A 57,525-nucleotide genomic window follows, 5' to 3' on the forward strand; every position below is an offset into this window, starting at 1 on the left:
TGAAGTTATTTGCCTGGCGGCCATAGCGCCGTGGAACCACCTGATCCCATGCCGAACTCAGAAGTGAAACGCGGTAGCGCCGATGGTAGTGTGGCATTCGCCATGCGAGAGTAGGACACTGCCAGGCTTCAATTAAGCAACTACAGCGATGTGGTTGGTCGTGATACAACGTCAGGTTGTGTTGGACAGAAGATTTAGATAACGCACGCAGTGCGGTCTTTACCGGTTAGTGTGCTGATATGGCTCAGTTGGTAGAGCGCATCCTTGGTAAGGATGAGGTCCCCAGTTCGACTCTGGGTATCAGCACCAGTTTTAAGTTAGTTTTAACGCTTTTTGCCTGACGGCAATAGCGCCGTGGAACCACCTGATCCCATGCCGAACTCAGAAGTGAAACGCGGTAGCGCCGATGGTAGTGTGGCATTCGCCATGCGAGAGTAGGACACTGTCAGGCTCCTATTTAGAAGAGGCCTCCCATTCGGGAGGCCTTTTTGCTTTGGAATTTTTCCTCCCATCATGGGTTTCTTTTAGTAAAAATGCTGGGATGTCAGCACGTTGCCCGTTACTCTTGGTCTGGTATTGTCGGGAGTCATCGCCAGAGGAGTATGCATGGCCACGTTGAAGGAAATTGCGCAGGAGGCGGGGGTTTCCCAGGCGACTGTGTCACGGGTGCTCAATGAAGACCCGACGCTGAGCGTCAAGGAAGAGACCAGGCAGAAGATCTTCGAGATCGCCGAGCGGCTGGAATACAAGACCAGCACGGCTCGCAAAGGGGTGCACAAGAGCAAGCTGCACTTCCTGGCTGTCTATGCCTATCCGCAGAGCACCGAGGTCAACGACCCCTACTATCTCGCCATTCGCTATGGCATCGAGACCCAGTGTGCCCGCCTCAATATCGAGCTTACCCATTTTTACAACGGTGCCGAGGGGCGTGAGCTCTCCGCCGTTGACGGTATTCTGGTTATCGGCCATCTGCCACCTGAGCGGCTTGCCGCACTCTATTCCCTCTCTGCCCAGCTGGTGTTCGTGGACTGTCGCTCCCAGGGGGAGTTTGACTCGGTGGACGTGGATCTGGCGCTGATCAGCCAGCAGGTGGTGGATTTCTTCATTGACCAGGGACACGGCCGCATCGGTTACATAGGTGGTCAGGATGAGGCGCCGGATCTACGTGAGCTGGCCTTCCTCGACTACGGTCAGCGGCTGGGAGTGGTGCAGGAGAATGATCTCTATCGCGGGGACTTCTCCAGTGCCTCCGGCTACAAGTTGGCCAAAGAGATGTTGGCGGGGGATTGGCCCAAGGCCTTGTTTGTCGCCTCCGACTCCATCGCCATCGGTGTGCTGAGGGCCATCCATGAGAAGGGGTTGGCCATTCCCCAGCAGATCGAGCTCATCAGCGTCAACGATATTCCGACTGCCAAGTTTACCTTCCCGCCGCTCTCCACCGTGCGGATCCACTCCGAGTTGATGGGCTCCCAGGGGGTCAATCTGCTGGTAGAACGGCTTCGCGACGAACGTGAGGTCCCGCTGCGGGTACTGGTCCCCAGCCGACTGACCCTGCGTGGCACCACCCGGTAGTTTTAGTAAAACTCATTGGTTTTTAGCCGCGCCATCCTGACATGGTGCGGCGACTCTCTTTATCCCGGATAGACATCCCCACTCTTAATAAATGCTTAATGTATTGTTATATAACAATATTATTGTTTCCTCTCTTATGAAGGTCAACATCCATGCCACCCAGGCAGACAAACCCCTCCTTTAGTTCCGGCTTCTGATCTCGCTCACAAATCCAGCCATCTTGTGTGATGGGGTTAAAATTTTACCGATCATTACCTGATATTTAGTAAATGTTTATCTAGAGTTTACCCAGTCAAAGTTGCCTTGTTCCGGGAGGACATGTGAATAACTGGGAAAACGTTCAATTCGTTGGTGAAAACAGGCTGGCCCCGCGCGCCTACTTCTTCTCTTATGCCGACCACGCGCTGGCGGCCACCATGCAGCGCGAGCTGAGCCGCCGCTTTCTCTCCTTGAGCGGCCAGTGGCAGTTCAACTACTTCGAGCACCCATTGCAGGTGCCGGAGGCCTTCTATCACAGCCCCATGAGCGAGTGGGACCAGATCACAGTCCCCAACATGTGGCAGATGGAAGGGCACGGCAACCTGCAATACACGGATGAGGGCTTTCCCTTTCCCATAGACGTGCCCTTCGTGCCGAGCAACAACCCCACCGGCGCCTATCAGCGCAGCTTCGTGCTGAGCCCGGCCTGGGACGGCGAGCAGGTGATCATCAAGTTTGACGGTGTGGAGACCTACTTCGAGGTCTATGTGAATGGCCACTATGTGGGCTTCAGCAAAGGGAGCCGCCTTACCGCCGAGTTCGACATCAGCGCCTATGCCAACACCGGCGAGAACCTGCTCTCGGTACGGGTGATGCAGTGGGCCGACTCCACTTACATCGAAGATCAGGACATGTGGTGGATGGCGGGGATCTTTCGCGACGTCTATCTGGTGGGCAAACCGGCCGCCCATGTGCAGGACTTCTTCATCCGCACCGCGCTGGCCGATGACAATCAAGGCGCCACTCTTAGCTGCGACATCCAGCTGGAAAGTCTGGGGGCGGCTGCCCGAGATCACCGTCTGGTCTGGTCGCTGCTGGATCAGGGCAGCGAGATCGCCAGCGGCACGCTCGACCATCTCGCCATCGACGGCAAGTGTGATTGCCGCCTCACGCTGGATCTGGCCAATCCCCATCTGTGGAGCGCCGAAGATCCTTACCTCTATCAGCTGCAACTCTCCCTCTACAACAGTCAGGGCGAGCTGCTGGAAGTGATCCCGCAGCGGGTCGGGATGCGTGAAATCAAGGTCAAGGATGGCCTCTTCTACGTCAACGGTCACTACCTCAAGCTGCACGGGGTGAACCGTCACGACAACGATCACCTCAAGAGCCGTGCGGTCGGCATGGATCGTGTTGAACGCGATATCGTGCTGATGAAGCAGCATAACCTCAACTCGGTGCGCACCGCCCACTACCCGAACGACCCGCGTTTCTACGAGCTTTGCGACCAATACGGCCTGTTCGTGATGGCAGAGACCGACGTGGAGACCCACGGTTTTGCCAACGTCGGCGATCTCAGCCGCATCACAGACGATCCCTTCTGGGAGCCGGTGTTCGTGGATCGCATCGAGCGCCATGTTCACGCCCAGAAGAACCACCCCTCCATCATCATCTGGTCCCTGGGCAACGAGTCCGGCTACGGCTGCAACATCAGGGCCATGTACCGCCGCTGCAAGCAGATGGATCCGACCCGGCTGGTGCACTACGAGGAAGACCGCGATGCCGAGGTGGTGGATCTGGTCAGCACCATGTATTCGCGCGTCTCCCAGATGAACTGCTTCGGCGAGTTCCCTATGGCCAAGCCGCGCATCCTCTGCGAATACGCCCACGCCATGGGCAATGGCCCGGGCGGCCTCAGCGAATATCAGCAGGTGTTTGACCGTCATCCCCACATTCAGGGTCACTACATCTGGGAGTGGTGCGATCACGGCATTCTGGATCAGGACGAGCAGGGCCGCCCCGTCTACAAGTACGGTGGCGACTACGGCGACTATCCCAACAACTACAACTTCTGCATGGATGGCCTCATCTATCCGGATCAGACCCCGGGGCCGGGCCTGCGTGAATACAAGCAGGTGATCTGCCCGGTCAAGGTGCGGGCGCTGGATCTGACCAGCGGCAAGCTGGCGGTGGAAAACCGCTACTGGTTCTCCAATCTCGACGACATCCGCCTGCTGGTTGAAGTGAAGGCCGAGGGCGAGCTGCTGGCCAGCCAGCAAATCCGGTTGGAAGGGGTGGCTCCCGGTGCCATCACCGAGTTGCAACTCGAACTGCCATCCCTCGATGGGCGGGAAACCTTCGTCCAGCTGCGGGTCATCAAGGCCACCGCCACCCGTTACAGCGCGGCGGAGCACGAACTGGGCCAGTACCAGTTCCAGCTGAAAGAGTCGACTCGTCAGCTGCAGCCCTTTGCCAATCCCAATGCCACCCCGTTGCAGATTGCCGATGAGCGGCTTGCGCTGACCTTGAGCGGCAGCGGCTTTGCCCTGCGCTTCTCGCGCCTCGACGGCAAGCTGGTGAGCTGGCAGCAGGATGGCAATGAGCTTATCGAGCGAGCCCCGCGTCTCACCTTCTTCAAGCCGATGATCGACAACCACAAGCAGGAGTACGAGAGCCTGTGGCACCCGAACCACCTGCAGATCATGCAGGAGCACTTCCGTACCCTGAGCTGGCGTCAGCTGGGTGACGCGGTCGAGGTGACGGTCGAGAGCCTGATCGCGCCACCGGTGTTCGACTTCGGCATGCGCTGCCGCTACGTCTACACCCTGAGCCCGAATGGTCAGCTGCATGTGGCGCTCTGTGGTCAGCCCTACGGTGGCTATGACGACATCATTCCCAAGATCGGCTTCGAACTGGGTATCCGCCAGGATCTCGACCGGGTGCACTACCTTGGCATGGGACCGGGGGAGAACTACCAGGACAGCCGCCAGAGTAACTGGATCGATTGCTTCAACAGCACTGTGGGCGAGATGTGGGAGCACTACCCCTTCCCGCAGGACAACGGCAACCGCCAGCAGGTGCGTTGGGCGACCCTGACCAACCGTCACGGCGCCGGTCTCTACGTGCGACCCGATGCCCCCATCAACCTGAGCGTCTGGCCCTACAGCTGGGAGCATATCCACGCCGCCCAGCACATCAATGAGCTGGAGCCGAGCGGTTATCTCACCCTCAATCTGGATCACAAGGTGCTGGGGCTGGGCTCCAACTCCTGGGGCTCAGAGGTGCTGGACTCCTGGCGGGTGCGTTTCGAACCGTTCAGCTTCGGCCTGACCCTGCTGCCCATCGCCCGTGGCAACCTCAATCCGGCTGCGATGGCCGGGATCGATCTCACCATCAACGGCGGGAGGAACCTCGCATGATCACCCTGGACAACCTGACCCTGTTCAAAAACATCTACCGGGAGGGCAAGAAGTGGGGCCGCTGCGTGGAGGCCATCGACAACCTGCCAAACCTCAAGCCCGGCATCTGTCACTCCATCGGTGACTCCCTCACCTACCGCTTGCAGGAGGGGGCCAGCCCGGCCACCTCTCTGTTTGAGGGGCAACGCCGCTACTTCGATATCCACTACTACCTGGAAGGGGAAGAGACTGTGGAGTGGGCCGAGAAGCACGGCCTGCAGACGGAATCGGCCTATGACGACACCAGCGACCGCGAGTGGCTGGCCGGCGAGGTGCGAGAGCGCCAGAAGGTCGGCAATGGCCAGCTGGTGATCTTCGAGAACCATGAGGCCTATCGCTTCGCCGGCGATGCGCCGGTGCGCAAGCTGATCATCAAGGTCACCGTCGAAGGCGGCTACTTCAAAAACAAATAACAAGCCGCTGTTTTTGCACTGATAAAAGCCGGAAGGGCGGGGCTCACCCTACAACTCATGCCCCGCCCTTTCGCAGCAATAACTACAGGTCTGGAGATGCACCATGTCTGATTCCAAACGCAATACGATAGGCAAGTTTGGTCTGCTGTCGCTCACCTTCGCGGCGGTATTCAGCTTCAACAACGTCATCAACAACAACATCGAGATCGGTCTGGCCTCGGCCCCTATGTTCTTTCTGGCCACCATTTTTTACTTCATTCCGTTTTGCCTCATCATCGCGGAATTCGTCTCGCTGAATAAGAACTCCGAAGCGGGTGTCTATGCCTGGGTGAAGAGCTCCCTCGGCGGGCGCTGGGCCTTTATCTCCGCCTACACCTACTGGTTTGTGAACCTGTTCTTCTTCACCTCGCTGCTGCCGCGGGTCATCGCCTACGCCTCCTATGCCTTTTTGGGCTACGAATACATTTTCACCCCGCTTGCGACCACTTTCTTAAGCATGGTGCTGTTCGCCTTTGCCACCTATGTCTCTACCAACGGCGCCAAGATGCTCGGCCCCATCACCTCGGTGACCTCGTCCCTGATGTTGCTGCTGACCCTCTCCTACATTCTGCTGGCAGGTGTGGCGTTAGTCGGTGGTGTACAACCGGCCGACCCTATCACGGTGGAGGCGATGATCCCCGATTTCAGCTGGGCCTTCCTCGGCATTACCACCTGGATCTTCATGGCAGCTGGTGGCGCGGAATCGGTGGCCGTCTACGTGAATGACGTGAAAGGCGGATCCAAGTCGTTCGTGAAGGTGATCATTATCGCCGGGATCTTCATCGGCGTGCTCTACTCCATCGCCTCCCTGCTGATCAACGTCTTCGTCCCCAGCGGCATCCTGAAATATACCGGCGGCTCGGTGCAGGTGTTTGAGGGGCTGGCGGCCTACTTTGGCTTGCCGGAGATCCTGATGAACCGCTTCGTGGGGCTGGTCTCCTTCACCGCCATGTTCGGCTCCTTGCTGATGTGGACGGCGACCCCGGTGAAGATCTTCTTCTCCGAGATCCCGGCCGGCATCTTCGGCAAGAAGACGGTCGAGCTGAACGAGAACGGCGTGCCCGCCCGCGCTGCCTGGATCCAGTACCTGATAGTGCTGCCCCTGATGCTGATCCCGACCCTGGGCTCCAACACGGCGCAGGATCTGATGAATACCGTCATCAACATGACGGCGGCCGCCTCCATGCTGCCCCCGCTGTTCATCATGCTGGCCTATTTGAATCTACGCCTGAAGCTGGATCACCTGCCACGGGATTTCAAGATGGGCTCGCGCACCACGGGGATCGCCGTGGTCTCGGTGCTGATCGCCATCTTCTCGGTGGGCTTTCTCGCCTCCACCTTCCCGACCGGTGCCGACATAGTGACCATCGTCTTCTACAACGTCGGCGGGATAGTGATCTTCCTCGGCTTTGCATGGTGGAAATACAACAGATACGAAGCCTCCCTGAGCGACGAAGCGCGCGCGAAAGAGGCCCTGCCGGCCGCTCAGGTGTCCATCCAGGCCTCCTGATCCCCAGAGCAAGCCGGCCCGAGTGGCCAAGAGAGAACAAGCGGGTGGCGGCGGCCACCCGTGACCGGTTGAACCACAGAACAGAAGGAGAATGGAATGAGCGAGACGATCGAATTTGCCGAATTCAAGCGGGTCGAGATGAAGGTGGGCAAGGTGCTGGAGGTGGTGCGCCATCCAGGGGCCGACAAGCTCTATATCGTCCAGATCGACGTGGGCGGCGAGCGGCCGCTGCAGACGGTCACCAGTCTGGTGCCCCACTACAGCGAGGAAGAGCTGCTGGGCAGCCAGGTGGTGGTGCTGACCAACCTCAAGCCCACCAGGATGCGTGGCGAACGCTCCGAGTGCATGCTGCTTTGCGCCGAGACCCCGGACGAGAGCCGGAGCGTGTTGCTGCAGCCTCGCGTGCCCATGGCGCCGGGTACCTCTATCGTCTGATCCACCGATTTGAAAGCCGGTGCCGCAGGGAGGTGACGGTTTGCCAGCGAGGTCGCTTGAGCGGCCCGACATAACAAGAAAATCTCTGGCCGGGCCATGAGGCCTGTGCCGAACACATTCAGAGTCAAAGCGTCAGCTGGTGAAGCGGCGTTATTCCATTGGAGGACATATGTCTGATTCCGTACGCGGCACCATAGGCAAGTTTGCCCTGTTGTCGATGACCTTTGCCGCCGTGTTCAACGTGCGCAACATAGTCAACAACAACATAGAACTTGGGCTCAGTTCGGCGCCCATCTTCCTGCTGGCCACGCTCGTCTATTTCATCCCCTTCGTGTTCATCATTTCCGAGTTCGTCTCGGCCAACAAGAACTCCGAATCGGGCATGTATGACTGGCTCAAGAAGCCGCTCGGCACCCGAATGGCCTATCTGGGCTCCTTCCTCTACTGGTTCGTGAACCTGTTCTGGTTCGTCTCCCTGTTGCCCAACGTCATCGCCTACGCCTCCTACGCCATGCTGGGGTATGAATACAGCTTCTCCCCCATGGTGACCTCGATCATCTCCATAGCGCTGTTCGCGGCGGCAACCCACATATCCACCAAGGGGGCGACCTGGCTCGGCAAGATTGCCGAACTGGTGGCCTACGGGGTGTTCGCGTTGTTCGCCATCTATGTGCTGGGTGCCCTGATGGCACTGAGTGGTGATCATGTGGCGGCCCAGCCCATCACGCTGGAAGCCATGACCCCCACAGTCAACTGGGCGACGCTCGGCATCATGTGCTGGATCTTCCAGGCGGCCGGTGGCGCCGAGACGGCGGCGGCCTATCTCAATGACGTGAAAGGTGGTCAGAAGTCCTTCATCAGGGTGATCATCACGGCCGGTATCGTCATAGGCGCCATGTATGCGCTGGGTTCCCTGCTGGTGAACGTGTTCGTGCCGCGGGAAAGCCTCACCTATGCCGGCGGCATGGTGGAGATCTTCACCGGCATGGCCCAGTACTTCCACCTGTCCGAGGCGCTGGTCGGCCGTGCGGTCGGGGTTGTGCTCTTCATCGCCATGTTCGGCTCCATGATGATGTGGACCTCGGCCCCGGTGAAGATCCACTTCTCCGAGATCCCCCAGGGCGTCTATGGGGAGAAGACCACCCAGCTCAATGAGCACGGGGTGCCGGTGCGCGCCGCCTGGTGGCAGTTTGTGTTCGTGTTCGTGATGCTGGTGGTGAACGGCTTCGGCTCCGAGTCGGTGCAGCAGATGATGAACACCGCGATCAACCTCACCGCCGGTACCGCCATGCTGCCGCCCATCTTCATCATGGTGGCCTACTTCGTGTTCCGCTGGAAACACGACGACACCCCGCGGGAGTTCCGCATGGGATCTCGCACCTTCGGCATGGCCGTGGTGTCCGTGCTCATCCTCATCTTCGTGGTGAGCATGAGCGCCTCCGCCTTCCCGACCGGGGTGGATCTGGTACGCGCCTTCTTCATCAACGTCTTCATGACGGCGGTCTTCTCGGCGCTGGCCTACTGGTGGATCTCCCGCTTCGAGAAGCGCCAGGCCCGCAAGCTTGGTGGTAATGACAAGAAAACCGGCAACGGCAAGCTGGCAGACGGCACCAAGCTGGCCAAGCAGCGCTGAATCACAGGGCTGGCCGCCAGCCCGGGTTGCTTAATTTCCTGCACGCTGCGAGGGGCCGCTCAACTTTGCGCCTCCCGCATATAGGGGTAAGCTGGGGATTCGTTTCAACGGGAGGTGCCAGACACCTCCTGTTGTGTTTCTTGTCGTCCCTGAACCCGGCCTCTTTGATGAGGGCGGGATCTGCTTCCGATGGAGACCGCTCGTGCGTCTGGATCCCTTTACCTGTGTGCTTATTCTGGTGGTCACCCTGGCCTCCCTCTTCCCCTGCGAGGGGCAGGTTGCCGTCTGGTTTGGTCTGTTGACCAAGCTGGCGGTGGCACTCTTGTTCTTCATGCACGGCGCCAAGCTGTCGCGCCAGAACCTGCTGGCGGGGCTGGGTCACTGGCGGCTGCATCTGGTGGTGATGGCCAGCACCTTCCTGCTGTTCCCGCTGCTGGGGCTGCTGCTTACCCCGCTGGTGCCGCAATGGCTGAGCCCGGCCATCTATCTCGGTTTCCTCTATCTGTGCGCCTTGCCCGCCACAGTGCAGTCGGCCATCGCCTTCACCTCCATGGCTGGCGGCAATGTGTCGGCGGCTGTGTGCAGCGCCTCTGCCTCCAGCATCCTCGGTATCTTCCTCTCCCCCGTGCTGGTGGGGCTGATGATCAATGTACAGGGGGAGGGGGTCGACACCTGGCACTCCATCCAGGCCATCATGGTGCAACTGATGCTGCCGTTCGTGGTGGGTCATCTGTCGCGGCCCTTGATCGGCCGCTGGGTCGACAGCCATCGCCCGCTGATCGGCAAGCTGGATCAGAGTTCCATCCTGCTGGTGGTCTATGTGGCCTTCAGCGAGGCCGTGGTGCAGGGGATCTGGCATCAAGTCGGTTGGTACGATCTCGCCAGCATAGTGCTGCTGAGCTGCGTGTTGCTGGCGCTGGTGCTGGGTTGGAACGTCTGGATCAGTCGCCGGCTCGGCTTCAACAGGGCGGACGAGATCACCATAGTCTTCTGCGGCTCCAAGAAGAGTCTCGCCAATGGTGTGCCCATGGCCAACGTCATGTTCCCGGCCGCCAGCGTCGGTGTCATGGTGCTGCCGCTGATGATCTTCCACCAGATCCAGCTGATGGTCTGCACCGTGCTGGCCCGCCGCTATCACGAGCAGGGGACCTGAGCCCAGCCGGGTGCGCGCCACAATGAAAAAAAGGAGGCCGACAGGCCTCCTTTTTTATTTTCACGGCCCGTGCCGTCGCCGCTCTCTAGCGCTTACGCCAGACGGTGAGCTGGGCCAGGGTGTGCTGATACTTGCGGGCGGTTTCGCGGATCACGAAGGGCACGTCCCTGGGCGGGCAGTGCTCCTCGAACTCCTCCGCCAGCAGCCGTTGCAGCGCCTGATAGGTGCTGAGGGCCTCGCCATTTTCACGGATGCCGCCGAGCCAGTTGGCCTTTGGGGTGTAGTCGGTCAACCAGGTGTAGGGGCTGGTGAGCACCAGCAGGCCGCCGCTGCGCAGTCTGGGAGCAATGTCCCGCAGGAAGCGGGCCGGTTCGCGCAGCCGGTCGATCAGGTTGGCGGCGAGCACCAGATCGTAGTCGCCGTACCTGGGCTTGAGGTTGCAGGCATCCCCCTGGCTGAAGTGGACGCGCCCGGCCTGCTCGGCGCCGAGATCCTGGCTCGACAGCCGCGCCTCGCAATACTCCACCAGATCTCCCTCCAGTGGCACGGCATAGCGGAAGCTATCCTGGCTGGCGAGGGCGAGTGCCACGTCGATGAAGCGGGCCGAGTAGTCCACTCCGTCCACATGCTGGAAGTGACGGGCCAGTTCGAAGCTGGCGCGACCTGTGGCGCAGCCTATGTCCAGCGCCCGCTGGTGGTTGCCACACAGCTCGCTGGCCAGGTCGGCCAGGGTCTTGGCGTAGTTGGCCACGCCGAAGTGGGCCGGACCGTACTGGAAGTCGAGGTATTGTGCGACGAGCGTGTCGGTTTCATAAGGATTCACGATAACGGGTTCCTGATAGCGGGAGACCAGATAGCGGAAGCCCGCATGCTGGAAGAAGTGGCGGCGAAAGGCATAGCGGGATGACTTGAGGGCCTCGTTGCCCGTGCTTGCCCAGCTGCCGCCCTTGATGAGGGTGTGCTTGCCATCGAAGGTAGGGGTGGAGAAGTCATCGTAGAGCGGATGCACCTTGAATCCCTCGAAGCCGTCGATGGCTGTGCTGGTCCACTGCCAGACGTTGCCCACCAGATCGAAGAAGCTGCCCTGGGGGAAGGCGTCCACCGGGCAGGAGGAGGCGAAGCGGGCCAGATTGAGGTTGCCTGGTGCCTCAACCCAGTCCGGCTGATCCCCCGCCAGCTGATCGCGCAGCAGCGCCCACTCCCCCTCGCTCGGCAGCTGGATGGGCAGCCCGGTCTGGGCCGCTTTCCAGCGACAGAAGGCGGCGGCCTCCAGCTGATTGACCTCGGCGGGCCAATCCCAGGGCATGGCCACCCGCTCCGTCATCAGCCGCAGTTGCAGTTGCTCGGGTTCGCTGGGATCGCCGACCCAGAAGGTGGGCATGCGCGCCCTGGCATACTGGCACCAGCCCCAGCCCTCTTCATCCCACCACTGCTGCTGCTCATACCCCCCCGCCTGCACGAAGGCGAAATACTCGGCATTGCTGACCAGCATGCGGCTGGCCTGAAAGGGGGTGACGTCGATGTGGCGCTCGCCATATTCGTTGTCCCAGCCATAGGTAGCATCCTGCTTGCCGAGGTGCACCTGACCCCCTGCCACCGGCAGCAGGCTGTTGGCAGGCACGTCCGCCATCTGATGGCGTACCTGGGGGCAGGCGGGCCAATAGGGGCGGGGCCGTACCCAGGCCAGCGGCAGCTGGCGGATCAGCACGCTGGAGGTCTCGAGGTGGATGCGCTCGTGCTCTATCCCCATCAATATGACCCAGGCCGGGCTCTGCCAGTCGATGGGCAGGGTCAGCGGCATCCGCTCGATGAAGTCGACCACCAGGGCGCGCACCTGTGCGCGGTAGTCGCGCAGCTCGGCGACGGCGGGCCAGTCGTAGTGGGTCTCGTCGAGATCGTCCCAGCTCATCTCGTCCACCCCGATGGCGACCATGGCCTCGATGCGGGCGTCGAGGCGACTGTCGATGAGGCGGGCCGCCAGCAGCTTGTTGATGAAGAAGGCGGCCGTGTGGCCGTAGTAGAAGATCAGCGGATGGCGCAGCGGGATCGCCTTGTTGAACCAGGCGCGCTCATCGGCCAGACAATCGAACAGCGAGTCGTAGAGATCGAAGGTCTGGCAGAAGTAGGCCAGCAGCTCGCGGCGCTTCTGCTCGGGATCGCTGCCGGTCAGCAGCGGGGTGCGGGTCGGCTCGGGCAGGCCGACGGCGGTGTAAAACGAGGTGCTGACTTGGGTCACGCTCTGACTCCTTGTTGCAGTGAAGACTGACAAGACAGTGGTAAATGCATCGATGGAGAGCTCTATACGCACAAGGTATCACTATTGGCTCAACGGACTGGCGCCACAACAAAAAACTTCCACGGTTTGTCAGCATAGCGACCCTGCGGGAGGGCTGCCAACTGACCGGGATCTCCCCGTTTTGGGATGGTCATTTTTACCAAATTATGGTCTGAATGACTCTCTGTATAGTGATGATGCTGACATGGGAAAGTTAAATGATGATGAAAATCATGCGGTTGATGATTTGGCATGGGGTTTGCCATCTATGAGGACCAAACGGTCTGAAGACGGCCAGAACACAACGAGGAGAGTGGCGATGAAATGGATGATGGGCATTATGCTGGTCGTGGGGCTCAGTGGTTGCAGCTGGCTGGATGATACCCGGGTGAGCGGGGCGGGGGCCGTGATCGAGCAGCAGCACGCCATGGGTCGGCAGGTGACCAGGATACTGGCTGGTGTGCCCGCCAGTATCCATCTGGTCGCGGGTGAGGCGAGCGGTATTCATATCAAGGGACAGGAGAACCTCTTGCCCTATCTGGTGCTGACCGAGAAGGAAGACAAGCTGGAGATAGAGGTGAAGGATGGCTATCGGCTCGATCCCACTGAGCCGCTGGAGCTCACCATCACACTGCCGGTGCTCCATGAGCTGGCGCTGGCGGGCACGGGCAGCGGCGATCTGCATGGCTTCAAGGGTGACCAGCTGGTGCTGTCGGTAGCCGGCACGGGCGACATAGTCGCCAGCAAGCTGGATCTGAACCGACTGGAGGGCAACATAGCCGGCTCGGGCAGCCTGGATCTGGGTGAAGGCTCGGCCAAAGCCGTGGAGCTGAACATAGCCGGCACCGGCGATGTGCTGGGAGCGGGTCTCAGAAGCGATCAGGTCGAGATCAATATCGCCGGCAGCGGGGATGTGGAGGTGCGGGCCCGGGATCGGCTCAAGGTCGGCATCGCCGGATCCGGTTCGGTCAGCTACTGGGGTGATCCCAAGCTGGAGAGCAAGATCGCGGGCTCGGGTGACGTGACCCGCCAGGGCAGCTGATGCCGCTGGCCTCAAGCCGACAATCGAAAGCAGAAAAGAGACAGGCCCGTGACGGGCCTGTTTCGATCAGAGGTGGCGGGCGTGGAAGCGCAGGTGTGCCTCGATGAAGCTCGCCACAAAGTAGTAGCTGTGGTCATAGCCGGCATGGCGGTTGAGCTCCAGCGGCCAGGCCTTGCTGGCGGCCGCATCGGCCAGGGCATCTATGTGCAGCTGCTCGGCGAGGAAGGGGTCGTCCAGCCCTACATCCAGCAAAGTCGGCAGCGGCGTCACCTCATGGTGGCGCAGCAGCTGGCAGGCATCCCACTCCTGCCACAACAGCGGATTGTTGCCGAGGTAGGCGCCGAGCGCCTTCTGGCCCCAGGGGCAGCGGCTCGGGTGGCTGATGGGGCTGAAGGCCGACACAGAGCGGTAGCGACCGGGCTCGCGCAGGGCGGCGATGAGCGCGCCGTGGCCGCCCATGGAGTGGCCGCTGATGGCACGCCGGGTCGAGACCGGGAAGTGGGTCTCGATGAGCTCGGGCAGCTCGCGGGTGACGTAGTCATACATCTGGTAGTGATCGCGCCAGGGATGCTGGGTGGCATTGACGTAGAAGCCGGCCCCCATGCCGAGATCGTAAGTGGGGTCGTCCGCCACGTCTTCGCCACGCGGGCTGGTGTCCGGTGCCACCAGGGCTATGCCGAGCTCGGCGGCGATGCGCTGTGCCCCCGCCTTCTGCATAAAGTTTTCATCGGTGCAGGTGAGGCCTGAGAGCCAGTAGAGCACGGGTACCTTCTGGCCTGTGAGGGCCTGGGGCGGCAGATAGATGGCGAAGCGCATCTCGCAGCCGAGCAGGCTGGAGCTGTGGCTGTAGCGCTTGTGCCAGCCATCGAAGCTCTTGTTGCTGCTGATAATGTCCAGATTCATCGAGGAACTCCTGCACCCCGCCCGCGCTGACGGGCGGGGTGATCATGCTCAGTAGTGGATGACGGTGCGGATGCTCTTGCCTTCGTGCATCAGCTCGAACGCCTCGTTGATCTGCTCCAGCGGCATGGTGTGGGTGATGAAGTCATCGAGGCGGAACTCACCCTGCATGTAGCGCTGCACGTAGCTCGGCAGTTCGCTGCGACCGCGCACGCCGCCGAAGGCGCTGCCGCGCCAGACCCGGCCTGTGACCAGCTGGAACGGACGTGTGCTGATCTCCTGGCCGGCGCCGGCCACGCCTATGATGACAGACTCGCCCCAGCCCTTGTGGCAGCACTCCAGCGCGGCGCGCATCACCTTGACGTTGCCGATGCACTCGAAGGAGAAGTCGACGCCGCCATCGGTCAACTCGACGATCACTTCCTGGATGGGCTTGTCATAGTCGTTCGGGTTGATGCAGTCGGTGGCCCCCAGCTTGCGGGCCAGCTCGAACTTGCTCTCGTTGATGTCGATGGCGATGATGCGGCCGGCCTTGGCCAGACGGGCGCCGATCACGGCGGAGAGGCCAATGCCGCCCAGCCCGAAGATGGCGACGCTCTCACCCTCTTTCACCTTGGCGGTGTTCATCACGGCGCCTATGCCGGTGGTGACGCCGCAACCCAGCAGGCAGACCTCTTCCAGCGGGGCGGCCGGGTCCACCTTGGCGATGGAGATCTCGGGCAGTACCGTGTATTCGCTGAAGGTGGAGGTGCCCATGTAGTGATAGATGGGCTGACCGTCCTTGGAGAAGCGGGTGGTGCCGTCCGGCATCAGCCCCTTGCCCTGGGTGGCGCGGATCTTCTGGCACAGATTGGTCTTGCCGGATTTGCAGAACTTGCACTCGCCGCATTCCGGGGTGTAGAGCGGGATCACGTGATCGCCGACCTTGACGCTGGTGACGCCGGCGCCGACGGATTCGACTATGCCGCCGCCCTCATGGCCCAGGATGCAGGGAAAGACTCCCTCCGGATCCTCACCGGACAGGGTGAAGGCATCTGTGTGGCAGACGCCGGTGGCGACGATCCGCACTCGCACTTCACCGGCCTGGGGTGGCATGACCTCCACCTCTTCGATGGAGAGGGGCTGGCCCGGTCCCCAGGCGATGGCGGCTTTACACTTGATGCTTTGAACCTGTGCCATGAATGACATCCTTCTTGTTGCGGTAGGTGAACAGAGATGAACTCAGGTATGCAGTGTAGTTTCCCTTCGATTTGGTGATAATAAGGCTAAATATCAAATCACTTTTACACACAGGTAATAATGCTCGGCTGGGAAGGGATCTGTGAATTTGTCAGCGTGGCGGAGCAGGGGGGCTTTACCCCGGCGGCGCGCAAGCTGGGGGTGTCGGTGGCTCAGGTGAGCCGGCAGGTGGCGCAGCTGGAAGACAGGCTGCAGGCCAAGCTGCTGCTGCGCACCACTCGTCAGGTGCGGCTCACCGAGCTTGGCGAAATCTACTATCGCCACTGCCGCCAGCTGCTGGACAACCTCTACGAGGCGGAGCTGGCGGTGGGGCGCCATCAGGCTGTGCCGCAAGGGTCTTTGCGGATCACGGCGCCCGTCTCCTATGGTGAGAGCCGCATCGCCCCGCTGGTAAACGACTTTATGGTGCGTTTCCCCCAGCTGGAGGTGACCCTCAACCTCACCAACCAGCTGCTGGATCTGGTGCACGAAGGCTACGATCTGGCGATCCGGCTCGGTCACCTCAAGGATTCGACCCTGGTGGCGCGCAAGCTGGCGCAGCGGGTGCCCTATGTGTGCGCCTCGCCGGCCTACACGGCCCGTCACGGCATCCCCAACAGCCTCTCCGAGTTGACCCGCCACCGCTGTCTGGTGGGTAACAGTGACGACTGGTACTTCACCCTGGACGCTCGTCCTCACAGCGTGCGGGTGCACGGTCTGCTGCAGTGCAACAGCGGCCACGCCCTGCTGGACGCGGCGCTCAAGGGGATCGGCATCATCCAGCTGCCGGACTACTACGTGAGCGACCATCTGGCGCGGGGCGAGCTTGTCGAGCTGCTGCCCGAGCTGCGGGCACCGGAGGAGGGGATCTGGGCCCTCTACCCCCACAACCGCCATCTCTCCCCCAAGGTGCGGCTGCTGGTGGACTACCTGGCCGAGCGGCTCAGCGATCCCCATCAGCCCGCGCTGGTGCGACCGGTTGGTTGAGGGGCGGGCGGCATGAAAATGGAGATAAAAAAGGCCCGCTTGTGCGGGCCTTTTGGTATGGCATGAAGGAGAGGGCTATTCCCGTTCCTTGACGTAGGGGGTGCCGAGCGCCTTGGGGGCCACCGCCTTGCCGATGAAACCGGCAAGCAGGAACACCGTCAGTATGTAGGGCAGCGCCTCTATGGCCTGCACCGGAATGGCGAAGCCACCTATGCTGACCCCTTGCAGCCGGATGGCGACCGCATCGAGGAAGCCGAACAGCAGGCAGGCCGCCATGGCATTCCAGGGGCGCCACTTGCCGAACACCAGCGCTGCCAGCGCCATGAAGCCCTTGCCCGCGCTCATGTTGGGGATGAACTGGGCCGTCTGGGCTACCGCCAGATAGGTGCCACCTATACCGGCCAGCAGGCCGCCTATGATGAGCGCGGTATAACGCATCCGCACCACGGAAATGCCGGCGGTGTCGACCGCCGCCGGCGCCTCGCCCACGGCGCGCAGACGCAGGCCGAAGCGGGTGCGGAACAAGACCCACCAGGCCAGGGGCACGGCGGCAAACGCCACGTATTCCAGCAGGGAGTGGCCGCTCAGCAGCTCGCTGTAGAGCTGGCCTATGACGGGCACGTCATACAGCTCCTTGGCGTAGGGCAGATCTATGGGGGCGAAGCGGGCCGCACCGGACAGCGCCGGGGTCTGGCCACCCTGATCGAACCAGTAACGGCCCAGGGTGACGGTCAGACCGGCCGCCAGTATGTTGATGGCCATGCCGCTCACCACCTGATCGCCCCTGTGGGTGATGGTGGCAAAGCCGTGCATCAGGGCGAACAGTATGGAGACGCCCACACCCGCACCCAGACCAATCCAGGCAGAGCCGGAGACGGCCGCCGCCGCGCCGCTGGCGAACGCCGCCGCCAGCAACTTGCCTTCCAGCGCTATGTTGACCACACCGGAGCGTTCACAAAACATGCCCGCCATGGCGGCCAGGATCAGCGGCGGTGCTGTCCGTATGGTGGCATCCAGCATCAGGATCAGAGTTTCGAACATGATCAGACTCCCTTGGCTTGCGCGGATGAGCGGTTGGCAAACGCCAGATAGAGCTGCTCGATGCGCGGACGCATCATGTGCTCAAGGGCGCCACAGAACAGGATCACCAGACCCTGCAGCACCACCACTATGTTGCGGTCGACCCCGAACTCGAAGCTGAGCTCGGCGCCCCCCTGATAGAGGAAGCCGAACAGCAGGCTGGCGATGATGACGCCGACCGGGTGGTTGCGTCCCATCAGGGCCACCGCGATACCGGTGAAGCCGAAGCCTTCCACGAAGTTGAGCTTGATCTGGTGCAGTTCACCTTGCAGCACGTTGAGGGCGAAGAAGCCCGACAGCATGCCGGAGATCACCATGGCCAGGATCACCACCTTGGGATAGGAGATGCCCGCATAGGCGGAGGCGCTCTGGCTGGCGCCCACGGAGCGGATCTCGTAGCCCCAGCGGGTATGCCAGATGAAGACCCAGACCAGGGCCGCACAGATCAGCGCCCAGAAGAAGCTGATGTTGAGCGGGCTGTTGGGCATCTCCATGCCGAAACCGCTCGCCAGCTCGCTGACCTTGGGCAACCAGCTCGCCTCGGCAAACACCTTGCTTTCGGTCGCCATGGAGCCCGCCGGCTTGAACACCTCGACCAGCAGGTAGGCCATCAGGGAGGCGGCGATGAAGTTGAACATTATGGTGGTGATGACGATGTGGCTGCCGCGTTTGGCTTGCAGCCAGGCCGGGATGAAGGCCCAGGCAGCACCGAACAGGCCACCGGCTATGATGGCCAGCGGCAGCAGCAGGGCGAACGGCAGGGAGTCGCCGAGCAGCAGGCAGACCAGGCCGACGCCGAGGCCGCCGATATAGGCCTGACCTTCACCGCCTATGTTGAACAGGCCGGCATGGAAGGCCACCGCCACCGACAGGCCGGTGAAGATGAAACCGGTCGCGTAGTAGAGGGTGAAACCGACCCCTTCTCCTGTGCCGAAGGCGCCGTACCACATGATCTTGGCGGCATCGACCGGGTTGATGTCGAGGTAGTAGAACAGGATGGCCGACACCAGGAAGGCCAGCAATATGTTGACCGCGGGCAGCACGCCCACGGAGATCCAGGCAGGGATACGTGCTTGGCTCATGAGCGAGCCTCCTTGGCAATCTGGTCGGGGACTGGTGCGTTGACCATCATCAACCCCATTGTTTCACGGAAGGGGACCTGGTTCATGATGTGGCTCCTTGCGATTGGTTTGCCGCCACCTCGTCGGGAACTATGTTCGCCATCATAAGACCTATGGTGCGCTCATCCGCCTTGGCGCCGTCCAGCTCACCGACGATGCGACCGTCGGCGATGACCAGGATCCGGTCAGACAGGCTCATGATCTCGTCCAGCTCCACCGACACCAGCAACACGGCCTTGCCCTTGTCGCGCATGGCGATGATCTGCTGGTGGATGTACTCGATGGCACCGATATCGACCCCGCGGGTCGGCTGGCCGATCAGCAGCACATCCGGGTTCTGTTCCACTTCCCGGGCGATCACCAGCTTCTGCTGGTTGCCACCGGAGAAGTTGGCGGTCTTGTGGTCGGGATGGGGCGGGCGCACGTCCCACTTGTCCATCTTGGCCTGGCAATCCTGCAGGATCGCCTCCTTGTTCTGCAGCCAGCCCTTGTTGTACTGGGGGCGGCGGTGATAACCCAGGATGAAGGCCTCTTGCGCCTCAAAGCGGTTGATCAGCCCCATCTTGTGCCTGTCTTCCGGCACATGGCCTAGCCCATAATTTCGCACCCGCTCGGGATCGGCCGGATGCGCCACGCTCACCTCGTGCGCCTGACCATTGCCTGTGATGGTGAAGCTGCCCTTGCTGGGCTTGATGATGCCGCCGAGCAGGCTGAGCAGCTCGGACTGGCCGTTGCCGGAGACGCCGGCGATGCCGACCACTTCACCGGCCCGCACCTCGAAGCTGACGGATTTGACCCGCTCCACCTTGGCATCGTCGAAGTAACTGAGCCCGTTGACCCTGAGCTTGGCCTCGCCCGGCTGGGTCGGGCCCTTGTCGACCTTGAGGCGCACCTTGCGGCCCACCATGAGTTCGGCCAGATGCTCCTTGTCGGTATCCTTGGTGGCGACGTGGGCCACCATCTCGCCCCGGCGCATGATGGAGACCTGATCCGTGATGGCCAGGATCTCCCGCAGCTTGTGGGTGATGAGGATGATGGTCGCGCCCTGATCCCGCAGCTTTTTCAGCACCTCGAACAGGTGATCCGCCTCTTGCGGGGTCAGCACCCCGGTCGGCTCGTCGAGGATCAGGATGCGGGCACCGCGATAGAGCGCCTTGAGGATCTCGACCCGCTGTTGCAGGCCCACCGGCAGATCCTCGATCTTCTCGTGCAGCGGCACGTCGAGACCATAGTCCCGCGCCAGCTCGCCGAGCAGCTTCTCGGCCGCCGCCAGGCTCTGGCCCAGGTGCCAGCCGTTTTCCGCGCCGAGGATGACGTTCTCCAGCACGGTGAAATTGTTCACCAGCATGAAGTGCTGGTGCACCATGCCCACGCCTGCGGCGATCGCATCTTGTGAGCCATGGGGTTTGAAAGGGTTGCCGTCGATGAACATCTCGCCTCTGTCGGCGTGGTAGAAACCGTAGATGATGCTCATCAGAGTCGACTTGCCGGCGCCATTTTCGCCGACGATACCGTGAATACTGCCTTTTTGAACCTTAAGGTCGATCTGCTTGTTGGCGTACACTTCGCCGAACCGCTTATCGATACCCCTTAATTCGATGGCATAGCGATCTGTCTGGTCCATGATGCAGTCCTTGCGGGTCATGAAGAGAGACTAAAAACCGGCCCGTACGGGCCGGTCGTTGGGTTGAGAGTAGTAGCGGTTACTCAGTATTTGCAGCTGTTGTCGCTCATATAGTCATGAACTTTGACCTTGCCGGAGATGATGTCGGCCTTGATGACGTCAACCTTGGCTTTCATGTCTGCGCTGATCAGCTTCTCGTTGTCTTTGTCGAGTGCCCAATCCACACCACCCTCGGCCAGGCCCAGGTTCTTGATACCCGGTTTCCAGGTGCCCTTGGCGGCGTCATCCCAGGTCTGATAAGCGGCCAGACCCACGGATTTGACCATGGAGGTCAGCATGGTGCCCGGTTGCAGGTGGTTCTGGTTGGAATCCACGCCGATGGCGAACTTGCCTTCATCCTTGGCTGCCTGGTAAACACCGATACCGGTACCGCCGGCCGCGGCGTAAACCACGTCGACGCCCTTGGCGAACTGGGACTTGGCTAGCTCGGCACCCTTGGCCGGGTCAGCAAACGCCGCCGGGGTGGAGCCTGTCATGTTCTGGAACACTTCGATCTTCGGATTGACGTACTTGGCACCCTGCTCGTAGCCGCACTCGAACTTGCGGATCAGCGGGATATCCATGCCGCCCACGAAGCCGACCTTGCCGGTCTTGGAGGCGATGGCTGCCAGCGCACCCACCAGGAAGGAGCCTTCATGCTCCTTGAAGATGAGGGACTGCACGTTCGGCTTGTCGACCACCATGTCGATGATGGTGAACTGGGTTTTCGGGAATTCGGTCGCGACTTTCTCGACGGCCGAGCCCATGTTGAAACCGACGGCGACGATCGGGCCGTTGCCACGGCTGGCCAGACGACGCAGGCCCTGCTCACGCTGGGCTTCGTTCTGGGGTTCGAACTCCTTGACCTTGACGCCTTTGTCCTTGTTGTAGACTTCGACGCCGTTACGGAACACGGCTTCGTTGAATGACTTGTCGAATTTGCCGGCGGTGTCATAGATGACGGCGGGCTGGGAAGCTGCCTGAGCAGAAAGGGCAGCGAGAGTGAGGGTGGCAACGGTGGCCAGCTTGAGCACTTTAGTCACGATCGTATCCTTGATTGTTATGTGAGGGTCCACAACCTGCCGGAGCAGGCCATAAAGCACGCTGGCTAACTGTAAGTGAGCCACGGTGCGGGTCAAGGAGATCATAAAGGAAAAACGTTTGCGGTAACGGTTTGAAATATAAGCAAATCAATTTATAAGTGGTTGTTTTGATGCCTGTTTTCAGATTTAAATTCTGCAAAAATAGGGTTTCAAATGACATTTTTGTTTATATTCATATGGTTACAAGCAAGCGTTTTCGCCCGGCTGGCTAAAAAGTGGTTTCTATTGGTGCCTGTTTATGTTCTACGCCCGTTTTGGCCTCTCCCGACCCAGGCCCGACATACCAGGTAGCGCCGGTCGTTCACGCCGATTTGGTCTGTGGCGCCACAGGTCGTATAATCCCCGCCTGTATAAATAAACAGGAGTGGTGATGGACGTTTCAACCCTGCTCGACGGGCTCAACGACAAGCAAAGAGATGCCGTTGCGGCGCCCCGCAGCAACCTGCTGGTGCTGGCCGGCGCCGGCTCGGGCAAGACCCGGGTGCTGGTGCACCGTATTGCCTGGCTGATGCAGGTGGAGCGTTGCTCACCCTTCTCCATCATAGCCGTGACCTTCACCAACAAGGCTGCCGCCGAGATGCGCGGCCGGGTCGAGAAGGTGTTGGGCAGCATGCAGCGCGGCATGTGGATAGGCACCTTCCACGGTATCGCCCACCGTCTGCTGCGGGCCCACCATCTGGATGCCGGTCTGCCGCAGGATTTCCAGATCCTCGATTCAGACGACCAGTACCGTCTCATCCGCCGCGTCATCAAGGCGCTCAACCTGGACGAGAAGCACTGGGCCCCGCGCGCCGTGATGAGCTACATCAACGGCAAGAAGGACGAGGGCTTGCGCCCCGGCGACATCGACCTCTACGGCGACCCCGTCACCCGCACCTATCAGCAGATCTACCAGACCTATCAGGAGACCTGCGATCGCTCCGGGCTGGTGGATTTTGCCGAGCTCTTGCTGCGCGCCCACGAGCTGTGGCTCAACAAGCCCCACATCCTCGAGCACTACCGCGACCGCTTCCAGAATATCCTGGTGGACGAGTTTCAGGATACCAACGGCATCCAGTACGCCTGGCTGCGGATGCTGGCGGGCGACAGCGGCAAGGTGATGATAGTCGGCGACGATGACCAGTCCATCTACGGCTGGCGCGGCGCCAAGATAGAGAACATCCAGCGCTTCCTGACCGATTATCAGGGCGCCGAGACCATACGCCTGGAGCAGAACTACCGCTCCACCGCCAATATCCTGAAAGCGGCCAACTGCGTCATCGCCAACAACTCTGAGCGGCTCGGCAAGGAGCTGTGGACCGAGGGGGCCGAGGGCGAGCCGATTTCGCTGTACGCCGCCTTCAACGAGGTGGACGAAGCCCGCTTCGTGGTCGGTCGTCTCAAAGACTGGAAGGAAAAAGGCGGTCTGCTGGCCGACTGCGCCATCCTCTACCGCTCCAACGCCCAGTCGCGGGTGCTGGAAGAGGCGCTGATGCAGGACGCCATGCCTTACCGCATCTACGGCGGCCTGCGCTTCTTCGAGCGTCAGGAGATCAAGGACGCTATGGCCTACCTGCGTCTGATCAACAACCGTGGCGACGATGCCAGCTTTGAGCGGGTGGTCAACACCCCGACCCGTGGCATAGGCGATCGCACCCTGGAGATACTGCGGGCCAACGCCCGGGATCAGGGGCAGAACCTGTGGCAATCGGCCAAGGGGCTGCTCAACGACAAGGTGCTGACCGGTCGCGCCGGCAACGCTGTGCGCGGCTTCGTCGATCTGCTGGATGCGCTGGAAGAGAAGGTCTCTCTATTGCCGTTGCATCAGCAGGCGGATATCGCCATCCAGTACTCCGGCCTCAAGGCCATGTATCTGGCGGAAAAAGGCGAGAAATCCCAGGCGCGGGTAGAGAACCTGGACGAACTGGTCACCGCCTGCCGCCAGTACCAGCGTCCGGACGAGCTGGAAGACATGAGCGATCTCTCCGCCTTCCTCGCCCATGCGGCGCTGGAATCCGGCGAGAATCAGGCGGACGAATATGCCGATGCGGTGCAGCTGATGACCTTGCACAGCGCCAAGGGGCTGGAGTTCCCGCTGGTGCTACTGGTCGGCGTCGAGGAGGGGATGTTCCCCAGCCCGCAATCCACCGAGGAGTCGGGCCGCTTGGAAGAGGAGCGCCGCCTCTGTTACGTGGGCATGACCCGCGCCATGGAGAAGCTCTACATCTGTTATGCCGAGAGCCGCCGCATCTATGGCCGCGAAATGCAGCACAGCGTGAGCCGCTTTATCCGCGAAATCCCCGCCGAGTGTCTGGAAGAGATCCGGCTACGCACTCAGGTCAGCCGCCCCACCCAGTACGGCCGCTTTAGCCAGAACGAGGTGCAGCAGAGCTTCGACGCCAGCGGCATCACGCTCGGCCAGCGGGTGCTGCATCCGAAATTCGGGGAAGGCATAGTGCTCAACTTCGAAGGGGTCGGCCAGCAGAGCCGGGTGCAGATCCAATTCGACGACGTCGGCGCCAAGTGGCTGGTGACGGCGTATGCCAGACTGGAAGCGCTCTGATTTCTTTTGTTTTTTGATGTAACCAACCCGGCTTAGGCCGGGTTGGTTTTATTAAATCTGGGACACCTATTAAATCTGGGACACCCATCTTTCTGAGTAAGCCGTAGCTAGGTTGGTGATGATTGGCTCGGGGGCTGGTAAATCTGGGACACCCATCTTTCTGAGTAAGTCGTAGCCAGGCTGGTGATGAGGTGATGGATGGCTCGGTGGCAGGAGCGGGAGCGACAAGGTGACTGTTCTGGCCTTTAAAGCCTTTAACGCCAAAATCTGGGACACCCACCTTTCTGAGTAAGCCGTAGCCAGGTTGGTGATGAGGTGATGATTGGCTCGGGGGCTGGATCGGGAGCGACAAGGTGACGGTGCTGGCTTTTAAAGCCTCTTGTTCAGGCAGGAAAATCTAGGACACCCACCTTTCTGAGTAAGCCGTAGCCAGGCTGGTGATGAGGTGATAATTGGCTCGGGGGCTGGAGCGGGAGCGACAAGGTGACGGTTCTGGCCTTTAAAGCCTCTTGTTCAGGCATGCGTCATGCCCTGCATCGGATGACATGCCGGGGTGTGATATGAAGCGGGACTAGCGATTCAAAGAGGCGGCTGGTGACATCGCCGCTGGCCGCAGTGCTGCGCGAACAGCTGGCAATGTTCCCTGTCACCCACGGCTCTGATGCCTTGCCGCCGAAACATCGTCACTTGTCGCAACCATTGCGCGGTATCAAGGCCAAGTCGTTGCAGGATGGGGGCAAGGTGAGCTGAAATATGGCCCCGTTTGTCGGTTCTGATGGCTCGTCCTGTCCAGTCGACCAGCATCAGGTAGTCGGTAAAGAGGTAGGGCAGGCCATCACTTCTGTTGGAGAAAAATCTGGGACACCCACCTTTCTGAGTAAGCCGTAGCCAGGCTGGTGATGAGGTGATGGTTGGCTCGGTGGCTGGAGCGGGAGCGACAAGGTGACGGTTCTGGCCTTTAAAGCCTCTTGTTCAGGCATGCGTCATGCCCGGCATCGGATGACATGCCGGGGTGTGATATGAAGCGGGACTCGCGATTCAAAGAGGCGGCTGGTGACATCGTTGCTGGCCGCAGTGCTGTGCGAACAGTTGGCAATGTTCCCTGTCACCCACGGCTCTGATGCCTTGCCGCCGAAACAGCGTCACTTGTCGCAACCATTGCGCAGTATCAAGGCCAAGTCGTTGCAGGATGGGAGCAAGGTGAGCCGCAATATGGCCCCGTTTGTCGGTTCTGACGGCTCGCCCTGTCCAGTCGACCAGCGCCAGGTAGTCGGTAAAGAGGTAGGGCAGGCCATCACTTCTACTGGAGAACGGCAGCAACAGAGGTGGCAATGGTGCTGCGGGTTGTTGGTCAGCGAGGCGCTGTTTGATGCTGGTGTAATCGCTCTCTTCCGGTCTGTCGGCAATCGCTGCCCGTATCGGATTGAGGTCAACGTAGGCCATGCAGGCCAGCAGGGCTGACTCGGTGAGCAAGGCCTGACTTTTGAAGCGCCCTTCCCAGAAATGGCCCTTGCAACCATCTTCCAGATTGGCCTGGCGGGCCAGGTTTTCATTGAGCAGCCGAACGAACCAGCTGATGGAATGCAGCCGCTCACGCCATTGGGCTATCAGCTGTTGTATGACCATAAGTTCCGGTTCAATCAGGGATTCCCCCTGATACCAGCGCCGCACCAGCAGGGGCCATTGAAACAGTGCCGCCCAACGCTCGGCTATCTCCCGCTCGTTCCAGTTGGTGGCCGTATCAGGCTCAACCTTGAGCACCAGGTGGTAGTGATTGTTCATCACCGCATAAGCGCAGACGCCGATGGCAAACAGTCGCGACAGTTGGCTCAGCTTGTCGACCACCCACTGGCGTCTGTGTTCGTAACTCTGGCCGGAATGGGCATCTTCGCCGCACAAGAAGGCCCGCCGCACGCAGCGACTGACCACATGGTAATAAGGCGTATCTTGCAGACTGATTTGACGGGAACGGGCAATGGTCATGGCAACCTCCTGCGATATCCCTTTCAGTCAAGAACAGAGGTAAAGCGCTGTCAAAAAGGTGGGTGTCCCAATATGCCTCTCCCAATATGCCTCCCAATATGCCCTGACCGCTTTCCCCACCCATGGCCGCACTATGCCAAGCTGAGTGGGATGCTGAATAACGGAGTAGCCGGAGGGGCTCATGTCACCGCTGCAACTGATCGATGACCTGTTAGATTTTATCGACTGTATTACCGACTTCCCGCGCTACTGGCGCGTCTATGTGGGGATCGCGGCTACCACATCTGCCGGCATGGCGGTCGCCAATCTGGTTGATTCGCCCGAAAAGTGGGGGTCGCTCTACTGGGTGATCGGGATAGTTGGCGTGGGGCTGACGATCTTCTGGCAACACACCTCTCGCTGACTGCCACCTCTTGTCGCTTGGCGTGTTACTCCTCGGCCTTTTTGCTGCCATTGACTCGAGCCGCAAAGGGGAAGTGCTTATATTGAAAGCCGCTCAACCGGGCTGCTTTTTCAACAAGATGGAGAGTGTTTACCATGAGTCGCGACATTACCGCCCAGTTCATCAATGAGCTAAATCTGGGACACCCATCTTTCTGAGTAAGCCGTAGCCAAGTTGGTGATGAGTAAAAGATGGGTGTCCCAATATGCACCCAATATGCCCTTGTCGATGGCCATACCTTGTCGCGGCGGTTGTGGGGTGGGGGTGATACTGCGGGGGGATGCGCTATAGTGGGGCGGCTCGTTTAACTGCCTTCAACCAACCGAGAACGCACCATGAACCGTGATATTGCTGCCCAGTTTATCAAGATGCTGACCAACCTCGACCTGTGCCTGGCCAAGGCCGCCGCCCATGCCGAGGCGAAGCAGTTCAATGTGGAGAACTTCTTCGGCGATCGGCTGATCGTCGACATGCTGCCGCTCAGCAAACAGGTGCTGATCTGCTGCGATTCGGCCCGCGCCTGTGTCGCCACCTCCAGCCATGGCGAGCAGCCCGTGATGGGGGATGAGCCCAGGACCATGGCGGATCTGCGTGCCCATATCACCAAGAGCATCGCCTTTTTGCAGAGCAAGCTGGATGCCGATTTCAGCCAGTTCGAGAGCGGTCGCTACGTCCCCCACTGGGCGGGTGGCAAGGGGATGGATGGCCATACCTGCGTCCATGAATACGCCATCCCCAACTTCTATTTCCACCTCACCATGACCTATGCCCTGCTGCGCCGGGCCGGGGTCGATCTCGGCAAGCGGGACTATCTGGGCGGGTTGAACCTGCAATAAGTCTCAGGGTTGCCAGAATGCAGAGAGCCTGCCAGGTGGCAGGCTCTCTTTTTTGGGCTGGCCGACGCGCGCAACCCGCTCGGGCCCGTGCCTGGCTACTCCGCCGGGATCTCGGGTTCGACCAGGGCGGCCAGCTGGGTCAGGGACTCCTGCCAGCCGAGATAGCACATCTCCACCGGTATGACCTCTGGGATCCCGGCCTGCTCTATGGCAAGCTCGGTACCGCAGAGCACACCGGTCAGGCTGATGGTGACATGCATCACCCCTGGCAGGTTGGGGTCGTCGAAGCTGTCGGTGTAGCGGATGCGCTTGCCGGGTTCGAGCTCGAGGTACTCGCCGCCGAAGGCGTGGCTGTGGCCCGTGCCGAAGTTGGTGAACGCCATCCGGAAGTGGCCGCCTACCCTGGCTTCCAGCTGCGCCACCCGGCAGGTGAAGCCGTGGGGCGGCAGCCACTTGGCCAGCGCATCCGCTTCGATAAAGGCCCGATAGACCCGCATCGGTGGCGCCTTGAGCACCCTGTGCAGTCGTACTGTTCCCGTCGTCATGGTCAACTCCTCCTGATTGAGATCCGCATCAAGGATAGTCGTCAGCGCTGGGTCATTCCGGTATGAGCGCCGGATCAGAAGGGGCCGTTACTCTCGCGCAGCCGGTCTGGCAGGCCGTCGTGATCGCCCATGTCGCGGGCGGGCACCTCGTCCCAGTGGCGCTTGCCGATCTGGCGGTTGTACTCGGGGTGCAGGGCGTAGTGGATGCGGTTGTCGGCGCGATCCCTGTCCCCCACGCAGAGCAGCCGCACCGGCTCATCCGTGTTGTTGATAAAGGTGTGGGCCAGCCCGTCACCGGCCTTGAAACCCACCGAATCGCCCGGTTGCAGTCGATGGAGCACCCCATCGAGCCAGACATCCGGTGTCCCTTCCAGCACGTGGACGAACTCGTCCTCGGTCTCTTCGGCGTGGGGCCAGCTGGTGCGGTGGCCTGGCTCGACCAGCTCGTGGTGAATGCCGATGCGGCTGAAGCCAAAGTGCCTGCCGAGAGCGCTGCCGCGCGACATGCGCTCCTCACTGCCTGGGTAACATCCCGGCTCAGGCTCTTGCAGCTCGCGCCAGTGTTTGATGCTGGGGTGACGGTTCATGACGACTCCTTGTCACTGAAAGGGGAAATAACCGGCCCCGTCCGCTGGGCGCACGGGGCCTGGATGTGGCAAGCCGGACTAGCGGCCCAGATTGTCGGCCAGCTGTTTGGCGCGGCTGGCGGCCCACTGATCGATCATCTTCTCCATCTCGCCGGCCGTGATAGGGGAGTCCTTGTGGGCGGTATCCGGGCTCTCGCGCGCATCCATCACCCGCACCAGCAGCTTGCCGCTTTGGGAGTCGAGCAACTGGGCCATGCTGCCCACCTTGAGCAGGTAGGGCTCCTTGCCGATCACTTCGCGGGTGACGTTGATGGCGATCTTGGCGGGCAGCAGATCCCGCAGTTTGGGGTCGGGGCGGGTCAGATCGAAGTTGGTGATGGCGGCCTGCACCCGCATCACGCCGGGGCCGGGGGTGGTGGCGATCTGCACGCCCTGGCTGACCAGTTCGCGCTGGAAGGTGGCATGGTAGTAGCGGCCGATGTCGTTCTGCTCGTTGGCGGTCAGCAGATACCAGTGGCCGTTCTCCTGGCGGATGAACTGTAGCGGGTCGAGCAGCACCTGATGGTACTGGCGCAGATCCACGCCGGGCTCCTTGTAGACGCGCTGGTTGGGGTTGCTTTCGCTCGGTTGAAAGGCCGCCAGCGGGATCGCCTGCAACCCCTGCGATACCTGATTCTTCACTGCGCAGCCACCCAACAGTATGGCCACCATGCCTGCGATTACGGATCTCTTCATCTTTGCTCCTGATATGCATGACCTTTGCATCCGATGCGCAAGGCGCTGCAAGAGAAATAACCGATTCAAAGAGCGCCCACAAGAGGAGGCTGTGGCCCGTTCAGCCGTCATCCAAGTTATCGGCAGGTAGGCCTCGTTTGCCGCTGGCTGGGTGGGGTGGTTGCCTCTGCGCCGGCAGGTGACGGGGCCATGGAACCCGGCGCCGCCGTCACTTCCTTTCGCTAACACTGTGATTTTTCAATGGATCGGCAAGGATTTGATCAAGATTGCGGTTATTGCGGCCATTCGCTCATATAATCGCCGCCATGAAAATGATTCGGAAGGATTCGATGGTCACGCTGATGGCGGCCCTGTGCGGGCTGCTCTGCACCTGCCTGGTATGGGCGGCGCCCGCCCCCTTTGTCACCATCCCGACCGGCCCGTCAGCGGCCAGGGCGACGACGGCTCAGGTCAGCATGGAACCGCTGCTCTCCTGGTTCACCGGCGAGTTCTCCAGCCGCGAGCAGGCCAGTTATGACACCCGTTTCACCAGCGCCGAGCTGCGGCTGGTGGAGATCTGGCCCGGCTACAAGGGCTTTCGCTGGGTCTATGCCGAGCAGTTCCTGACCGAGCGGGCGGTGCGCCCCTTTCGCCAGCGTATCTACCGTTTCTCTCCCGTCCCCGATGGCCGCATCCTGATGGCCGAACTGACCATGCCCAGAGCCGTCGACTTCGCTGGGGCCTGGCGCGACCCCAGTCTGCTGAACTCCCTCACCCCGCAACAGCTCTCCCTGCGTCAGGGCTGCGAGATCTGGCTGACCCGCCAACCCTCGGGGGAGTACGCGGGCCACAGCAAGGTCGGCAGCTGCTCCACCAATTTCGGCGGCGCCAGTACTCTGGTGCAGTACCTCTGGATCGGCCCCGACAGCGTCAGGCTGCTGGACAGGGCCTACGACAACGAGGCCCATCAGCGCTGGGGCAGCCCGGGCGAGGGTTATGTCTATCTGCGCAAGGCGACGCTGCGCGGGGAGTAACCCGGTCTGGCCTGCCTCTCAGGCGGGCAGATCCAGCTCATGACGGTGGTCGCTGAGGTAATCGATCAGCAGCCGCAGGCGCAGCGGCATGGGCTCTCTGGCCGGATAGAGCAGGTTGACCGGGCGCGGGGCGGGCAGGGCATCCGGCAGTATCTCCAGCAGGGCGCCGCTGGCCAGCTCCTGGCTCAGCAGGGCCCTGGGTTGCAGCACTATGCCCGCATGATTCAGGGCCGCCACCTTGAGGGCGCTGCCATGGTTGCTGATGAACTGGCTGTCCCACAGGTGCAGATGTTCGAGGGGAAACTCCTCGGCCAGGCTCGACTGCGTCAGCCAGGGGGTGAAACCCAGGCAGCGGTGACGGGCCAGATCCGCTAGTTCGAGCGGAGTGCCGTGGCGTTGCAGGTAGTGTGGCGAGGCACAGAAGACCGAGGCCGAGCTGGTCAGTGGGCGGGCTATGTAGGCGGCATCCTTGGGAGTGCCGACCCGAAAGATGAGGTCGAAGCCGTCGCCGATCACATCGACCAGCCGATCGCAGAGATCCAGTTCGATGCGGATCTGCGGGTACTGCGCCATGAAGCGGCACAGCAAGGGGGTCAGCCGATAGCTGCCGAAGGTGATGGGGGCATTGATGCGGATCTTGCCCGCTGCCTGACCCGTGTGGGCCCGGGTGTTCTGCTCCAGCTCCCGGTAGTGTTGCAGCAGGTTCTGGCAACCACCGAGGTACTCTCTGCCCGCCTCGGTCAGGCTCTGGCAGCGGGTGTTGCGGTTGAGCAGGCGGGAACCCACCCTGGCCTCCAGCCACTTGATGTATTTGCCGATCATGGCCGGCGTCATCTCGAATCGCTCCGCCACGGCACTGAAGCTGCCTGCGCGGGCGACCTCGACGAAGATCTCGATGGCGGTCAGACGATCCACTCTAAACTCCTGGTTTATAAAGCCGAGCGCCACTATGTCTGGCTGGCGAAGAGGCTGTCAATATACTGGGCGGCACTTGCACGACGATGGAATACCCTGTGATGAGCCTCGAATATTACGCCCTCTACCTGCTGCTCGCCGTGGGGACTGTGCTCAGTCCCGGCCCGGCGGTGATCTACACCATAGGCAACACCCTGACCCGGGGAACCCGCCACGCCATCGCCGGCTTTGTCGGGGTGGCGGTGGGGATATTGATGGTGGCGACCCTGGCCTCGCTGGCGGTGCTCTGGTTTACCCACTGGCTGGCCTGGGGGCAGCAGATCCTCACCCTGGGGGGCGCCTTCTATCTGCTCTATCTGGGGGTGAACTCCTGGCGTCAGCGCGCGGTCAGCCCGGTCGTGGGTGCCTCGACCGATCGGGATTGCGGCCGCAGTTTCGCCAAGGGGGCGCTCATCAGCCTGCTCAATCCCAAGGCGATCATTTTCTTCACCAGCCTGTTTCCCCAGTTCATCGATTTTCGTCAGGGGGCGCTGGGCCAGTGCATGCTGCTGGCGCTGACCTTCAGTGCCGTAGTGCTGGTGGTGCATGGGGGCTACTGTCTGGTGTTTCGCTGGGTGGGCATGCAGGGATATGGCGAGCGCTTCGCCAGGGGGATCAACCGGATGTCGGCCGTGATGTTCACCGGCTTCGCGATCCTGCTGCTGATCAGGGCGCTGGGTTGAGGTAAAAGGGGGGGCCTGGCGGGACTTGGCCCGCTCTGCAGTCATCGGGCCGGGATATAAGGAAAGGTATTTTGACGGGATGGCGCCCTTGTGCGCCATCCCGTTATGCCATCAGAGCTTGAACAGCGGGCGCAGGCGGATGCCGATTAGGCTGCCGGCCAGGGCCATCAGCATCCAGACCCAGCCGTGCAGGCTGCCCGATGCCGTGCCATCGAAGAAGCCACCCAGGTTGCAGGCGCTGTACATGGCGCCCATCCCCATCAGCAGGCCGCCGAGGATGGAGGCTAGGCTGTTGCCGAGTCGCATCGGGGCGAAGTTGCCGCCACCGCTGATGCAGCGCGCCAGCATGGCCCCCAGGATCCCCAGCCAGAACATGCCGACCATGGGATTGATGAAGAGTGGCTGAGCCAGTTTCGGGTTCCCCTCGAACAGGCCGAACAAAGAGGCGCCGCGCAGCGCCATGTCATAGACGGCGCCCGTGATGGTCCAGGCAGAGCCGTGCAGGGCCACCACGCTGGAGTTGAGCAGGGCGATCAGGATGCCGCCGGTCAGCACGGTGAAGCGGCCGTCGCGCCAGAACAGGTTGCCACCGCTGAAGAGGGGCTTGAGCTCGCCGGTTCGCTTTAGTTCGCTGTTGCGAAACAGCAGGAAGAGCACGGCGACCAGCGCCAGGTTGAGCAGCATGCCGCTCCAGATATTGCCGGTCAGATCCTTGGCCAGCACCACATGGCTGGAGAAGGTGGCATCCAGCATGGGGCGGAACTGGTTGCTGATCAGGGTGCCTATGCCGTAGCAGAGCAGCACCAGCCAGAAGCGGGGTTGCCCCTCGCCGCAGCAGTAGAGGGTGCCGGTGGCGCAGACGCCCGCCAGCTGCATGCCGATGCCGAACAGGAAGGCGCCGACGATGAAGGGAATGCCGATGGCCATCACGTTGCCCACCATGGCATCGCCAAACAGGGCGTGACTAAAGGAGAGGAAGCAGGTGAACAGCAGGATTTCGATGGCGATGGTGAGCAGGTGAACCCGCACATAGTAGCTGTTGCGCTTGGTCAGCATTTCGCGCCAACCGAATACGATGCCGAAGCGGCTGAAGGAGAGGGTGAAGCCGAAGCCGAATCCGATCAGGGCCATCAGGGCCCATTTCATACCAAAGGTGTTGCCGAGCCAGAGTAACGCTCCCCCCGCGAGTGCCACGATGGGGAGCGACCATTTTCGATTCATGTTGTTGTTTCCTGTGCGTCATGAGTGAGTGAAGCCGTGCATCCTATTCCCACATTGAGTCCGATTCCAGCGCGGATCCGCGCCTGTGACGGAAAATGAAAGCAAAACCCCATCCAGATCAATTCCTGGCAAGGACCCCTGGCGAAATGAGGATGAATCTATTTCAGGCTCTGAAAATAATGATGTGGCGAGTGTGAAACTAATTAAATTGAAAAAGATGAATTTAAATTTTGCGCCGTCGAATGCTTTTGGGTAGAATCTCGGCGTGTTATCAACAGATGGAAGGATATTATGGAAAGCGACAGTTGTAGCCGATTGCAAATCGCGATGTGGGCTTACCAGAGCTGAGGTTGATATCCTGTCTTCCCCCTCACTCTGATCGCTCAGAGTGCAGCATCTATATGAGTCACCTTCGACTCTCACAACCGCTTAATCCCGGCCTTCATCAGGGATTGCCGTTGTAAATCTGGATTGTTCCGCTCACCTGCGAGCCATGCCGCCTCGCGACCCCTGCAATTGAACGCTTCATCATGCGCCCCGGGTGCTGCCCGTCAGGGCCGCCACAGCGTCGGATCCGTGCATCCGTGCCGTGGCCGGGAAGTGATCGAGCGTAAAATAACAAGATGGACAATACCATATTGAAAACGGATTCGTTTTCGATAGGACAGGTTGCGAAATAAAATAATCAACGTGATTGCTCAATATATTTCGGTCGTAACCAGGGTTACGCCGTAATATTTCCATGGGGTGCGGTTTTCTCCGTTATTTTCACCCGCCCGGCATCGCTGATATTATTACCTGCCCAGCATCCAGTTATTTCAAGCTGTCGTTATCCTTATTTCCTTTATGGGTGTATGCCGCCCTGGTGGCGGGATCACCGGACTCATCCGCCGATAATGCAGACCCGCGGGTCATGCCCGCCAGCGACAGTGCATCTGGCTGTCAGTGGCCGCGCCCGACTCTCTCCACCCCACTCGGAGGATATCCCATGACCGAAGAGCCCAAGCCTCGACCCTCGGGGTCCACGCCTCCCCACGCCTGATCCCCCTGCGGGTAACAGGATGCGGAGTCCTGATCCCTGATAGCCCCTACCTGCTGGCAAGCTTGCCCGACAGACACGCCGTCTGGCGGCATGTCCTGCGGGCGGCGCCATGCCGCGCCTGCGCCAGCCGGGGGCCCATTGCCTGTCTCACATCAGTACTGACGCCTGGCCTGGCCCGCGACAGGGCCTTGCTGCAAGCGAAAATCAGGATAAAGAGTTATGAAGCAACAACATACCGCCAGCCGGCACAAGCAGCAGGGATTCGTGTCCCCGGGCCGTGCCAATGAGAAGCTCTCCTCCCGGGTGCTCGACGAGGCCGACAAGTCTCTCGAGTACACCCTCACAGCCGTGCGCGGCAATATCGACGGCCTGACCTCGACCGAGGCGGCCAACCGTCTGGTCCAGTTCGGCCCCAACGAGGTGACCCACGACAAGCCGCCCCATCCGCTGATCCAGCTGATGCAGGCGTTCAAGAACCCCTTCGTGATGGTGCTGATCGTGCTCGGACTGGTCAGCTACGTGATGGACGTGCTGATGGCCGAGCCGGGTGACGAGGATTGGGTCAAGGTGATCATCCTCGGCGTCATGGTCAGCCTGAGCGGCCTGCTCCGCTTCTGGCAGGAGTACCGCTCGGCCAAGGCGGCCGAAACCCTCAAGTCACTGGTGCGCAACACCGCTACCGTGCAGCGCCGCCCTTCGCCGGGAGCCCCCTCCCTGCGCAAGGAGGTGGCGATGGTCGAGCTGGTGGCCGGTGACATAGTGCACCTGCAGGCGGGGGACATGATCCCGGCCGACATCAAGCTGATCGAATCCCGCGATCTCTTCATCAGTCAGGCGGTGCTGACCGGCGAGGCCCTGCCGGTGGAGAAATACGACACCCTGGGGGCCGTGGCCGAGAAGTCGGCGGACGGCAGCAGCACGGGGGAGGTGGGCCTGCTCGACCTGCCCAACATCTGCTTCATGGGCACCAACGTGGTCAGCGGCACCGCCAAGGCGGTGGTGGTGGCGACCGGCAGTGACACCTACTTCGGTTCGCTGGCCCGCAACGTGGTGAGCCACAAGCGCATCGAAACCAGCTTCGATCGCGGCGTGAACAGCGTCACCAGGCTGCTGATCCGCTTCATGCTGGTGATGGTGCCCGTGGTCTTCATGCTGAGCGGCGTCAGCAGCGGTGACTGGATGTCGGCGCTGACCTTCGCGCTGGCGGTGGCGGTGGGGCTGACCCCGGAGATGCTGCCCATGATAGTCTCCGCCAACCTGGCGCGGGGCGCCGTGGCCATGGCCAAGCGCAAGGTGGTGGTCAAGCGGCTCAACTCGGTGCAGAACTTTGGCGCCATGGACGTGCTCTGCACCGACAAGACAGGCACTCTGACCCAGGACAAGATCATCCTGGAGCACCACTACGACGTGCGCGGCAGCCGGGACGACAGGATACTGCAGCTGGCCTGGCTCAACAGCCATCACCAGAGCGGCATGAAGAACCTGATGGACATAGCCGTGATCGAGCACGCCGATGCGCTGGGAGCGGGCTGCAAGCCGGCTGGCTACAGCAAGGTGGATGAGCTGCCGTTCGACTTCGTGCGCCGCCGCCTGTCGGTGATAGTGCAGGATGAGAGTGGCCAGCAGCTGATGGTCTCCAAGGGGGCGGTCGAGGAGATGCTCTCTGTCTCCAGCCACATCGACGACGGCAAGCAGATCCGCGAGCTGGATGAGATTGAGCGCCGTGCCCTGCTGCGCCGCAGCGAGGAGTACAACGCCGACGGTTATCGGGTGCTGATAGTGGCGACCCGCGATATCCCGGCTGCCGAGTGCAAGCAGAGCTACCGCACCAGTGACGAGGTCAAGCTGGTGGTGCGCGGTTTCCTCACCTTCTTCGATCCGCCCAAGGATTCGGCCGCTCCGGCCATACGTGCGCTGAACGACTACGGCGTGGCGGTCAAGGTGCTGACCGGCGACAACCCCATCATCACCAGCAAGGTGTGTCGCGATGTGGGGCTGAACCCGGGGGTGCCCCTGCTCGGCAAGGACATAGAGGTGATGGACGACGTGGCCCTGTGCACAGTCGTCAAGCACACCACCATCTTCGCCAAGCTCACCCCGCTGCAGAAGTCGCGGGTGGTGAAGGCGTTGCAGGCCAACGGCAACACGGTCGGTTTCCTCGGTGACGGCATCAACGACGCCCCGGCGTTGCGGGATGCGGACGTGGGGATCTCGGTGGACAGCGGTGCGGACATCGCCAAGGAGACGGCCGACATCATCCTGCTGGAGAAGAGCCTGATGGTGCTGGAAGAGGGGGTGGTCAAGGGACGCGAGACCTTCGGCAACATCCTCAAGTACCTCAACATGACCGCCAGCTCCAACTTTGGCAACGTCTTCTCCGTACTGGTCGCCTCCGCCTGGCTGCCCTGGGCGCCCATGCTGGCGATGCAGATGCTGATCCAGAACCTGGTGTATGACGTCTCCCAGATGCTGCTGCCCTGGGACAAGATGGATCCCGAGTTCCTCAAGCGTCCGCGCAAGTGGGAGGCCAGCAACATCAAGCGCTTCATGCTCTGGCTGGGCCCGACCTCCTCGGTGTTCGACATCAGCACCTTCTGCCTGATGTGGTTCGTGTTCGGAGCCGGCGCCATGTATGCCACCGCCAACGGCAGCATGGATCCCCTGGTCAACGGTCAGGCCATCATGAACTCGGGCTGGTTCATCGAGGGGCTGGTCTCCCAGACCCTGGTGGTGCACATGCTGCGAACCCGCAAGATCCCCTTCCTGCAGAGTACGGCCACCCTGCCGGTGCTGTTGTCGACCTCCATCGCCATCGCCATCGGCTGCTACCTGCCGTTCTCGCCGCTGGCGGAGCACTTCGGCTTCATCACATTGGAAGCGCCCAAGTACTTCATGTGGCTGGTGATCACCATGCTGGCCTACATGGGGCTGACCCAGGCGATCAAGACCATCTACATCAAGCGCCACGGTCAGTGGTTCTGACGGGATAAGCCTGGCCATCAGGCACCAGCGTCAGTGGTGCCCGGTGTAAACCAGACTGTCATGCGGGCCTTTATCCGTGTGAACGCAAAGAGGGATGGCTCAGGCCATCCCTCTTTTTCATGGGGTCGGGAGGAGATCAGTGCGGGACCAGGGCATAGGCCTCGCCGGCCATGCCGGTCAGGATGGAGAGGCTGACGGCGCCGAACAGCAGACCCGTGACCAGATTGAGCGGGCGCTGGATCCGGCCAAGCAGGCGTTGGGCCCGCGGGGTGGAGAGGCTCCAGGCCAGTACGCCGAACCAGACCAGAGAGAGCAGGAACAGCTCCAGCACCAGCAGGCCGCGCGTCAGGCCGTCCACCTGCGGCGTCACCATGGCCGCCAGCAGTCCCATGAAGAACAGCAGCGCCTTGGGATTGAGCAGATTGGTGGCAAGCCCGCTCCATATCCCCTTGCGCCAGCCTTGCTGCTCACCGCCAGCCTTGAGTGCCAGTGTTGCCGAGCTGCGCCAGGCGGCCTTGAGCGCCCCCCAGCCGAGCCAGCCCAGATAGAGGGCGCCGACCACCTTCACCGCCATGAAGAGCCAGGGATGTTCGGCGATCAGCAGGCTGATGCCGGTCAGGCTGAGGGTGGCGTGCAGCAAGATGGCCAGTGCTATGCCGAGCGCAGCCCCCAGTGCCGTGGGCCTGTGCAGGCTGGTACGCAGGATCAGCGCGAAGTCCGGCCCCGGGCTCGCCAGGGCGATCAGATGGATGAGACCTATGGTCAGAAACAGGCTGGTGAACATGACAAAACCTCGATGACGGTATGAGGTGACAGCATGGGGGATCAGGGCGGGGAGGCGATTGTAAAAGATTGCAGCTGTTGATGGTCATCGGCCGGGCTGGCGTGTCATGGCCCCTGGCTAGCCGGGCTGGTAAAAGACTGCATCTGCTGGCGGTAATCGGCGGGGGTCAGCCCGAAGGCCTGCCGGAAACCGTGGTGGAAGTGGCTCTGATCGAAGAAGCCGACCGCCAGCGCCACCTCGCTCACCGGCAGGCCGCTGCCGAGCAGGCGCTTGCCCTGCTCCAGTCGCAGCCGCTTGAGCCAGGCGTAGGGGGTCATGCCGGTCTTCTTCTTGAACTGGCGCAGGAAGGCGAAGCGATCCAGCCCGAACAGGGCGGCCAGATCTTCCAGGCTGTGGCGCTCATCCAGCCGGGCCAGCAGATAGTCGCGCAGGTATCTGAGCTGGGGATCCGCCAGGGCGTGGCGCTCCGGCGCTATGTGCAGCAGCTCGCCGAGCAGACCCAGCAGCTGGCTCTCCGCCAGCAGGCCGTCCGCCTGGGGGGTGTCCAGATACATGTGCAGCCGGGCGAAGCCCTGATAGAGGTCGGGGCGGCTCTGCAAGCCCTTGTCGAAGAAGGGCTCGGGGCTGTCCGGCAGCCAGCGCGCCAGCTGCTCGGGGGCGATGGCGAACACCCGCACCTCGTACCCTTCCGGCAGCAGGCTGAGGCCGTCGTGCATCTCGTCCGGGTTGACGGTGGAGAGCTCGCCGCGCACCAGATTGTGGCTGCTGCCCTTGTGGATGAATTTCTGGCCGCCCTGCTGCACCAGACCTATGTGATAGTCCAGGTGAACGTGGCGGCCATAGCTGAACTCCCTGTGGTGGGAGTGGGAGAGTTCAACCCCCGGCAGCAGCCGGGATTGCCAGTAATGGATGCGGGATTGGGGAGCGCTCATCGACTATTGATAACCTGAAACCCGAATATTGGCTTGTAGATTATTGCAGTGCCGACGCGCCATGCCGTCAATCCTGACTGGCAGCCCGGCGCCGCTTGCCGCTGCGCAGCCCGTCCAGGCTGAACAGCACAAGCGCACTCCAGATGCAGCCGAAGGTGATCAGCTTGTCCAGCGCCAGCTCTTCCCCGTAGAGGGTGACCGCCAGTATGAACATCAGGCTGGGGCCTATGTACTGGAAGAAACCCAGGGTGGAGAGCTTGAGCCGGGTGGCGGCGGCGGTGAAGCAGAGCAGGGGCGCAGTGGTGACGGCACCGGCGGCGATCAGCAGCAGGTTGAGGTGCCAGTTATTTTCAGTGAGATGGCTGGTGGGACTGTCGGCGAATCCCCACAGGTAGATGGCCGCTGGCGGCAGCATGATCATGGTCTCGATCAGCAGGCCCGTGAGGGCATCGAGGGCCAGCTTCTTGCGGATCAGGCCGTAGATGGCAAAGCTGGAGGCCAGCACCAGGGCTATCCAGGGCAGGGAGCCGAAGGCGATGAGCTGGACGGCGACCCCGATCACCGCCAGTCCCACCGCCCACCACTGCAGGCGGCGCAGCTGCTCGCTCAGGAACAGCATGCCGAGCAGCACGTTGAACAGCGGATTGATGTAGTAGCCGAGGCTGGCATCCAGCATGTGACCGTTGTTGATGGCCCAGATGAACAGCAGCCAGTTGCCGCCGACCGTGATGGAGGTGAAGGCCAGGGTGAGCAGCACTTTTGGCTGGCGCAACACCGCCTGCACCTTGTGCCACTGACGGCCGATCAGGGTCAGCACCAGCAGCAGGACGCAGGACCAGATCATGCGGTGGGTCAGGATTTCGGCGGCCGGTACGGCCGAGATGGTCTTGAAGTAGATGGGGGCTAGACCCCAAAGGGTATAGGCGCACAAGGCATAGATGATGCCCTGACGCTGAGCTTGTTGCTGCATGTGGATAACCTTCACTGGAGAGTTGGATGCTGGAAAACATCGCAAAAAATCAGTGTAGCGATCCTTTTGGAGGGAAAGAAGTGAATAAATGGTGATCAGCGGATTTTAACGGCGGTTTGCTCTGCTCAGCGGCCCCCGCCGCGACGGATCTTCTCGACGTCCAGCAGCAACCACAGCATGAGTGCGATGGCAGAGATCCACGGACCCCAGGTCACATAGGCCTCACCTTGCCCCAGCATGTAGAACAGCAGCGGCAGTCCTATCACCAGAAACACTACACTTCCCAGAAAAAATAACATTTTTATCTTTATATTTAAGGGCTTGTCTATTTGATGATTATATCGATTGAGGCGGGCGATGAAAGGGTAAAAATGAAAAAGGGGGATTTCTCCCCCAATTCGCTAGATGAGCGTCATTTCTGATGCTATTCGAGCTGGATCCAGGTGCTTTTCAGCTCGGTGTACTTCTCCAGGGCGTGCAGCGACTTGTCGCGGCCGTTGCCGGACTGCTTGAAACCGCCGAACGGCATCGTCATGTCGCCGCCATCCCAGTTGTTGACGAACACGGTTCCGGCGCGCAGGGCGCGGGAGCCCTTGATCGCCTTGTTCAGATCCGCCGTCCAGAGCGCCGCGGCCAGACCGTAGTCGGTGTCGTTGCCGAGCGCTATGGCTTCTTCGAGCGTGTCGAAGCCGGTTACCGCCAGCACTGGGCCGAAGATCTCCTCGCGGAAGATGCGCATCTCGGGCGTCACCTCGTCAAAAATCGTGGGCTCGACATAGAAGCCGCCGCTCTCGATGTGGGTGCGCTTGCCCCCCAGCAGCAGCTTGGCCCCTTCCTGTTTGCCAATCTCGATATAGCGCAGCACCTGCTCCATCTGGACGCTATCGACCATGGCGCCGATGCGGGTGGCGGGATCGAGCGGGTTGGCGGAGATCCACTCGCGGGCATGGGCCAGCAGCCGTTCCATGAACTGCGGCTTGATGCTGTTTTGCACCAGCAGGCGGGAGGCAGCGGTACACACCTCGCCCTGGTTGTAGAAGATGGCGCCGGCGGCACTCTTGGCGGCGGCGTCCAGATCCGGCGCGTCCGCCAGTATGATGTTGGGGCTCTTGCCGCCACACTCCATAAAGGCGCGCTTGAGATTCGACTTGCCGGAGCACTCCACCAGATGTTTGCCGATCCGGGTGGAGCCGGTGAAGGTGATGCAATCCACGTCCATGTGCATGGCCAGTGCCTCGCCCACCGTGTGGCCAAAGCCCGGCAGCACGTTGAATACCCCATCCGGAATGCCCGCCTCTTTCGCGATCCCGGCGATGCGCAGGGCGGTGAGGGGGGATTTCTCGGAGGGCTTGAGGATGACGGAGTTGCCGGTGGCCAGCGCCGGGCCCAGCTTCCAGCAGGCCATCACCAGCGGGAAGTTCCAGGGCACTATGGCGGCGACCACCCCGAGCGCCTCGCGGGTCACCAGCGCCAGCGCGGACTCTTCCACCGGGGCGACCTGATCGTAGATCTTGTCGATGGCCTCGGCGTTCCAGGCGATGCAGTTGGCGGCGGCGGGGGCGTCATATCCCATGGCATCGCCGATGGGCTTGCCCATGTCCAGCGACTCCAGCAGCGCCAGCTCCACCTTGTTGAGGCGCATCAGCTCGGCGAAGCGTTGCATGATCAGCTTGCGCTGTTTCGGGGCCAGCCCGCTCCAGCGTTTGTCACTGAAGGCGGCGCGGGCGGCTTGCACCGCCAGCTCGGCATCGGCGGCATCGCAGGCGGCGACCTTGGTCAGCAGCTGGCCATTGGCCGGGTTGATGCAGTCGAAGGTGGCGCCATTGATGGCGTCCCGGTAGCTGCCGTCGATGAAGGCTTGCGAGGGCAGGGTCAGATGGGCGGCCTTGTGTTGCCACTGGGCCAGGGTCAGGTCACTCATGTTCACTCCTTGAACCGGCAAAGAATTGGTCTCCGCGTATCAATATGCTAAACATCTTGCCGCTTGTAAATCCATTCTGTAACAATTCATTAAACACTTGTCCCTTTATCCCCGGCAATGGCGGCCATCCTTGTCACTCGCCATGAGCGAGAAACCGGCCGGGGCAAGGCGCCAGCGATCGGCGTGAACGCCGTTGAATGGCCTTAGAAACTGGCCGGGGTGTTGGCGGAGATCAGCACGCACTCCTGCTCGCCCACGTTGCGAAAACGGTGCGGGGTACGGCTGTCGAAGTAGTAGCCATCACCCGCCGCCAGCTGGTGGATCTGCTCGCCGACTGTCACCTCGACCGTGCCCCGGATGATGATGCCGCACTCTTCTCCCTCGTGGCTCAGCATGTCGTCACCCGTGTCGGCACCCGGCGGCAGTATCTCCTGCATCATGCCGATGGCACGGTTGGCGCGGCTGTGGCCAACCAGCCGGTAGCTGATGGGATGGGTGCCGAGATCCGGCATGTCGCTGGCGCGGAAGATCACCTCGGTTCCCATCTCTGTCTCTTCGGTGAAGAAGCTGGCCAGGGACATGGGGATACCTTCCAGCACCTTGCGCAGTGAGGAGACCGAGGGGCTCACCTGATTTTTCTCGATCTGGGAGATAAAACCGTTGGTCACACCGGAGCGTTTCGCCAGCTCGCGCTGGGAGAGGGCCGCCTTGGTGCGAACCGCCTTGAGGCGGTGACCTATATCCATCAATAGACACTCCTTGACTGTTTACTATTATTAAAATTGTGTTAAATATCTTATACCACCCTGCTCATGTATCAGCTAGGGGTGGCACCAGATGGGGCGATAATGAGCCCCTTTTTAGGAATTCAGGTGTTTAATTTAATAGGCATAAGCCGATAGTTACTAAACACCTTAAGGATGAGGTGACCATGAAACCGATCAGCGACATCAATACGCCCTCCGACATGTCCGCCTTCTGGATGCCGTTTACCGCCAACCAGCAATTCAAGGCGGCGCCGCGCATCCTGAAGTCGGCAGAGGGGATGTATTATCACTCAGAGGATGGCCGCAAGATACTGGATGGCACAGCCGGGCTCTGGTGTTGCAACGCGGGCCATGGTCGCCGCGAGATAGCAGAGGCGGTCTCCCAGCAGATTTCCCACCTCGACTTTGCGCCGACGTTCCAGATGGGGCACCCCCTGCCGTTCGAGCTGGCCAACCGGCTGGTGGAGATAGCCCCCAAGGGGCTGGGCCATGTCTTCTATACCAACTCGGGCTCGGAAGCCGTGGACACGGCGCTCAAGATTGCGCTGGCCTGGCAGCGGGCGCGGGGCCAGGGCACCCGCACCCGGCTGATTGGTCGCGAGCGCGGCTATCACGGGGTTGGTTTCGGCGGCATCTCAGTGGGGGGGATTCCTGGCAACCGCAAGTGGTTCGGCTCCCTGCTGACCGGGGTGGATCATCTGCCCCACACCCTCAACATCGCCAAGCATGCCTTCACCAGGGGGCTGCCCGATGAAGATCTGACCCTGGCCGACGAGCTGGAGAAGATCGTCTTCCTGCACGATGCCAGCAACATAGCGGCCGTCATTGTCGAACCCATAGCCGGCAGTACGGGTGTCATCATGCCGCCCAAGGGCTATCTCAAGCGGCTGAGGGAGATCTGTACCAAACACGGCATTCTGCTGATCTTCGACGAGGTGATCACCGGCTTCGGTCGCCTCGGTTCCCCCTTCGCCGCCCAGGAGTTCGATGTCATGCCCGACATGATCACCTGTGCCAAGGGGCTCACCAACGGCGCCATCCCCATGGGGGCCGTGCTGGTGAGCAACGGCATCTATGACGACATGATGGCCGCCGGCAAGGGCGCCATCGAGCTGTTCCACGGCTACACCTACTCGGGTCACCCTGTGGCCGCCGCCGCCGCGCTGGCGACCCTCGAGATCTATCGCAACGAGAACCTGCTGACCCGCGCCGCCGATCTGGCGGGCTACTGGGAGGAGGCGGCCCATTCCCTCAAGGGCTGCAAGCATGTGAAGGACGTGCGCAACTACGGACTGGTGGCGGGCATAGAGCTCGAATCCCTGCCGGATGCGCCGGGCAAGCGTGCCTACGAGGTGTTCGTGCGCTGCTTCGAGAAGGGGGCCCTGATCCGGGTCACCGGCGACATCATAGCCCTGTCGCCGCCCCTCATCATGGAGCGCAGCCAGATAGACGATCTCTTCACCCTGCTGCAGGACGTGTTGCAGACACAGGCGTAGCCCCTTTTCACCTTGCATTGCATGGCGCCCCGGATTCGGGCGCCATCTCCCTGTGCCCGGCTCGCGCGAGACGGCGCAGGGAGAGACGGATTAACCATCACGGAGGATTTATGACATACAGGGTCAGCAACTTTATCAACGGCGAGACGACAGAGAGTCGCAGCGAGCGCTTCGGTGCCATCTTCAACCCGGCCACCGGCCAGCAGCAGGGCCAGGTGGTGCTCAGCACGGCCGCCGAATGCGGCGAGGCCATTGCCGTGGCGGAGCGCGCCTTCGCCGACTGGTCGCAGACCCCGCCGCTGGTGCGGGCCAGGGTGCTATTTCGCTTCAAGGAGCTGATGGAGCAGCACAGGGATGATCTGGCCCGGCTCATCAGCCGCGAGCACGGCAAGGTCTTCTCCGACGCCCAGGGGGAGCTGACCCGCGGGCTGGAGGTGGTGGAGTTTGCCTGCGGCATCCCCCACCTGCTCAAGGGGGAGCACTCCCTCAACGTGGGCCGCGGGGTGGACAGCCACTCCATGATGCAGCCGGTGGGGGTGTGCGCCGGCATCACGCCGTTCAACTTCCCGGCCATGGTGCCGCTCTGGATGTTCCCGGTGGCCATCGCCTGCGGCAACACCTTCATTCTCAAGCCGTCCGAGAAGGATCCGTCCCTCTCCCTGCGCATGGCCGAGCTGCTCAAGCAGGCCGGCCTGCCGGACGGTGTACTCAACGTGGTCAACGGCGACAAGGAGGTGGTGGACGTGCTGCTGACCGACCCGCGGGTCGGCGCCGTGTCGTTTGTCGGCTCCACCCCCATAGCCCAGTACATCTATGCCACCGCCTCGGCCCACGGCAAGCGGGTGCAGGCGCTGGGCGGGGCCAAGAACCACATGCTGGTGATGCCGGATGCGGATCTCGATCAGGCAATTTCCGCCCTGATGGGGGCGGCCTATGGCGCCGCCGGTGAGCGCTGCATGGCGATCTCGGTGGCCGTGGTGGTGGGGGATGAGACAGCCGATGCGCTGGTAGCCAAGCTTTCGCCACTGGTGGCGCAACTCAGGGTCGGGCCGGGTCTGGGTCAGAGCCCGGAGAACGAGATGGGGCCCCTGATCAGTCGCGAACATCTGGCCAAGGTGCGCGCTTACGTGGATCAGGGGGTGGCCGAGGGGGCCCAGTTGCGGGTCGATGGTCGCGGCGTGAGTCACGGGGAAGGTTACTTTATCGGTGGCAGCCTGTTCGACCGGGTGAGCCCCGAAATGCGCATCTACCGGGAGGAGATCTTCGGCCCCGTGCTGGCCATAGTGCGGGCCCCGGATTACGAGACGGCGCTCAGGCTCATCAACGAACACGAGTACGGCAACGGCACCGCCATCTTTACTTGCGACGGCGATACGGCGCGGGACTTCACCGCCAGGGTTCAGGTCGGTATGGTAGGGGTGAACGTTCCCATCCCGGTGCCCATGGCGTTTCACAGCTTCGGTGGCTGGAAGCGGTCCATCTTCGGGCCGCTCAACATGCACGGGCCGGATGGGGTGCGCTTCTACACCCGGATGAAGACGGTGACGGCGCGCTGGCCACAGAGCCTGCGCGCCGGCGCCGAGTTCTCCATGCCGACCATGAAGTGACGCGCAGGCACGCTGCCATGGCCTAACTTGTTGCCCCCGCAGGCCATAGCTCTGCGGGGGCAATCTCTGTAAAGGAGTTACAGATGCGACTGGGAATTCTCGATTGTGACCGGCTGGACCCCGATTTGGCGGGTGATTTCGGCCCCGTTTACTCCGAGATGTTTATCAAGGGCTTTCGGGCCCTGGCCCCCGAGCTGGAGTTTCGGGTCTGGTCGGCGCTCGATGGCGAGCTGCCGGACGACCTGCACGGGTGTGACGCCTGGCTCATCACGGGTTCGCGCCACGATGCCTACAGCGATCTGCCCTGGATCCAGGCGCTGCGAGGCTGGATCCGCCAGGCCCACGATGCCGACGTCAAGCTGGCCGGGGTCTGCTTCGGCCATCAGGTGATCGCCCAGGCGCTGGGGGGCGAGGTAGTGAAATCCACCAAGGGCTGGGGGCTCGGCGTCTCTGTTCATCCCATGCTGGCGACCGGAGCCTGGATGCAGCCCGGGCTGGACACCATCCGGATCCTGGCCAGTCACCAGGATCAGGTCGAGCAGCTGCCGCCGGGCGCGATCCGGCTGGCGGGCAACGATTTTTGTCCCAACTTCATGTTCTTGCAGGGGGATCACATAGTCGCCATTCAGGGACATCCGGAGTTTTCGGTGGAGTACAACCGGGCGCTGATCGAGCGGCGGCGGGACTTTCTGTCCGACGATCGCTATCAGCGCAGCCTCTCCTCGCTGGAGGGAGAGGTGGACTCGGCCACCATGATGCAGTGGCTGTTGCAATTTTTGGGCATACTGCCCGGTGGCGAAGGAGCGACCGGCGGGATCACAGCAGGAGAGCGAGCATGATTATTGGCGTACCCAAGGAAATCAAAAACCATGAATACCGGGTCGGCATGACTCCCGCCGGAGTGCAGGAGCTGGCGGCCCGGGGACACAAGGTCCTGGTGCAACAGCAGGGAGGCGAGGCGATCGGACTGTCCGATGCCGAGTACCAGGCGGCCGGGGCCGAGCTGGTGGCCAGCGCGGCGGAGATCTTCGCCCGGGCCGAGATGATAGTGAAGGTGAAGGAGCCCCAGCCGGAGGAGTGTGAACTGCTGCGCCCGGATCAGCTGTTGTTCACCTATCTGCACCTGGCGCCGGATCCGGTGCAGACCCAGCTGCTGGTGCACTCAGGGGCTGTGGCCATCGCCTACGAGACTGTGACTGACGAGCGCGGCGGTCTGCCGCTGCTGGCGCCCATGTCCGAGGTGGCGGGGCGGATGGCGATCCAGGCCGGGGCCCACAGCCTGGAGAAGGCGCAGGGGGGCAATGGCACCCTGCTCGGTGGCGTACCCGCGGTGGCGCCCGCCAAGGTGGTGGTGCTGGGGGGCGGCGTGGTTGGCGTCAACTCGGCGCGCATGGCGCTGGGACTGGGAGCCGATGTCACCATTCTGGATCGTTCCCTGCCGCGGCTGCGGGAGCTGGACAGCCTCTATGGCCCGGCCCTCAAGACGCTTTACTCCACTCGCACCAATATCGAGGCCTGCATCGCCCAGGCGGATCTGGTGATCGGCGCCGTGCTGATCCCGGGGGCGGCGGCACCCAGGCTGCTGACCCGCGACATGCTCAAGCTGATGCGCAAGGGCTCGGTGCTGGTGGACGTGGCCATCGATCAGGGCGGCTGTTTCGAGACCTCCCACCCGACCACCCACGAGGAACCCACCTATGTGGTGGACGGCATCATCCACTACTGCGTGGCCAACATGCCGGGCGGCGTGGCGCGTACCTCCACCTTCGCCCTGACCAATGCCACCCTGCCGTTCGTGCTGGCGCTGGCCGACAAGGGCTACGCCCAGGCGCTTAGGGATGACAAGCACCTGCGGGCCGGTCTCAACGTGTTCAAGGGCAAGATCACCCAGGCGGCGGTGGCCCAGGCGCTCGGCTACGAGTACGTCAGCGCCGAGTCCGTGCTGGGTTGACGCAGCAGCGTGAAGCTGGCCGGCAAACGTCGAGCGGGCTCACAAACCCCGCGATTTCAGGGAGGGCCGTCAGGGCCCTTTCTCATATACTGGGATCTCTTGTCAGTGAGGTCTCTTCATGTCCCGTATTCTGCTGCTCGCCAATCTCAACTGTGATCATGTGCTCTCCCTCTCCGAACCCCTGGTGGCCGGAGCCCGCCTGCAATACGTGGATCAGGGCCGCCGGCTGGGGGGCGGCGCCGCCAACACCGGCATAGGGCTGGTGTGGGCCGGCCACGAGGTGACAATAGCCTCCCGCATCGGGCTGGATGAGGCGGGCGACTGGCTGCTGGAGCAGGCGGCGAGCTATGGGCTGGACTGCTCCCACGTGGAGCGGTTCGGCGGCGAGACAGGCGAGCTGTTGATCCTGGTGGACTCCACCGGCGAGCGCACCATCCTCAGACGGCCGAGGCGCCCCGATCTGCCCGGCGACTTGCCGCTGGAGGGGGTGGACTGCCTCTACGTAAACTATCCCGGCACCGCCATCATCGGCTACATGCGCCAGATGCTCGGCAAGAGCTTCGTGGTGGCCCAGTATCCCAAGGGGGGGCAGGCGCGCCGCCCCTGCCACGTGCTGGTGGCCTCCCGCTCCGATCTCGGCGAGGTGAGCGACCCCTGGCAGCATGCCCGCCAGCTGGCGGGAGAGCAGCTGGAGTGGCTGGTATTGACCGAAGGCAAGGCGGGAGCCGTGGCCATTCATGGCGAGGAGCAGATCCGGGTGGCGGCGCGGCCCGTGTCCGTGGTGGACACCACGGGGGCGGGGGATGCCTTCGCCGGCGGCCTCATTCACGGGCTGGCCCGCGGCATGGCGATCCAGGATGCCCTGCAGTGCGCGGTGGATTGGGGCGCCTTCGCGGTCGCCTCCGAGAGCTCGATTCCCTCCAGCGCCTTGAAAAACTGGCTCAGGCAGCCTCACTGAATCCTGAAAAACGGTTTCGTATGGTGCAGGTGAATCCACTCGGGTATTTGGGGAAGACAGGCGAATTTAGCCGCCAAAAACACCCCAAACCTTGGACTAAGCCTGCAAGTTTGCGATCAATCAAAGAAAGTGTCGATTTATGTGCATCTTCATCGACACCCGCCTGAGCTGCTCTTAACCTTGTCACTCCACGACTCAGATTAAGATGCGTACTCCGTGCAAGCGCAAGCGCGGCCCCGCCTCTTAGCTTTAGGTTGTCGTCCTGATTTCTGGCTTGTAGTAAGAGGCAAGTGCGACCATGCAACTGACACGATTTACCGACTATGCCCTGCGTACCCTGACTTTTTTGGCGGTTCAGCCGGGAGATCGCCTGTCGACCATCACTGAGGTGGCCGATACCTTTGCCATCTCCCGCAACCACGTGGTCAAGATAGTGCACCAACTCGGCATCAAGGGGTACATAGAGACGGTGCGTGGCAAGCATGGCGGCATCCGCCTCGGCCGCTCCGCCGTCTCCATCAACCTGCGCGATGTGGTGATGGACATGGAACACGTGCTCTGCCCGGTGGATTGCAAGCGCGAGAACTGTCGTCTCTCCGGTGGCTGCCGCATCCAGGGCATACTGCGCCGCGCCATGAACGCCTTCCTCGAGGTGCTGGGGGAATACACCCTGGCCGATGCGGTGCGCGATCCGACCCGGCTCTGCCACCTGCTCGGCATCGAACAGGATTCCATCCTGGCCATGGCATAAACGCCGCGCCGGACATGACAAAGGGGCCCACGGGCCCCTTTTTGCTTTCTGGTATTTGAGACTAGGGTGGCGGCCCGGGTCAGAGCTGGGGGATCAGGGTGATGGCGCCATGGAAGCAGGCGAGGCCGCAGGCACCGCAGCCATCGCACGCCGCCATGTTGACGCTGACGCCGTCGGCGGTGGCCTTGATCGCCTGCTGGGGGCAGGCATCTTCACACAGCAGGCAGTAGAAGCCCTGCTTGGCCTGACAGCTCGCCTCTATCTGCACCCGGGTCTGCACCTGTCGCCCCCACTGCAGGTCGAGGGCGCCGGTCGGGCAGGCCCTGGCGCAGCTGCCGCAGTAGCTGCACTGGCCGCAGGCGAGATCCAGCACTGGGGTGCCGGCGATGGCGGTCCCCTCGTATTCGGGCTGGCTTGCCGGTTTGAGCAGGCCGTTGGGACAGGCCTTGAAGCATTCACCGCAGCGGGTGCAGAGGGAGAGGTACTGGGACTCTTCGATGGCCCAGGGCGGGCGTGCCTCGTGACAAACCACGTCCGGTTTGCGGGAGCCCCCCAATGCGTGCGTCAGCCATCGACAGAAAAAATGAGTCATGCTCACCCCTGATACCTATTAGGGGTTAATTTTATCCAAGTTTCGGCTGGCAAGCCAGAGAATAGCGCCGGCCAGGATCGCAAGCCGGGTTGCCCTTGTGTAAGCTAGGCGAGTCTTTTTGCGGGATTGAATGAACTCATGTGGTTATTTCTGTGGCGTGCGTCGCTGTTGTATATCTTCCCCCTGCTGATGTGGGGCTACTGCCGCATCAAGGATATAGAGTTCGCCGAGCTCGATACCGGGGTTAACAGTCACAAGTGGGTGGTGTTGGCCGCCTACCTCCTCTATGTGGTGATCTGGCTGTTGCTCAACCGCTACCTCGAGCTCTTCCTGCGTCAGCGGAGCCGCAAATGATCGAGCCAGGGCTCTGGGGGAGCTTGTTGCCTGCCGCCGTGCTGGCTCTCGGGCTTGGCTGGCTGTTCGGGCGTCGGGCCGCCACGGCGCAGGCTCAGGAGCTGATGCTGGCACAAGAGCGCCATCAGGCGCTGCAGGATCGCTTCGACGAGTTGCAGGACGAGCGGATGCAGGGCCAGCAGAAGCTGGATCAGCAGCAGACTCTGCTGATCAAGCTCACTGCCCGCCTCAAGGATGCCGAAGCCACCCTGCGCAGCGAGCGGCTGGCCGCCGCCGAGAAGCTGCAACTGCAGCAGGAGGCGGAGCAGCGTCTCAGCCAGCAGTTTGAAAACCTCGCCAACCGTATCTTCGAACAAAATTCCGGCAACTTCCGCGAACTGAACCAGAACAGCCTGGATCTGCTGCTGACTCCGCTCAAAGAGCAGCTCGAGGGCTTTCGTCGTCAGGTGGGAGAGACCCATGCCCAGGAGACGGCCCAGCGCCACAGCCTCAAGTTCGAGCTGGAGCGTCTGGCCGAGCTCAATGCCCGCATGACCGAAGAGGCGGCGGCCCTGACCCGCGCCCTCAAGGGGGACAGCAAGCAGCAGGGCAACTGGGGTGAGGTGGTGCTGGCGCGGATCCTCAGCGAATGCGGCCTGCGCGAGGGCCACGAGTACCATACCCAGGTCAATATCGAGGTGGACAGGGGCAAGCGCTACCAGCCCGACGTCATAGTCCACCTGCCCCAGGAAAAAGACATCATCATAGACGCCAAGGTGTCGCTGACCGCCTACGAACGCTGGTACAACTCGGACGACGAGCTGGGCAAGGCGGTGGCGCTCAAGGAGCACGTCGCCTCGGTGCGCAACCACATCCGCGAGCTGGGTCGCAAGGATTACCAGCAGTTGCCTGGGGTGCGCACCCTGGACTATGTGCTGATGTTCGTGGCGGTGGAACCCGCCTTCCTGACCGCGGTGGAGGCCGATCCCTCCCTGGTGCGCTACGGCCTCGACAACAACATACTGCTGGTGAGCCCCACCAACCTGATGGTGGCGCTGCGCACCATAGAGAACCTGTGGCGCTATGAGCGGCAGAACCAGAATGCCCGCCAGATCGCCGAGCGGGCCGGTCGCCTCTACGAGAAGCTGCGGTTGTTCGTGGAGGAGATGCAGCAGATGGGGGGCAGCCTGCACAAGGCGCAGGAGAGCTACGACAAGGCGATGGGGAGGCTGGTCAACGGCCGTGGCAACCTGATCGCCCAGGCCGAGCGCTTCCGCGAGCTGGGGGTCGAGGTGACCAAGACGTTGCCCGAGCCGCTGGTCAACCGCGCGCTGGAGCGGGAAGAGTCCGCCGAGTGAGGTGGATGGTCATGCACGGCATGAGAGGAAGAAGGGCAGCCATTGGCTGCCCTTCTTGTTTTCGTTTGTCGGCGGACTCCGGAGTGCAACTTGATCACTGCTTCCAGAAGGAGGGGAAAAAGAGCACGGCCACTGTCAGGATCTCGAGCCGCCCCAGCAGCATGCCGAAGGACAGTATCCACTTGGCCGAGTCCGGCAGGGTGGCGAAGTTGGTACTGGGTCCTATGACGGGGCCCATGCCGGGACCCACGTTGGCCACGGCGGTGATGGAGCCCGAGATGGCGGTCAGGGGATCCAGCCCGATGGCGGCGAGCAGGGCGGCGATCAGCAGTATGACGGCGAAGTAGGCCAGCACGAACGAGATCATGGAGCGGATGATGGCGTCGTTGACCGGACGACCGTTGTACTTCTGCGGGAAGACGGCGGAGGGGTGCATCAGCTGGCGCATCTGTTTCTTGAACAGGGTGAATGCCACCTGTACCCGGAAGATCTTGAGCCCGCCGGCGGTGGAGCCGGAACAGGCGCCCAGTGCCAGCAAGATGATGAAGATGATGCTGGTGAGCGGCCCCCAGGTGCCGAAATCGCCGAGGCCGAAGCCTGTGGTGGTGAGCACTGAGACTATGTTGAAGCTGCTGATGCGCAAGGCATCCATGAAGCCGTAGATGTCCCTTATCCACAGATAGAAGGTGACGACGACGGTGACCCAGATCACCAGCCAGAAGAAGCCCTGCACCTGGGCATCCTTGAGCAGGCTGTTGTCACGGCGGGAGAGGGCTTGCACATAGAGCAGGAAGGGCAGGCCGCCGAGGAACATGAAGAGGGTGCCGATCCAGTGCGCCGAGTTGGAGAAGTGGGACATGGATTGATCCGAGGTGGAGTAGCCGCCGGTGCTGAGGGTGGTCATCGAGTGGTTGACCGCCTCGAACAGCGTCATGCCGCTCACCCAGTAGGCGAGGAAGCAGAGCATGGAGAGCACCAGATAGACCACCACTATGTTGTTGGCCACCGTCTTGGCGCGCGGCGCGCTCTTGTCCGACCAATCCGAGCTCTCGGTCTGGAACAGCTTCATGCCGCCCACGTTGAGGTAGGGCAGCACGGCCACCGCCATCACGATGAAACCCACACCCCCCAGCCACTGCAGTATGGAGCGCCACAGCAGGATGCTGTGGGCCATGCCGTCGAGCCCCGACAGCACTGTGGAGCCGGTGGTGGTGACCCCTGACATGGTCTCGAAGTAGGCATCGGTGAAGTCGATGTGGTTGATGAAGAAGAAGGGCAGGGCGCCGAAGATGCAGGCCACCACCCAGACCGAGGTAGTGAGCAGGAACATCTCCCGCACGCCGAGGTGGAACACCGCCTTGCGGCCGTAATGGAGACAGAGCAGGGCCGCGCCGTGGGTGATCAGCACGGATTTCAAGAACTCGACGAACCCCTCGGAGCCGGTGAGCAGGGCCAGCAGGGTGGGCAGCCACATGAACAGGGCCAGCTTGGAGAGCACCAGCCCTAGGGTGAAGATGATGGGACGCAGCTTGATCATGCAAGATAACCTGGTCGTTGATTGACAAAAGACCCGGACAATCCCTGGTAGGGGCTGTGCCGGGTCTGGTTTGCGCTGCCTGGGTGCATGGGCAGATTACAGGAAGAAAGGACTTGGCTGGAACAGCCGTTCCACTTCCGGTATGTACTTCTTGTCCACCAGGAACATCACCACGTGGTCATCCTGCTGGATCCGGGTGCGATCGTGGGCAATCAGCACCTCATCACCGCGCACTATGGCGCCGATTGTGGTGCCGGGCGGCAGCTTGAGCTCGCCGACCGTTTTGCCGACCACCTTGGAGGTGTTCTCGTCACCGTGGGCTATGGCCTCGATGGCCTCGGCCGCACCACGGCGCAGGCTGTAGACGTTGGCGATGTCAGCCCGGCGCACGTGGGTCAGCAGGGCCGAAATGGTGGCCTGCTGGGGCGAGATGGCGATGTCGATGGAGCCGCCCTGCACCAGATCCACGTAGGCGCTGCGCTGGATCAGCACCATTGTCTTCTTGGCGCCCATCTTCTTGGCGAGCAGGGCCGACATTATGTTGGCCTCGTCCTCGTTGGTCACGGCGATGAAGACGTCAATCTGGTCTATGTGCTCCTCCGCCAGCAGCTCCTGATCCGCCGCGTCGCCGCAGAAGACGATGGTGTTCTCCAGCACCTCGGAGAGCTGCTCCGCCCGCTTCTGGTTGCGCTCGATAAGCTTGACGCTGTAGCGCTTCTCCAGCTGGCGGGCGAGGCCGGCGCCTATGTTGCCGCCGCCGACGATCATGATGCGTCGGTAGGGGCTCTCGAGGCGCTGCAGCTCCGACATCACGGCCCGGATATGGCCCGCCGCCGCCACGAAGAACACCTCGTCATCCGCCTCTATGATGGTGGTGCCTTGCGGGCGGATGGAGCGCCCCTGACGGAAGATGGCGGCGACCCGGGTCTCTATGTTGGGCATGTGATCCCGCAGGGTGGAGAGCGCATTGCCCACCAGGGGGCCACCGTAGTAGGCCTTGACCGCCACCAGACCCACCTTGCCACCGGCAAAGTCCACCACCTGCAGCGCACCCGGATACTCGATGAGGCGACGCACATAGTCGGTCACCAGCTGTTCGGGGGCGATCAGGTGATCCACAGGCACGGATTCCGGCAGGAACAGGCGATCCCGCTCCACCAGATAGGCGGGGGAGCGAATGCGCGCCACCTTGTTCGGGGTGTTGAACAGGGAGTAGGCCACCTGGCAGGCGATCATGTTGGTCTCGTCGCTGTTGGTGACCGCGACCAGCATGTCCGCATCCTGGGCGCCCGCTTCGCGCAGCACCTTGGGGTGGGCGCCGTGGCCGTTCACCACCCGCAGGTCGAACTTGTCCTGCAGCTCCCGCAGCCGGTCGCTGTCGGTATCGACTATGGTGATGTCGTTGTTCTCGCCGGCCAGGTTTTCGGCCAGGGTGCCACCGACCTGGCCAGCGCCCAGAATGATGATCTTCATAGGGACCCCTCAGGGAACGAGGATGCGTTGCAACGGATGGCAATCTGGTCAGGGTCAGTCGTCAACATGATGATTCTCATAGGGAAAGCTTGCTCGATGTTGCGCAATCATGGGTGCCGTCAAGCGGCACCCGTCATCTTCATGGCCATTGCTCTGCTTACCGCTTGATCAGCTTGGCATAGTAGAAGCCATCCATCTCGGCTTCGCCCGGCAGGAACTGGCGGCCCGGACACGCCGGCGTGTCCTGTTCGTGCAGCGGCACCAGGGTGGCATCCGGGGTGGCAGCCAGGAAGGCGCGGATCTGTTCGCGGTTCTCTTCCGGCAGCACTGAGCAGGTGGCGTAGAGCAGAGTACCGCCGCTTTTCAGTTTCGACCAGAGAGCGATCAGAATACGGCGCTGCAGCTCTGCCAGCTCGCGGATGTCCTGATCCCGGCGCAGCCACTTGATGTCGGGGTGGCGGCGGATGACGCCGGTGGCGGAGCAGGGGGCATCCAGCAGGATGCGATCGAACTGACCCTTGGGCCACCAGAGTTCCGGGGTGCTGGCATCACCGTGGATCACCTCGGCCTTGAGGCCGATGCGATCCAGGTTCTCCTGCACTCGCTTGAGGCGATGTTCGTCGGCATCGACGGCCACCACGCCGGCCAGCTTGGGCTGACGCTCAAGCAGGTGAGCCGTCTTGCCACCGGGGGCGGCGCAGGCATCGAGCACCCATTCGCCCGGTTGCGGGTCTAACAGTCGGGTTGCTTGCTGGGCAGCACCGTCTTGTACCGAGCAGTCGCCTGCCTCGAAGCCGGGCAGCTTGGTCACGTCGCAAGGGCGTTCCAGCAGGATGCAATCTTCCCCTTCCTCACCGGCCACCGCATTGATGCCTACTTCGGCCATGCGGGCCAGCATCTGCTCGCGGCTCTGGCGCTGGCTGTTGTTGCGGATCCACATGGGCGGGCGCTGGTTGTTGGCCTCCATGATGAATTCCCAATCTTCGGGATAGGCCTGGCGCAGGCGTTTGGTGAGCCACTCAGGATGACCGAGGCGAATGCTGGGAACGCGGTCGATGCGCAGCAAGATGACTTCGGCGCTGCGCTGGAAGTTGCGCAGCACACCATTGATGAGGCCGCGCAAGGAGGTGCCCTTGAGCAGCTTGACGGCGTTGACTGTCTCGGCCACGGCGGCGTGGGCCGGAATGCGGGTGTAGATGAGCTGATAGAGACCGACCAGGATCAGATAGTGGAAGATGCGGCTCTTGTTCTTGAGCGGCTTGTCCATCATCTCGTTGACCGCCGCATCGAGGCGGGGCAGCCAGCGCAGGGTGCCGTAGCAGAGTTCTTGCAGGAGGGCGCGATCGCGGGGCGCAACCTTCTCCTGGGCAGCAGGCAGAACAGCGGAGAGGGATTGACCCTGATCCAGCACCTGTTGAATAACGAGAGCGGCCTGTGCACGTGTTTTCATAATGTTACCTTAGATGCGCAAGTCGGGGCCTGGGCCCCGCTTGGTTCAATTCAATTGCGTGCCGGGTTCAAACCAGTCGCGGCGAGAGTTGAGCAGATCCGAGACGGACATGGCTTTCTTGCCGGGCGGTTGCAGAGTGAGCAGGCGCAGCACGCCCTTGCCGGTGGCGATGTCGATCCCCTGCTTGTCGGCCTTGAGCAGGGTGCCGGCGTTCTGGCCATGGTCGCTGTCGATGACGGCGGCTTGCCATACCTTGATGGTCTGGTCAGCCACTTCAAACCAGCTGATGGGCCAGGGGTTGAACGAGCGTATGCAGCGTTCGATGGCGACGGCCTCCATGGCCCAGTCGATGCGGGCCTCTTCCTTGGAGAGCTTCTCGGCGTAGTTGGCCAGCGCATCATCTTGCGCCTCGGCAGCGGTTTCACCGGCGGCCATGGCATCGAGGGTGTCGACCAGTGCCTGCGGGCCCAGCTCGGCCAGCTTGTCATACAGGCTGGCCGAGGTCTCATCGGCGGCGATAGGGCAGCTCACCTTGCGGATCATGGCGCCGGTATCCAGCCCCACGTCCATCTGCATTATGGTGACGCCGGTTTCGCTATCACCCGCCCAGATGGAGCGCTGGATCGGGGCGGCACCGCGCCAGCGCGGCAGCAGGGAGCCATGGACGTTGATGCAGCCGAGGCGCGGTGTATCGAGCACCACCTTGGGCAGGATCAGGCCGTAGGCAACCACCACCATGAGATCGGCGCCAAGGGTAGCCAGTTCTGCCTGCGCCTCTTCCTTGCGCAGGGAGGCGGGTTGGTAGACCGGCAGATCATGGGCAAGGGCCAGCTCCTTGACCGGGCTGGCGGTGAGCTTCTGGCCACGGCCGGCCGGTTTGTCTGGCTGGGTGTAAACGGCAACGACCTCGTGGTCGGAAGACAACAACGCCGCCAGGTGACGGGCGGCGAAGTCGGGAGTACCGGCAAAAATCAGTTTCAGCTTGTTCAATGGGGCAGATCCTCAGAGGATTTTGCGGTCTTCACGGGCCATCTTTTCCAGCTTCTGGCGAATGCGCTGGCGCTTGAGCGGGGACAAGTAGTCCACAAACAGCTTGCCGACCAGATGATCCATCTCATGCTGTATGCAGATGGCGAGCAGATCGTCTGTTTCCAGCTCGAATGGCTTGCCGTTGCGATCCAGCGCGCGCACCTTGACCCACTCGGCGCGTGGCACCAGAGCGCGGTGCTCGGGCACTGAGAGGCAACCCTCTTCGATGCCGGTGCTGCCGGATTGCTCGAGGATCTCGGGGTTGATCAATACCAGAGGATCTTCACGGTTTTCAGAGACATCGATCACTATGATGCGCTGATGAATGTCGACCTGAGTGGCGGCAAGGCCTATGCCTTCCTCCGCGTACATGGTTTCGAACATATCATCTACAATGTGTTGTAACTCGGGTGTAAAGGTCTCGACAGGGGCTGCGACAGTGCGCAGACGTTCATCGGGAAAACGCAATACAT

49 protein-coding genes, 1 tRNA gene and 2 rRNA genes (1 of these 52 only partly in view) are annotated in these 57,525 nt (G+C 61.9%); 27 read left to right on the top strand and 25 right to left on the bottom strand.

Annotated elements, in window-relative coordinates; genetic code table 11:
• The first annotated feature begins 12 nt into the window (after window positions 1-12).
• The 10 genes from rrf (AACQ95_RS02130) to AACQ95_RS02175 all read left to right on the top strand — a co-directional run bounded on the left by rrf (AACQ95_RS02130) (window position 13) and on the right by AACQ95_RS02175 (window position 10,189).
• A 5S ribosomal RNA gene (gene rrf, locus AACQ95_RS02130) occupies window positions 13-127 on the top strand.
• A 106-nt stretch (window positions 128-233) separates the two neighbouring features.
• Window positions 234-309, top strand: a tRNA-Thr gene (locus AACQ95_RS02135).
• Between the two features lie 27 nt (window positions 310-336).
• A 5S ribosomal RNA gene (rrf, locus tag AACQ95_RS02140) occupies window positions 337-451 on the top strand.
• A gap of 155 nt (window positions 452-606) precedes the next feature.
• Window positions 607-1,572 carry a transcriptional regulator EbgR gene (gene ebgR / locus AACQ95_RS02145; RefSeq protein WP_241280466.1) on the top strand — a complete coding sequence of 322 codons (966 nt, stop codon included), beginning with the start codon at window positions 607-609 and terminating at the stop codon, window positions 1,570-1,572.
• Window positions 1,573-1,892: 320 nt separating this feature from the next.
• On the top strand, window positions 1,893-4,967 hold the full coding sequence (ebgA, locus tag AACQ95_RS02150) for a beta-galactosidase subunit alpha (protein WP_241280467.1): 3,075 nt from the start codon (window positions 1,893-1,895) through the stop codon (window positions 4,965-4,967).
• Entirely contained in the window at window positions 4,964-5,419 is a 456-nt protein-coding gene (locus tag AACQ95_RS02155; protein ID WP_098981074.1) for a beta-galactosidase subunit beta, read from the top strand. Before ebgA ends, AACQ95_RS02155 begins: the two co-directional genes overlap by 4 nt.
• Window positions 5,420-5,522: 103 nt before the next feature.
• Window positions 5,523-6,968, top strand: coding sequence for an amino acid permease (locus tag AACQ95_RS02160; protein ID WP_241280468.1), 1,446 nt, complete (start codon window positions 5,523-5,525; stop codon window positions 6,966-6,968).
• 96 nt (window positions 6,969-7,064) lie between these two features.
• Complete coding sequence (locus AACQ95_RS02165) at window positions 7,065-7,403, top strand: tRNA-binding protein (protein ID WP_241280469.1); 339 nt, start codon at window positions 7,065-7,067, stop codon at window positions 7,401-7,403.
• 169 nt (window positions 7,404-7,572) lie between these two features.
• Window positions 7,573-9,036 carry an amino acid permease gene (locus AACQ95_RS02170; RefSeq protein ID WP_241280470.1) on the top strand — a complete coding sequence of 488 codons (1,464 nt, stop codon included), beginning with the start codon at window positions 7,573-7,575 and terminating at the stop codon, window positions 9,034-9,036.
• 202 nt (window positions 9,037-9,238) lie between these two features.
• On the top strand, window positions 9,239-10,189 hold the full coding sequence (locus AACQ95_RS02175) for a bile acid:sodium symporter family protein (RefSeq protein ID WP_241280471.1): 951 nt from the start codon (window positions 9,239-9,241) through the stop codon (window positions 10,187-10,189).
• Window positions 10,190-10,274: 85 nt separating this feature from the next.
• On the opposite strand, the gene ovoA is transcribed toward AACQ95_RS02175, so the two are convergent.
• A complete protein-coding gene (gene ovoA, locus AACQ95_RS02180) occupies window positions 10,275-12,425 on the bottom strand; it encodes a 5-histidylcysteine sulfoxide synthase (RefSeq protein WP_241280472.1) in 2,151 nt (716 codons plus the stop codon).
• Between the two features lie 358 nt (window positions 12,426-12,783).
• On the opposite strand from ovoA, the gene AACQ95_RS02185 reads away from it, so the two are divergent.
• Window positions 12,784-13,506, top strand: coding sequence for a head GIN domain-containing protein (locus AACQ95_RS02185; protein WP_241280473.1), 723 nt, complete (start codon window positions 12,784-12,786; stop codon window positions 13,504-13,506).
• A gap of 66 nt (window positions 13,507-13,572) precedes the next feature.
• Here AACQ95_RS02185 and fghA read toward each other — a convergent pair whose 3' ends face one another.
• Both fghA and AACQ95_RS02195 read right to left on the bottom strand, forming a co-directional pair.
• Window positions 13,573-14,409, bottom strand: a complete 837-nt coding sequence (gene fghA, locus AACQ95_RS02190; protein ID WP_241280474.1) for an S-formylglutathione hydrolase — start codon at window positions 14,407-14,409, stop codon at window positions 13,573-13,575.
• 48 nt (window positions 14,410-14,457) lie between these two features.
• Complete coding sequence (locus tag AACQ95_RS02195) at window positions 14,458-15,585, bottom strand: S-(hydroxymethyl)glutathione dehydrogenase/class III alcohol dehydrogenase (RefSeq protein WP_098981066.1); 1,128 nt, start codon at window positions 15,583-15,585, stop codon at window positions 14,458-14,460.
• 120 nt (window positions 15,586-15,705) lie between these two features.
• Here AACQ95_RS02195 and AACQ95_RS02200 point away from each other — a divergent pair, with 120 nt between their 5' ends.
• Complete coding sequence (locus AACQ95_RS02200; RefSeq protein ID WP_043554608.1) at window positions 15,706-16,611, top strand: LysR substrate-binding domain-containing protein; 906 nt, start codon at window positions 15,706-15,708, stop codon at window positions 16,609-16,611.
• A 75-nt stretch (window positions 16,612-16,686) separates the two neighbouring features.
• On the opposite strand, the gene AACQ95_RS02205 is transcribed toward AACQ95_RS02200, so the two are convergent.
• The 4 genes from AACQ95_RS02205 to AACQ95_RS02220 form a co-directional block, all read right to left on the bottom strand.
• Window positions 16,687-17,652 (bottom strand): ABC transporter permease, encoded by a 966-nt coding sequence (locus tag AACQ95_RS02205; RefSeq protein WP_042866829.1) that lies wholly within the window; start codon window positions 17,650-17,652, stop codon window positions 16,687-16,689.
• Between the two features lie 2 nt (window positions 17,653-17,654).
• Window positions 17,655-18,773, bottom strand: coding sequence for an ABC transporter permease (locus AACQ95_RS02210; RefSeq protein ID WP_042866832.1), 1,119 nt, complete (start codon window positions 18,771-18,773; stop codon window positions 17,655-17,657).
• 82 nt (window positions 18,774-18,855) lie between these two features.
• Window positions 18,856-20,436, bottom strand: a complete 1,581-nt coding sequence (locus AACQ95_RS02215; protein WP_241280475.1) for an ABC transporter ATP-binding protein — start codon at window positions 20,434-20,436, stop codon at window positions 18,856-18,858.
• Window positions 20,437-20,519: 83 nt separating this feature from the next.
• A complete protein-coding gene (locus AACQ95_RS02220; RefSeq protein WP_043139487.1) occupies window positions 20,520-21,518 on the bottom strand; it encodes a BMP family lipoprotein in 999 nt (332 codons plus the stop codon).
• A 430-nt stretch (window positions 21,519-21,948) separates the two neighbouring features.
• Here AACQ95_RS02220 and uvrD point away from each other — a divergent pair, with 430 nt between their 5' ends.
• Both uvrD and AACQ95_RS02230 read left to right on the top strand, forming a co-directional pair.
• Complete coding sequence (gene uvrD / locus AACQ95_RS02225; protein WP_241280476.1) at window positions 21,949-24,120, top strand: DNA helicase II; 2,172 nt, start codon at window positions 21,949-21,951, stop codon at window positions 24,118-24,120.
• A 594-nt stretch (window positions 24,121-24,714) separates the two neighbouring features.
• The gene (locus AACQ95_RS02230) at window positions 24,715-24,870 is read left to right on the top strand and encodes a hypothetical protein (RefSeq protein WP_339357749.1); all 156 of its coding nucleotides are present in this window, start codon (window positions 24,715-24,717) and stop codon (window positions 24,868-24,870) included.
• Between the two features lie 288 nt (window positions 24,871-25,158).
• Here AACQ95_RS02230 and AACQ95_RS02235 read toward each other — a convergent pair whose 3' ends face one another.
• Window positions 25,159-26,103, bottom strand: coding sequence for a transposase (locus tag AACQ95_RS02235; RefSeq protein ID WP_241280477.1), 945 nt, complete (start codon window positions 26,101-26,103; stop codon window positions 25,159-25,161).
• Between the two features lie 181 nt (window positions 26,104-26,284).
• Here AACQ95_RS02235 and AACQ95_RS02240 point away from each other — a divergent pair, with 181 nt between their 5' ends.
• Complete coding sequence (locus AACQ95_RS02240; protein WP_241280478.1) at window positions 26,285-26,506, top strand: hypothetical protein; 222 nt, start codon at window positions 26,285-26,287, stop codon at window positions 26,504-26,506.
• A gap of 374 nt (window positions 26,507-26,880) precedes the next feature.
• Window positions 26,881-27,381: a DUF1993 domain-containing protein gene (locus AACQ95_RS02245; protein WP_241280479.1), complete on the top strand. Its 501-nt coding sequence runs from the start codon at window positions 26,881-26,883 to the stop codon at window positions 27,379-27,381.
• Between the two features lie 95 nt (window positions 27,382-27,476).
• Here the strand turns inward: AACQ95_RS02245 and AACQ95_RS02250 are convergent, their stop codons facing one another.
• From AACQ95_RS02250 to AACQ95_RS02260, 3 genes are all read right to left on the bottom strand, one after another.
• The gene (locus tag AACQ95_RS02250) at window positions 27,477-27,926 is read right to left on the bottom strand and encodes an SRPBCC family protein (RefSeq protein WP_241280480.1); all 450 of its coding nucleotides are present in this window, start codon (window positions 27,924-27,926) and stop codon (window positions 27,477-27,479) included.
• 74 nt (window positions 27,927-28,000) lie between these two features.
• Entirely contained in the window at window positions 28,001-28,513 is a 513-nt protein-coding gene (locus AACQ95_RS02255; RefSeq protein WP_241280481.1) for a cupin domain-containing protein, read from the bottom strand.
• Window positions 28,514-28,591: 78 nt separating this feature from the next.
• Window positions 28,592-29,248, bottom strand: coding sequence for a DUF3313 domain-containing protein (locus tag AACQ95_RS02260; protein ID WP_241280482.1), 657 nt, complete (start codon window positions 29,246-29,248; stop codon window positions 28,592-28,594).
• Between the two features lie 329 nt (window positions 29,249-29,577).
• Here AACQ95_RS02260 and AACQ95_RS02265 point away from each other — a divergent pair, with 329 nt between their 5' ends.
• Entirely contained in the window at window positions 29,578-30,261 is a 684-nt protein-coding gene (locus tag AACQ95_RS02265; RefSeq protein WP_043554599.1) for a chromophore lyase CpcT/CpeT, read from the top strand.
• Between the two features lie 18 nt (window positions 30,262-30,279).
• Here the strand turns inward: AACQ95_RS02265 and AACQ95_RS02270 are convergent, their stop codons facing one another.
• A complete protein-coding gene (locus AACQ95_RS02270) occupies window positions 30,280-31,176 on the bottom strand; it encodes a LysR family transcriptional regulator (protein WP_241280483.1) in 897 nt (298 codons plus the stop codon).
• A gap of 101 nt (window positions 31,177-31,277) precedes the next feature.
• Here AACQ95_RS02270 and AACQ95_RS02275 point away from each other — a divergent pair, with 101 nt between their 5' ends.
• A complete protein-coding gene (locus AACQ95_RS02275) occupies window positions 31,278-31,898 on the top strand; it encodes a LysE family translocator (protein ID WP_241280484.1) in 621 nt (206 codons plus the stop codon).
• A 111-nt stretch (window positions 31,899-32,009) separates the two neighbouring features.
• Here AACQ95_RS02275 and AACQ95_RS02280 read toward each other — a convergent pair whose 3' ends face one another.
• Window positions 32,010-33,119, bottom strand: a complete 1,110-nt coding sequence (locus tag AACQ95_RS02280; RefSeq protein WP_241280485.1) for a YeeE/YedE thiosulfate transporter family protein — start codon at window positions 33,117-33,119, stop codon at window positions 32,010-32,012.
• A gap of 1,261 nt (window positions 33,120-34,380) precedes the next feature.
• Here AACQ95_RS02280 and mgtA point away from each other — a divergent pair.
• Window positions 34,381-37,143, top strand: coding sequence for a magnesium-translocating P-type ATPase (gene mgtA / locus AACQ95_RS02285; RefSeq protein ID WP_098981053.1), 2,763 nt, complete (start codon window positions 34,381-34,383; stop codon window positions 37,141-37,143).
• Between the two features lie 136 nt (window positions 37,144-37,279).
• Here mgtA and AACQ95_RS02290 read toward each other — a convergent pair whose 3' ends face one another.
• The 6 genes from AACQ95_RS02290 to AACQ95_RS02315 form a co-directional block, all read right to left on the bottom strand.
• Window positions 37,280-37,927, bottom strand: coding sequence for a LysE family translocator (locus AACQ95_RS02290; RefSeq protein ID WP_241280486.1), 648 nt, complete (start codon window positions 37,925-37,927; stop codon window positions 37,280-37,282).
• A gap of 104 nt (window positions 37,928-38,031) precedes the next feature.
• Entirely contained in the window at window positions 38,032-38,859 is an 828-nt protein-coding gene (locus tag AACQ95_RS02295) for an AraC family transcriptional regulator (RefSeq protein WP_241280487.1), read from the bottom strand.
• Between the two features lie 67 nt (window positions 38,860-38,926).
• Complete coding sequence (rarD, locus tag AACQ95_RS02300; protein ID WP_103472668.1) at window positions 38,927-39,829, bottom strand: EamA family transporter RarD; 903 nt, start codon at window positions 39,827-39,829, stop codon at window positions 38,927-38,929.
• A 125-nt stretch (window positions 39,830-39,954) separates the two neighbouring features.
• Window positions 39,955-40,104, bottom strand: coding sequence for a hypothetical protein (locus AACQ95_RS02305; protein ID WP_165576249.1), 150 nt, complete (start codon window positions 40,102-40,104; stop codon window positions 39,955-39,957).
• Between the two features lie 149 nt (window positions 40,105-40,253).
• Entirely contained in the window at window positions 40,254-41,750 is a 1,497-nt protein-coding gene (locus tag AACQ95_RS02310) for an aldehyde dehydrogenase (protein ID WP_043554592.1), read from the bottom strand.
• 203 nt (window positions 41,751-41,953) lie between these two features.
• On the bottom strand, window positions 41,954-42,496 hold the full coding sequence (locus tag AACQ95_RS02315; RefSeq protein ID WP_043136526.1) for a cupin domain-containing protein: 543 nt from the start codon (window positions 42,494-42,496) through the stop codon (window positions 41,954-41,956).
• Window positions 42,497-42,681: 185 nt separating this feature from the next.
• On the opposite strand from AACQ95_RS02315, the gene AACQ95_RS02320 reads away from it, so the two are divergent.
• From AACQ95_RS02320 to AACQ95_RS02345, 6 genes are all read left to right on the top strand, one after another.
• Window positions 42,682-44,013 (top strand): aspartate aminotransferase family protein, encoded by a 1,332-nt coding sequence (locus AACQ95_RS02320; RefSeq protein ID WP_098981051.1) that lies wholly within the window; start codon window positions 42,682-42,684, stop codon window positions 44,011-44,013.
• A gap of 110 nt (window positions 44,014-44,123) precedes the next feature.
• Window positions 44,124-45,620: a CoA-acylating methylmalonate-semialdehyde dehydrogenase gene (locus AACQ95_RS02325; protein WP_103472671.1), complete on the top strand. Its 1,497-nt coding sequence runs from the start codon at window positions 44,124-44,126 to the stop codon at window positions 45,618-45,620.
• 83 nt (window positions 45,621-45,703) lie between these two features.
• Window positions 45,704-46,459 carry a glutamine amidotransferase-related protein gene (locus tag AACQ95_RS02330; RefSeq protein WP_043136522.1) on the top strand — a complete coding sequence of 252 codons (756 nt, stop codon included), beginning with the start codon at window positions 45,704-45,706 and terminating at the stop codon, window positions 46,457-46,459.
• On the top strand, window positions 46,456-47,571 hold the full coding sequence (ald, locus tag AACQ95_RS02335; protein ID WP_042866877.1) for an alanine dehydrogenase: 1,116 nt from the start codon (window positions 46,456-46,458) through the stop codon (window positions 47,569-47,571). The genes AACQ95_RS02330 and ald overlap by 4 nt, the downstream gene beginning before the upstream one ends.
• Before the next feature lie 118 nt (window positions 47,572-47,689).
• The gene (locus AACQ95_RS02340) at window positions 47,690-48,529 is read left to right on the top strand and encodes a PfkB family carbohydrate kinase (protein WP_043136515.1); all 840 of its coding nucleotides are present in this window, start codon (window positions 47,690-47,692) and stop codon (window positions 48,527-48,529) included.
• Between the two features lie 298 nt (window positions 48,530-48,827).
• On the top strand, window positions 48,828-49,280 hold the full coding sequence (locus AACQ95_RS02345; RefSeq protein WP_011704258.1) for an Rrf2 family transcriptional regulator: 453 nt from the start codon (window positions 48,828-48,830) through the stop codon (window positions 49,278-49,280).
• Between the two features lie 79 nt (window positions 49,281-49,359).
• On the opposite strand, the gene AACQ95_RS02350 is transcribed toward AACQ95_RS02345, so the two are convergent.
• Window positions 49,360-49,872: a ferredoxin-type protein NapF gene (locus AACQ95_RS02350; protein WP_098981048.1), complete on the bottom strand. Its 513-nt coding sequence runs from the start codon at window positions 49,870-49,872 to the stop codon at window positions 49,360-49,362.
• 138 nt (window positions 49,873-50,010) lie between these two features.
• Between AACQ95_RS02350 and AACQ95_RS02355 the strand changes: the two genes are divergently transcribed.
• Both AACQ95_RS02355 and rmuC read left to right on the top strand, forming a co-directional pair.
• Window positions 50,011-50,226, top strand: coding sequence for a hypothetical protein (locus AACQ95_RS02355; protein ID WP_043136509.1), 216 nt, complete (start codon window positions 50,011-50,013; stop codon window positions 50,224-50,226).
• A complete protein-coding gene (gene rmuC / locus AACQ95_RS02360) occupies window positions 50,223-51,563 on the top strand; it encodes a DNA recombination protein RmuC (RefSeq protein WP_241280488.1) in 1,341 nt (446 codons plus the stop codon). Before AACQ95_RS02355 ends, rmuC begins: the two co-directional genes overlap by 4 nt.
• A gap of 94 nt (window positions 51,564-51,657) precedes the next feature.
• Here rmuC and AACQ95_RS02365 read toward each other — a convergent pair whose 3' ends face one another.
• The 5 genes from AACQ95_RS02365 to def form a co-directional block, all read right to left on the bottom strand.
• Window positions 51,658-53,100: a TrkH family potassium uptake protein gene (locus AACQ95_RS02365; RefSeq protein WP_241280489.1), complete on the bottom strand. Its 1,443-nt coding sequence runs from the start codon at window positions 53,098-53,100 to the stop codon at window positions 51,658-51,660.
• Between the two features lie 96 nt (window positions 53,101-53,196).
• The gene (trkA, locus tag AACQ95_RS02370; protein ID WP_043136504.1) at window positions 53,197-54,573 is read right to left on the bottom strand and encodes a Trk system potassium transporter TrkA; all 1,377 of its coding nucleotides are present in this window, start codon (window positions 54,571-54,573) and stop codon (window positions 53,197-53,199) included.
• A 157-nt stretch (window positions 54,574-54,730) separates the two neighbouring features.
• A complete protein-coding gene (rsmB, locus tag AACQ95_RS02375; RefSeq protein ID WP_241280490.1) occupies window positions 54,731-56,023 on the bottom strand; it encodes a 16S rRNA (cytosine(967)-C(5))-methyltransferase RsmB in 1,293 nt (430 codons plus the stop codon).
• Between the two features lie 45 nt (window positions 56,024-56,068).
• Complete coding sequence (gene fmt / locus AACQ95_RS02380) at window positions 56,069-57,013, bottom strand: methionyl-tRNA formyltransferase (protein WP_241280491.1); 945 nt, start codon at window positions 57,011-57,013, stop codon at window positions 56,069-56,071.
• 12 nt (window positions 57,014-57,025) lie between these two features.
• Window positions 57,026-57,525, bottom strand: partial view of a peptide deformylase gene (def, locus tag AACQ95_RS02385; RefSeq protein WP_042866891.1) — the 3' portion only. The gene runs 13 nt beyond the window's last position; only the last 500 of its 513 coding nucleotides appear in the window; its start codon lies off the right edge, out of view — the gene reads right to left on this strand; it ends in the stop codon at window positions 57,026-57,028.

Origin of the sequence: Aeromonas sp. MR19 (assembly GCF_963899305.1) — a bacterium.
Classification (GTDB): domain Bacteria; phylum Pseudomonadota; class Gammaproteobacteria; order Enterobacterales; family Aeromonadaceae; genus Aeromonas; species Aeromonas bestiarum.

Bases quoted from the DNA above. Each gene is read 5' to 3' on its own strand.
- trkA (WP_043136504.1), bottom strand. From the start codon at position 54,573: ATGAAGATCATCATTCTGGGCGCTGGCCAGGTCGGTGGCACCCTGGCC.
- AACQ95_RS02365 (WP_241280489.1), bottom strand. From the start codon at position 53,100: ATGATCAAGCTGCGTCCCATCATCTTCACCCTAGGGCTGGTGCTCTCC.
- AACQ95_RS02280 (WP_241280485.1), bottom strand. From the start codon at position 33,119: ATGAATCGAAAATGGTCGCTCCCCATCGTGGCACTCGCGGGGGGAGCG.
- uvrD (WP_241280476.1), top strand. From the start codon at position 21,949: ATGGACGTTTCAACCCTGCTCGACGGGCTCAACGACAAGCAAAGAGAT.
- AACQ95_RS02350 (WP_098981048.1), bottom strand. From the start codon at position 49,872: ATGACTCATTTTTTCTGTCGATGGCTGACGCACGCATTGGGGGGCTCC.
- AACQ95_RS02295 (WP_241280487.1), bottom strand. From the start codon at position 38,859: ATGAGCGCTCCCCAATCCCGCATCCATTACTGGCAATCCCGGCTGCTG.
- AACQ95_RS02355 (WP_043136509.1), top strand. From the start codon at position 50,011: ATGTGGTTATTTCTGTGGCGTGCGTCGCTGTTGTATATCTTCCCCCTG.
- AACQ95_RS02215 (WP_241280475.1), bottom strand. From the start codon at position 20,436: ATGGACCAGACAGATCGCTATGCCATCGAATTAAGGGGTATCGATAAG.
- fghA (WP_241280474.1), bottom strand. From the start codon at position 14,409: ATGAATCTGGACATTATCAGCAGCAACAAGAGCTTCGATGGCTGGCAC.
- rarD (WP_103472668.1), bottom strand. From the start codon at position 39,829: ATGCAGCAACAAGCTCAGCGTCAGGGCATCATCTATGCCTTGTGCGCC.
- AACQ95_RS02195 (WP_098981066.1), bottom strand. From the start codon at position 15,585: ATGGCACAGGTTCAAAGCATCAAGTGTAAAGCCGCCATCGCCTGGGGA.
- AACQ95_RS02155 (WP_098981074.1), top strand. From the start codon at position 4,964: ATGATCACCCTGGACAACCTGACCCTGTTCAAAAACATCTACCGGGAG.
- AACQ95_RS02235 (WP_241280477.1), bottom strand. From the start codon at position 26,103: ATGACCATTGCCCGTTCCCGTCAAATCAGTCTGCAAGATACGCCTTAT.
- AACQ95_RS02170 (WP_241280470.1), top strand. From the start codon at position 7,573: ATGTCTGATTCCGTACGCGGCACCATAGGCAAGTTTGCCCTGTTGTCG.
- rsmB (WP_241280490.1), bottom strand. From the start codon at position 56,023: ATGAAAACACGTGCACAGGCCGCTCTCGTTATTCAACAGGTGCTGGAT.
- AACQ95_RS02165 (WP_241280469.1), top strand. From the start codon at position 7,065: ATGAGCGAGACGATCGAATTTGCCGAATTCAAGCGGGTCGAGATGAAG.
- AACQ95_RS02310 (WP_043554592.1), bottom strand. From the start codon at position 41,750: ATGAGTGACCTGACCCTGGCCCAGTGGCAACACAAGGCCGCCCATCTG.
- AACQ95_RS02250 (WP_241280480.1), bottom strand. From the start codon at position 27,926: ATGACGACGGGAACAGTACGACTGCACAGGGTGCTCAAGGCGCCACCG.
- AACQ95_RS02340 (WP_043136515.1), top strand. From the start codon at position 47,690: ATGTCCCGTATTCTGCTGCTCGCCAATCTCAACTGTGATCATGTGCTC.
- AACQ95_RS02245 (WP_241280479.1), top strand. From the start codon at position 26,881: ATGAACCGTGATATTGCTGCCCAGTTTATCAAGATGCTGACCAACCTC.
- AACQ95_RS02275 (WP_241280484.1), top strand. From the start codon at position 31,278: ATGAGCCTCGAATATTACGCCCTCTACCTGCTGCTCGCCGTGGGGACT.
- AACQ95_RS02210 (WP_042866832.1), bottom strand. From the start codon at position 18,773: ATGAGCCAAGCACGTATCCCTGCCTGGATCTCCGTGGGCGTGCTGCCC.
- AACQ95_RS02255 (WP_241280481.1), bottom strand. From the start codon at position 28,513: ATGAACCGTCACCCCAGCATCAAACACTGGCGCGAGCTGCAAGAGCCT.
- ald (WP_042866877.1), top strand. From the start codon at position 46,456: ATGATTATTGGCGTACCCAAGGAAATCAAAAACCATGAATACCGGGTC.
- AACQ95_RS02205 (WP_042866829.1), bottom strand. From the start codon at position 17,652: ATGTTCGAAACTCTGATCCTGATGCTGGATGCCACCATACGGACAGCA.
- AACQ95_RS02200 (WP_043554608.1), top strand. From the start codon at position 15,706: ATGCTCGGCTGGGAAGGGATCTGTGAATTTGTCAGCGTGGCGGAGCAG.
- AACQ95_RS02325 (WP_103472671.1), top strand. From the start codon at position 44,124: ATGACATACAGGGTCAGCAACTTTATCAACGGCGAGACGACAGAGAGT.
- AACQ95_RS02320 (WP_098981051.1), top strand. From the start codon at position 42,682: ATGAAACCGATCAGCGACATCAATACGCCCTCCGACATGTCCGCCTTC.
- AACQ95_RS02265 (WP_043554599.1), top strand. From the start codon at position 29,578: ATGGTCACGCTGATGGCGGCCCTGTGCGGGCTGCTCTGCACCTGCCTG.
- ebgR (WP_241280466.1), top strand. From the start codon at position 607: ATGGCCACGTTGAAGGAAATTGCGCAGGAGGCGGGGGTTTCCCAGGCG.
- AACQ95_RS02160 (WP_241280468.1), top strand. From the start codon at position 5,523: ATGTCTGATTCCAAACGCAATACGATAGGCAAGTTTGGTCTGCTGTCG.
- AACQ95_RS02185 (WP_241280473.1), top strand. From the start codon at position 12,784: ATGAAATGGATGATGGGCATTATGCTGGTCGTGGGGCTCAGTGGTTGC.
- rmuC (WP_241280488.1), top strand. From the start codon at position 50,223: ATGATCGAGCCAGGGCTCTGGGGGAGCTTGTTGCCTGCCGCCGTGCTG.
- AACQ95_RS02290 (WP_241280486.1), bottom strand. From the start codon at position 37,927: ATGTTCACCAGCCTGTTTCTGACCATAGGTCTCATCCATCTGATCGCC.
- AACQ95_RS02345 (WP_011704258.1), top strand. From the start codon at position 48,828: ATGCAACTGACACGATTTACCGACTATGCCCTGCGTACCCTGACTTTT.
- AACQ95_RS02260 (WP_241280482.1), bottom strand. From the start codon at position 29,248: ATGAAGAGATCCGTAATCGCAGGCATGGTGGCCATACTGTTGGGTGGC.
- AACQ95_RS02330 (WP_043136522.1), top strand. From the start codon at position 45,704: ATGCGACTGGGAATTCTCGATTGTGACCGGCTGGACCCCGATTTGGCG.
- AACQ95_RS02315 (WP_043136526.1), bottom strand. From the start codon at position 42,496: ATGGATATAGGTCACCGCCTCAAGGCGGTTCGCACCAAGGCGGCCCTC.
- AACQ95_RS02240 (WP_241280478.1), top strand. From the start codon at position 26,285: ATGTCACCGCTGCAACTGATCGATGACCTGTTAGATTTTATCGACTGT.
- mgtA (WP_098981053.1), top strand. From the start codon at position 34,381: ATGAAGCAACAACATACCGCCAGCCGGCACAAGCAGCAGGGATTCGTG.